This window comes from Fulvivirga sp. M361 (assembly GCF_007097395.1).
In the GTDB taxonomy this organism is placed as follows: domain Bacteria; phylum Bacteroidota; class Bacteroidia; order Cytophagales; family Cyclobacteriaceae; genus Fulvivirga.
In genome coordinates, this window is the sequence record NZ_VKDC01000014.1 from 1 (window position 1) to 57,671 (window position 57,671).

The 57,671-nt window shown below is 42.8% G+C and carries 34 protein-coding genes, 1 tRNA gene and 1 pseudogene (1 of these 36 running past the window's edge); 22 read left to right on the plus strand and 14 right to left on the minus strand.

All coding sequences use genetic code 11. From position 1 onward, the window contains the following. Positions 1–127: 127 nt before the first annotated feature. Positions 128–201: transfer RNA gene (locus FNH22_RS16040), tRNA-Ala, on the minus strand. Between the two features lie 30 nt (positions 202–231). After that, positions 232–702 carry a C40 family peptidase gene (locus FNH22_RS16045; RefSeq protein ID WP_143399431.1) on the minus strand — a complete coding sequence of 157 codons (471 nt, stop codon included), beginning with the start codon at positions 700–702 and terminating at the stop codon, positions 232–234. A gap of 106 nt (positions 703–808) precedes the next feature. Between FNH22_RS16045 and FNH22_RS16050 the strand changes: the two genes are divergently transcribed. The 9 genes from FNH22_RS16050 to FNH22_RS16090 all read left to right on the plus strand — a co-directional run bounded on the left by FNH22_RS16050 (position 809) and on the right by FNH22_RS16090 (position 20,662). After that, positions 809–3,730, plus strand: coding sequence for an FAD-binding and (Fe-S)-binding domain-containing protein (locus FNH22_RS16050; RefSeq protein ID WP_255518074.1), 2,922 nt, complete (start codon positions 809–811; stop codon positions 3,728–3,730). Between the two features lie 172 nt (positions 3,731–3,902). Further along, positions 3,903–5,801 carry an asparagine synthase (glutamine-hydrolyzing) gene (gene asnB, locus FNH22_RS16055; protein ID WP_143399432.1) on the plus strand — a complete coding sequence of 633 codons (1,899 nt, stop codon included), beginning with the start codon at positions 3,903–3,905 and terminating at the stop codon, positions 5,799–5,801. Positions 5,802–5,924: 123 nt separating this feature from the next. Next, positions 5,925–7,307 carry a hypothetical protein gene (locus FNH22_RS16060; protein WP_143399433.1) on the plus strand — a complete coding sequence of 461 codons (1,383 nt, stop codon included), beginning with the start codon at positions 5,925–5,927 and terminating at the stop codon, positions 7,305–7,307. A 199-nt stretch (positions 7,308–7,506) separates the two neighbouring features. Continuing rightward, the gene (locus FNH22_RS16065) at positions 7,507–8,406 is read left to right on the plus strand and encodes a TraB/GumN family protein (protein WP_185154255.1); all 900 of its coding nucleotides are present in this window, start codon (positions 7,507–7,509) and stop codon (positions 8,404–8,406) included. A gap of 824 nt (positions 8,407–9,230) precedes the next feature. Further along, a complete protein-coding gene (locus FNH22_RS16070; RefSeq protein WP_143399435.1) occupies positions 9,231–12,128 on the plus strand; it encodes a T9SS type A sorting domain-containing protein in 2,898 nt (965 codons plus the stop codon). A gap of 244 nt (positions 12,129–12,372) precedes the next feature. Next, a complete protein-coding gene (locus FNH22_RS16075) occupies positions 12,373–12,699 on the plus strand; it encodes a PadR family transcriptional regulator (RefSeq protein WP_143399436.1) in 327 nt (108 codons plus the stop codon). Positions 12,700–12,764: 65 nt separating this feature from the next. Continuing rightward, the gene (locus FNH22_RS16080) at positions 12,765–15,419 is read left to right on the plus strand and encodes an ABC transporter permease (protein ID WP_221420291.1); all 2,655 of its coding nucleotides are present in this window, start codon (positions 12,765–12,767) and stop codon (positions 15,417–15,419) included. A gap of 46 nt (positions 15,420–15,465) precedes the next feature. Further along, on the plus strand, positions 15,466–18,081 hold the full coding sequence (locus tag FNH22_RS16085; RefSeq protein WP_143399437.1) for an ABC transporter permease: 2,616 nt from the start codon (positions 15,466–15,468) through the stop codon (positions 18,079–18,081). A gap of 1 nt (position 18,082) precedes the next feature. Then, positions 18,083–20,662, plus strand: a complete 2,580-nt coding sequence (locus tag FNH22_RS16090; RefSeq protein WP_221420292.1) for an ABC transporter permease — start codon at positions 18,083–18,085, stop codon at positions 20,660–20,662. A gap of 102 nt (positions 20,663–20,764) precedes the next feature. On the opposite strand, the gene FNH22_RS16095 is transcribed toward FNH22_RS16090, so the two are convergent. From FNH22_RS16095 to FNH22_RS16105, 3 genes are all read right to left on the minus strand, one after another. Continuing rightward, the gene (locus tag FNH22_RS16095; protein WP_143399438.1) at positions 20,765–23,653 is read right to left on the minus strand and encodes a M1 family aminopeptidase; all 2,889 of its coding nucleotides are present in this window, start codon (positions 23,651–23,653) and stop codon (positions 20,765–20,767) included. Between the two features lie 169 nt (positions 23,654–23,822). After that, complete coding sequence (locus FNH22_RS16100; RefSeq protein WP_143399439.1) at positions 23,823–24,962, minus strand: helix-turn-helix domain-containing protein; 1,140 nt, start codon at positions 24,960–24,962, stop codon at positions 23,823–23,825. Positions 24,963–25,024: 62 nt separating this feature from the next. Further along, complete coding sequence (locus FNH22_RS16105; protein ID WP_143399440.1) at positions 25,025–26,374, minus strand: LA_2272 family surface repeat-containing protein; 1,350 nt, start codon at positions 26,372–26,374, stop codon at positions 25,025–25,027. Between the two features lie 556 nt (positions 26,375–26,930). On the opposite strand from FNH22_RS16105, the gene FNH22_RS16110 reads away from it, so the two are divergent. From FNH22_RS16110 to FNH22_RS16145, 8 genes are all read left to right on the plus strand, one after another. After that, positions 26,931–28,667 carry an IPT/TIG domain-containing protein gene (locus tag FNH22_RS16110; protein ID WP_143399441.1) on the plus strand — a complete coding sequence of 579 codons (1,737 nt, stop codon included), beginning with the start codon at positions 26,931–26,933 and terminating at the stop codon, positions 28,665–28,667. 205 nt (positions 28,668–28,872) lie between these two features. Further along, the gene (locus FNH22_RS16115; protein WP_143399442.1) at positions 28,873–29,202 is read left to right on the plus strand and encodes a PadR family transcriptional regulator; all 330 of its coding nucleotides are present in this window, start codon (positions 28,873–28,875) and stop codon (positions 29,200–29,202) included. A 162-nt stretch (positions 29,203–29,364) separates the two neighbouring features. Continuing rightward, complete coding sequence (locus tag FNH22_RS16120; RefSeq protein ID WP_221420293.1) at positions 29,365–31,983, plus strand: ABC transporter permease; 2,619 nt, start codon at positions 29,365–29,367, stop codon at positions 31,981–31,983. 6 nt (positions 31,984–31,989) lie between these two features. Further along, on the plus strand, positions 31,990–34,650 hold the full coding sequence (locus FNH22_RS16125; RefSeq protein ID WP_143399443.1) for an ABC transporter permease: 2,661 nt from the start codon (positions 31,990–31,992) through the stop codon (positions 34,648–34,650). Beyond that, positions 34,643–37,258 carry an ABC transporter permease gene (locus FNH22_RS16130; RefSeq protein WP_143399444.1) on the plus strand — a complete coding sequence of 872 codons (2,616 nt, stop codon included), beginning with the start codon at positions 34,643–34,645 and terminating at the stop codon, positions 37,256–37,258. The genes FNH22_RS16125 and FNH22_RS16130 overlap by 8 nt, the downstream gene beginning before the upstream one ends. After that, a complete protein-coding gene (locus FNH22_RS16135) occupies positions 37,251–39,851 on the plus strand; it encodes an FtsX-like permease family protein (RefSeq protein WP_143399445.1) in 2,601 nt (866 codons plus the stop codon). The genes FNH22_RS16130 and FNH22_RS16135 overlap by 8 nt, the downstream gene beginning before the upstream one ends. A gap of 134 nt (positions 39,852–39,985) precedes the next feature. Beyond that, positions 39,986–41,005 (plus strand): DUF4097 family beta strand repeat-containing protein, encoded by a 1,020-nt coding sequence (locus FNH22_RS16140; protein ID WP_143399446.1) that lies wholly within the window; start codon positions 39,986–39,988, stop codon positions 41,003–41,005. Between the two features lie 282 nt (positions 41,006–41,287). Continuing rightward, positions 41,288–41,683, plus strand: a complete 396-nt coding sequence (locus tag FNH22_RS16145; RefSeq protein WP_143399447.1) for a hypothetical protein — start codon at positions 41,288–41,290, stop codon at positions 41,681–41,683. A 15-nt stretch (positions 41,684–41,698) separates the two neighbouring features. On the opposite strand, the gene FNH22_RS16150 is transcribed toward FNH22_RS16145, so the two are convergent. Beyond that, on the minus strand, positions 41,699–42,394 hold the full coding sequence (locus FNH22_RS16150) for a hypothetical protein (RefSeq protein ID WP_143399448.1): 696 nt from the start codon (positions 42,392–42,394) through the stop codon (positions 41,699–41,701). Between the two features lie 31 nt (positions 42,395–42,425). Between FNH22_RS16150 and FNH22_RS16155 the strand changes: the two genes are divergently transcribed. After that, entirely contained in the window at positions 42,426–42,668 is a 243-nt protein-coding gene (locus FNH22_RS16155; protein WP_143399449.1) for a hypothetical protein, read from the plus strand. Positions 42,669–42,925: 257 nt separating this feature from the next. Here the strand turns inward: FNH22_RS16155 and FNH22_RS16160 are convergent, their stop codons facing one another. Beyond that, positions 42,926–43,321 (minus strand): hypothetical protein, encoded by a 396-nt coding sequence (locus FNH22_RS16160; protein ID WP_143399450.1) that lies wholly within the window; start codon positions 43,319–43,321, stop codon positions 42,926–42,928. Positions 43,322–43,643: 322 nt separating this feature from the next. Between FNH22_RS16160 and FNH22_RS16165 the strand changes: the two genes are divergently transcribed. Continuing rightward, positions 43,644–44,519: a HEPN domain-containing protein gene (locus FNH22_RS16165; RefSeq protein ID WP_143399451.1), complete on the plus strand. Its 876-nt coding sequence runs from the start codon at positions 43,644–43,646 to the stop codon at positions 44,517–44,519. 214 nt (positions 44,520–44,733) lie between these two features. Further along, positions 44,734–45,576, plus strand: a complete 843-nt coding sequence (locus FNH22_RS16170) for a hypothetical protein (protein ID WP_143399452.1) — start codon at positions 44,734–44,736, stop codon at positions 45,574–45,576. Between the two features lie 582 nt (positions 45,577–46,158). On the opposite strand, the gene FNH22_RS16175 is transcribed toward FNH22_RS16170, so the two are convergent. From FNH22_RS16175 to FNH22_RS16185, 3 genes are all read right to left on the minus strand, one after another. After that, positions 46,159–46,650: a transposase gene (locus tag FNH22_RS16175; RefSeq protein ID WP_185154256.1), complete on the minus strand. Its 492-nt coding sequence runs from the start codon at positions 46,648–46,650 to the stop codon at positions 46,159–46,161. A gap of 306 nt (positions 46,651–46,956) precedes the next feature. After that, positions 46,957–47,511 carry a transposase gene (locus FNH22_RS16180; RefSeq protein ID WP_143399454.1) on the minus strand — a complete coding sequence of 185 codons (555 nt, stop codon included), beginning with the start codon at positions 47,509–47,511 and terminating at the stop codon, positions 46,957–46,959. Between the two features lie 585 nt (positions 47,512–48,096). Then, positions 48,097–49,776, minus strand: coding sequence for a T9SS type A sorting domain-containing protein (locus tag FNH22_RS16185; RefSeq protein ID WP_143399455.1), 1,680 nt, complete (start codon positions 49,774–49,776; stop codon positions 48,097–48,099). A 223-nt stretch (positions 49,777–49,999) separates the two neighbouring features. Here FNH22_RS16185 and FNH22_RS32940 point away from each other — a divergent pair. Beyond that, positions 50,000–50,080 (plus strand): annotated as a pseudogene (locus FNH22_RS32940) (hypothetical protein); the annotation flags it as partial. Positions 50,081–50,231: 151 nt separating this feature from the next. Further along, positions 50,232–50,972 carry a zeta toxin family protein gene (locus FNH22_RS16190; protein WP_143399456.1) on the plus strand — a complete coding sequence of 247 codons (741 nt, stop codon included), beginning with the start codon at positions 50,232–50,234 and terminating at the stop codon, positions 50,970–50,972. A 369-nt stretch (positions 50,973–51,341) separates the two neighbouring features. Here FNH22_RS16190 and ccsA read toward each other — a convergent pair whose 3' ends face one another. The 4 genes from ccsA to FNH22_RS16210 all read right to left on the minus strand — a co-directional run. Next, complete coding sequence (gene ccsA, locus FNH22_RS16195) at positions 51,342–54,464, minus strand: cytochrome c biogenesis protein CcsA (RefSeq protein ID WP_143399457.1); 3,123 nt, start codon at positions 54,462–54,464, stop codon at positions 51,342–51,344. Between the two features lie 55 nt (positions 54,465–54,519). Continuing rightward, positions 54,520–56,025 (minus strand): ammonia-forming cytochrome c nitrite reductase, encoded by a 1,506-nt coding sequence (gene nrfA, locus FNH22_RS16200; protein WP_143399458.1) that lies wholly within the window; start codon positions 56,023–56,025, stop codon positions 54,520–54,522. Next, the gene (gene nrfH / locus FNH22_RS16205; protein ID WP_143399459.1) at positions 56,022–56,630 is read right to left on the minus strand and encodes a cytochrome c nitrite reductase small subunit; all 609 of its coding nucleotides are present in this window, start codon (positions 56,628–56,630) and stop codon (positions 56,022–56,024) included. The genes nrfA and nrfH overlap by 4 nt, the downstream gene beginning before the upstream one ends. Before the next feature lie 61 nt (positions 56,631–56,691). Then, positions 56,692–57,671: the 3' portion of an alginate export family protein gene (locus FNH22_RS16210; protein WP_143399460.1), read on the minus strand. The gene runs 313 nt beyond the window's last position; only the last 980 of its 1,293 coding nucleotides appear in the window; its start codon lies beyond the right edge, outside the window — the gene reads right to left on this strand; its stop codon occupies positions 56,692–56,694.

The following is a 57,671-nucleotide window of genomic DNA, read 5'->3' on the forward strand; positions in this document are numbered from 1 at the left end:
GATTTGAAGTAGTACACACAACACTAAGTTAACCCTTAGTCATCAAAAAGGCCGACAGCTTCTCGCTATCGGCCTTTACTTTCTTTACCATAAAAAGAAGGTGACTTTTGAGACACCCTCTTTTTTGTGGAGAATAACGGATTCGAACCGATGACCTCTACACTGCCAGTGTAGCGCTCTAGCCAACTGAGCTAATTCCCCATTGGGCTGCAAATATAAAAAAATAATTTACTAAAACGGACGTCTGGCGCCCCGGAATCTTTTTTTGTAATACGTGGAATTCATATCGCTTTCTACTACGCCAAGTGACGACGAACTATGAATGAACATCACCTTTCCTCTACGCACCGAAGTGACCATACCGACGTGGGTTACTTTGCGTTTCTTTTTGCCAGTAGCGAAAAATACCAGGTCACCGGGCTGTACTTTATCGCGCTTCACTTTTTCACCTACTTTACTTTGATCGGCCGAGGTCCTTGGCAAGGTGTATTTAACTGCCTGAAATGAATTGCATAACAGACCCGAACAGTCCATACCACCCCGTGTAGTACCGCCCCATTTATAAGGTGTTCCGATATAACTTCGGGCCGTACTAATGACTTTATTGATCTTTTGCTCCCTTATCCGGGCTTTCTTCGCCGCTCCGCAAGAGGTGAACGTACTTATTATAATGCAAAAAAATACGAGCCGTCTTATACTCATCCGTGATATTCCTAAAGTTTAAAAAATGAAAGGACGATAAATCGGTGTTTCCTTTATACAAAGGGAAAAACATTTTAATTTTCATGCAAATTTTATTCCTAAAAATTTGACAGTCACTGCTACTAATTTTCAAGATCTAAACGATCAACTGCAAGGTACATTGTATTATGATGATACAATGCGCCGCCTCTATGCCACGGATGCTTCCGCCTACCGCGAGTTACCTGACGCCGTGGCCATTCCAAAAAGTGTTGATGACCTGAAACTGCTCATTACTTTTGCTAATGAACACTCGATCCCACTTATACCACGTACCGCCGGCACTTCTCTGGCCGGGCAAGTAGTGGGTAAAGGCATTATTGTAGATGTGTCGAAGCATTTTACAGATATTCTTGAAGTAAATAAAGAAGAACAATGGGTACGAGCGCAGCCCGGGGTGATCCGCGATGAGCTTAACTTGCACCTCAAATCGTATGGGTTACTCTTTGGGCCGGAAACTTCCACAGCTAACCGGGCCATGTTGGGAGGTATGATAGGTAATAATTCCTGCGGATCTAACTCAGTGGTATATGGCAGCACCCGGGACCACCTGATATCCGTAAAAGGACTGCTAAGCGATGGCTCAGAAGTAGAATTTAAAGCGCTCAGCAAAGAAGAATTTAATGCAAAATGTGAGTTGGAGTCCCTTGAGGGCCAGATCTATCGTACTACCAGGGACATTCTGACGGATACGGCTAACCAGGCCGAGATTGATAAAGAATTCCCGAAAGCGTCCATAGACCGACGCAATACCGGATATGCTATTGACGTACTTAAAAATGCCGAACCTTTCGGTGCTGACGGTGAATTCAACTTTTGCAAACTCATAGCCGGTTCGGAAGGGACACTACTCTTTATAACGGAAGCACAGTTACATATAAACCCCTTACCTCCACAACACAGCGGTTTGTTATGTATCCACTTTGAGTCTATCCATGACTCCCTGAAAGGAAACCTCATTGCACTCAAATATGATCCCTATGCTTCCGAGCTAATGGACCATTTCATTTTGGAATGCACTAAAAACAACTCTGAGCAGCGTCAAAACCGCTTTTTCGTCCAGGGCGATCCAAAAGCGCTTCTGGTGGTGGAACTACGTGCTGAAAACCCGGAAGAGCTTCAACAGAAAGCGGACCAGCTCAAAGAAGAACTGAAAGCCCAGGGGTTGGGCTACCATTATCCGTTTATCACCGGAGAAGATACCAAACGGGTATGGACGCTTCGCAAAGCAGGTTTAGGATTGCTGAGCAACATGCCCGGAGATGCCAAACCTGTCCCTGTGATAGAAGACACAGCGGTGGATGTTCAGGACCTGCCCGATTATATCGAAGAGTTCAACCAGCTACTGAAAAAACACGACCTGTTTTGCGTGCACTACGCCCATGCAGGTTCAGGTGAACTTCACCTACGCCCTATTCTTGACTTAAAGACAGAAAGTGGCAACACACTTTTTCGCACTGTACTGGATGAGATTGCCCGGTTGGTCAAGAAATACCAGGGGTCACTGAGTGGTGAGCATGGGGACGGACGTCTAAGAGGGGAATTTATTCCGTTCATGATCGGCGAGCATAATTATAAGCTGTTGAAAGAGGTAAAAAAAGCGTGGGACCCTAAAAACCTTCTGAATCCCGGAAAAATTGTGGACACCCCCTCCATGAACACTTTCTTGCGTTATAAGCCTGGCCAGGAAACCCGCCAATTCAATACGGTTTTGAATTTCGATTCCACACAGGGCATTTTACGTGCGGCGGAACAGTGTAATGGCTCCGGCGACTGTCGTAAAACACATCTTACCGGTGGTACCATGTGCCCTTCGTATATGGTTACCAAAAATGAAAAAGACACCACACGGGCACGTGCGAACATTCTACGGGAAATACTGACCAACTCTGAAAAAGACAATCCTTTTGATAGTCCCGAGATCAAAGAGGTGATGGATCTGTGCTTTTCCTGTAAAGGCTGTAAGTCCGAATGCCCCTCTAACGTAGATGTGGGCAAACTCAAGGCAGAATTTCAGCACCAATATTACAAGGCCAATGGCACACCTTTCAGGACATGGATGGTCGCCAATTTTACCAAACTGAATAAATTGGCTGTAAAAATTCCTTTTTTATACAACCTAACCTTCAAAACACCACTGGCAAGTGTAGCTAAAAGTATGGTGGGTTTCCATCCCAAAAGGAGCATGCCGGCCCTTTCCAAACAGACGGTGGTAAGTTGGTACAAAAAGCAGTATACCGCTTTAAACAGAAGCACCGAAAAGAAAGGCGAGGTCTATTTCTTCTGCGACGAGTTTACCAATTACAATGATGGTGAAATAGGCATAACGGCTATCAAACTGCTGCATGAATTAGGTTACGATGTCAAGTTGATCGACCACAAGGAAAGTGGCCGTACTTTTCTCTCCAAAGGCGTGCTGGCAGAAGTAAAAGAAATTGCCAGGTACAATGTTTCGTTATTCTCACCACTCATTGACAAAAACACTCCTTTGGTGGGCGTCGAACCTTCGGCAATACTCACTTTCCGTGATGAATACCCCGAACTGGTAGAAAAGGACATGGTTGAAAAAGCCGAAGAACTGGCAAAAAATACGTTTACCATAGAAGAATTCCTGGCAGATCGTATAGAAGACATCGAGGTCAGTCGCTTTTCCGATGAAAAACGTGTGATCAAATTCCATGGCCATTGTCATCAAAAAGCACTTTCTTCGCTGGTACCCGACAAAAAACTTCTGTCACTACCTAAAAACTATGAAGTCCACCTCATTCCTTCCGGTTGCTGTGGTATGGCCGGTTCTTTCGGGTATGAAAAAGAGCACTATGATGTTTCCATGAAAGCAGGTGAACTGGTCCTTTTCCCAACGGTGCGTAAGCAGCCTGACGATGTGATCATTGCCGCCCCGGGTACCAGTTGCCGTCATCAGATCAAAGACGGAACGGGACGTATTGCAAAACACCCTGTAGAAGTATTGTACGAAGCATTGCATTAAGCATATTTGATTTTCAAGAAAAGAAAATCAATTTTGGCACGTATTTCTTCAAGAAACAAAACTTTATTTCATAGTCCATGATGAAATATATTTAATTTGGTCAAATTAGTTTACTCAGCTAAGCGTGAGAAGATGAAAGAACTGACGATCAGGTTATTTAAATGAAGGTGCTATGTGTGGAATAACCGGCGTATATGCGTTTAATATGGTAGGCCGGATCAGCATGATCAACGTGGCAAATGCAACAGCCTCCCTGGCAAAACGCGGGCCTGATTTTCAAGACATTTACAATGATCAGACTGTGGCCCTGGGTCATCGCAGGTTATCCATTATTGACACTTCTGATAATGGCAATCAGCCCATGTTTGACTCAAGTGGGCGCTACGGTATCATCTTTAATGGTGAGATTTATAACTATGCCGCATTACGACAGGAATTGATCTCTCAAGGTGTTGCTTTCCGATCAAAAACGGATACCGAAGTGTTGTTACAGCTTTACATCCGTGAAGGGAAATCATGCCTTGACAAACTCAATGGCTTTTTCTCTTTTGCCATTTATGACAGAGACGAACGATCCCTTTTTATAGCACGGGACCGCATAGGTATCAAGCCACTGTATTATATGCAGGATGGCGACCGGCTACTCTTTGCTTCGGAAATAAAGTCGCTTTTAGCTTACGGCATTGACAAAACCATCGACTACTCGTCACTTTACACGTATTTACAGCTTAACTATATCCCGGCCCCGGGCACCATTTTTCAGAAAGTAAAAAAACTGCTCCCAGGCCATTACATCGAAATTCAACCGGAACAGATCAATGTTGACAGCTACTATACGATCCCATATGACCGGGACAACTATACCAGGGCGCCTTATGAAGAACAGTGTAAAAAACTGGAATCACTGCTGGAAGAAGCAGTACAAAAAAGGTTAGTAGCTGATGTGCCTTTGGGTTCATTTCTCAGTGGTGGCATAGACTCATCGGTCATTGCAACGCTAGCTAAAAGACATAAACCCGACCTGCATACATTTTCCATCGGATATCGTGATGAAAAGTTTTTTGATGAGACCGACTATGCCAGGTCGGTGGCTAAAAAAATAGGCTCCGAGCATACGGTTTTTTCACTTACCAATCGTGACCTGTATGAAAAAGTGGGGGACATCCTGGAGTATATGGATGAGCCTTTCGCAGATTCATCGGCCATTGCCGTGTATATCCTTTCCGAAGAAACACGCAAACATGCTACCGTAGCGCTTTCCGGAGACGGGGCTGACGAGCTATTTGCGGGATATAACAAGCATGCCGCCTTTCGAAAGATCATAGAAGGGGGTGGAGCTACACACGCGGTCCGATTGTTTCAACCCTTATGGTCCATATTGCCAAAGTCACGCAACAATGCGCTCACGAATAAATTTCGTCAGTTGCACCGGTTTGGCAAGGGCATGAAGCTCAGCAGTACAGAACGCTACTGGCAATGGGCCGGTTATGCAAATGAAAATGAAGCCACTCGCCTGTTATCCCAACCATCACGAGAGGCACTGGACTATGAACATTATGACCAGCTAAAAAAACAACTACTTCATCACATTCCTGCCAAAGAGTCTATCAATGACTTACTTTACACTGATACACAACTGGTACTTGCCGATGATATGCTTACCAAAGTAGACCGGATGAGCATGGCAAACAGCCTGGAAGTACGGGTGCCTTTCCTGGACCATGAGTTAGTGGAATATGCCTTCCAGCTTTCGGACAATTCTAAAATCAATGGAGAAATCAGGAAAAGGATCTTACAGGATACTTTTAGAAATGTACTGCCCACCGAGCTTTATAATCGGCCAAAAAAGGGATTTGAAGTACCTATCCTCAAATGGTTCAGAGAGGAAATGAGCTGGATGATCAAAAATGACCTCCTGGCTGATGAATTCATTAAAGACCAGGGTATTTTTGATGTAAAAGAAACACGGCAGCTAAAAAGAAAGCTATTCTCCTCTAATCCGGGAGATGTCCATGCAAGGATATGGGGACTGATCGTCTTTCAAAGTTGGTGGAAGAAGACCATAGGATAATTTCAAGCGCCTGCTTCACTTCATAAGTGACCTGCAGAATGTGTATTGAAATGACCTGATGGCATGAAAATTGATTATTTCATACTGAATCACCATACTCTTTTCATTTAAAGCAGCCCGCCTATGCTCAACTATCTACTCATCTCCCTAATGATCAGTGTAGCGGCTATTTACCCATCTATTCCGCCTAAAAGAAAACCCACTGCCATCCGGCTGGTATATGACCACACAACCTTACGAATACAAAATCGAAAATTCACCCTGGGCATCGAAGCCACTATGCGTGATTCCTCTGTACGCCGTACCAGGAACCTTGGAGGAAAACTTCGTTATAAAGATTTTGAATTCCACGTTGAAGGAGGCACATTCAGAACCGGCAAGATTATGATAGATCCGGATAAACTAACAGGTGATATAAAGGTCATTGCCCAGTCAAAAAGGTATCCTAAAGTAACCACCTGGCTTAGCATCCCAATAAATGTAGAGCTTGCGATTATTGAAGGAGATACTGAAATTAAAGCCAGGGCACCCGGAGACGGCTTTAGACCCAAGTTGATCGCTGTTTTTGATAATGGCGAACAACTACCTATCGATAATCAAACGCTAAAATATCAGCGCTATCATATAGAAGTTAATGGTGGTGTATTTAAAAACGGGCGTATACAAATCGACCCTGACTACCGCAATATAGAGGGCCACCAGGTAGAGTTGAATGTTTTTGCACGTGCTGCTCCCGGTGTTGCGCTCACTTTGCCTGTCATCTTAGATTATGTCAAAGACTATCACTTCATCTATCACACCATGGACGGAAGTGACGGATTTGGCGGCAGCGACGGGTCTGGCAGTGGCCGGAATGGAACCGACGGATCAAATGGCAGGAACGGCTCAGATGGTCATGACGCTGCTGAAATACATGTTTATGTATCTCAGCCCTCTGATTCTATAATCGCCGCAGACCTGCTGAAAGTGGAAGTAATCAGTGGTGCAAAGAAAGCTTATTACCTGATCAATGCACAAGGAGGAAATTTGGAGATCTATAATCGTGGTGGAGATGGCGGGGACGGTGGTGACGGTGGAGATGGCGGGGACGGTGCCGATGGTGAGGACGGCAAAATAAAAACCATAAAAGAATGGACCAGCGATACTACCTTCGTGGAGAAAGAGATCAGGTTAGAAGGACATGACGGTGGGCACGGAGGAGATGGTGGAGATGGCGGAGACGGCGGAGATGGAGGCCGCGGCGGAGATGTTTTTATTTACCATGTAGCCGGAGCAGAATTGTACCTGGACAGGATCGTCGTATATAACCAGGGAGGAGACGGAGGCAATGGGGGAGACGGTGGAGACGAAGGTGACGGCGCGAAAGGCGGTTCGGGCAACCCTAATGGCAAAAATGGAAATAATGGCGATGATGGGCAGGACGGACAAAGCGGACATGATGGGGTAAACGGCGAAGTATTCTACTCCATATGGGAAGGCAAAGATCATCACATGCGGTACGATTAGGACCTTAGTAATTATTACAATACCAAGAATAAATATAAAGTCTGGCAATTCCGCATCTGCAGTGGATACTTTCACATCGCCTAAAGGCTTGTTTTGCATTTTACACCCTGCCATTAAGGTGTAGAATTACAATATTTATTACATGATGCTTACTTCCATAGGCGATTCTTTTATATTGGCTTTTTTAAACCCTGTGGTCATGCGTAAGGTTAGTCTAACGTTATTTTTTATTTATTTTTCGGCCGTTGTAGGTCTTAGCCAGGCTACTTCTGACAACTCAGTACTGTGGAAGGTGTCAGGAAATGGCCTTTCGGAACCATCTTATCTTTTTGGCATCATCAATTTCTTACCGGCCAGCGGATTTTCTATCCCTCCGGAAGTGGAGGCTGCCATGGAGCAATGTAAGGTTTTTGCCACAAAAAACCTTTTAAACAAAACTTCTAAAAAAAGATTTAGTGATGCGGTAAAAATCCCAAATAATGGATGGATCAACGATTACCTGAGTGATGACGAACTTAATCAATTACGGCTGCTGCTTCTGCTGGATTATGAGGTGAAAGAACATGTATATCACGACTATTACAGCAGGCTGCAACCCATCATATTAGTAACCAGCACTGCAGCACTACACTTGGGAGATGACATTGTGTACACGGAAGAGTTACTGAGTGACATGGCCCGCAAATACCGTATGAAAAACGAGGAGCTGGGCAGTATAGAAGAAGAAATAGAAGCTTTTAAACAATTCCCTATCGACGATCAGGTGAATGCATTAAAGTACACCGTAAATAACTTTTACGAACACCTTGCTGACTTCGATGCTATGGTAAAAGCCTATCTCGAGGAGCAGGATCTAAAAAAAGTGAAGGACGAAACTTTTAAAGCTACGAATGAAAGTAAATCATTTAAGAAAGTGTATTATGACGCCAGGGTCATCAAATGGGCGCCTAAAATTGAAGGCTTAATGAAAAATAAAGCCACCTTTTTATCCTTAGGCGTACCTTACCTCGTAGGAGATGAAGGTCTGATATCGTTACTCCGTACGAAAGGATATACCGTAAGTGCTATGCCCGCCACTTTCCCTAAAAAGAAGCTCTAACACTACTCGTTCGGCTGGCGAACTGAAGAAGTTAATTTCAATGCTTAAATTACCCTTATCCTCATGATTTACTGAACCCTTAATAGTACGGTGCAAGAAAGGCAAGACATATGAGATCGGCTTCACCTACCTACAGGAGTTGAAAAATGTATCTAACGGCTAAATGAACTGATTTGACGGTATCCTTGTGTTTTAGGATAGAAAACGCATAACCCCACGGAAATTATATCGTGATGAAAAATGGCGCAGAAGTCAATGTATCGGAGCTGCTTATGCAGAAGATAAATTTGTGCTAATAACTACTTAGTGATCTACACATCGGATATGACCATTCAATCCGTTTGAATCTACAGGCAAAAATGACCAAGGTTGGTCATTGACACGGCCAGGTAAACCTGTTATATTTAAATGAGATCTTTGTCCAGTAAAAGATCACTTCTATCCGGAAATTTCCTTCGTGATAAAGTAGTAAGGGTTGGACCTTCTCTATCCATGAGGGTTTTTTGTGACTCTTATATTTTTTAAGATAACTAATAAATTATGCGACCTGTTTTTTCAACTCATAAGTATAAGCCTCAACAAATCATGACAATTGCCTCAGATAGCCGGGACCTTCGCTTGTATCATTTCGATCTGACCCAGCTTAGTATTAAATCATAATTATCGTTCCGGGGTTAAGTTAAGTTCTGTTACTGTAACGATGACTTGCCCATCCGACAATTTAACCCTTTTGACTTGGTCAATTATGATCAACCTGTCCTAAACCCTGGTTATAATGTCTTTTAAGAGTACCCGTTCGTTGGCTATAAAAACACCTACCGCCCATGAAACAGCATATATCGACTTTATTACAAGTGATCAGAATTTCATTCCTACTCTATTTTTCTTTTTCAGCCCCTATCATTCTATCGGCCCAGGTGACAGATTATACTTTCTCTCACCGAAAATTTGAACAAGCCAGCAGCCCTGTTCAAGCATCTCTACTAAAAGACTACGATATATACGACCGCACAAAGCAAGGCGCTATAGTGATCAACAATGATTTAGAAGAAGACACCTCTTTCGTAAGTGGTCCTGGCTTTCCTATAGGCTTTGATTTTTTTTATGACGGTCAATATTATGATCGTTTCGCCGCTTCAGCTAATGGATACATTAAACTGGGGAAATCAGAAAAAGACTTCATGATAAAGCGTGATACCCTGTTAGGGGCAATTTTTCAGGAGGGTTTCGATAAAGAAAGACAAAACATCATTTCCGCTTTTCAGACGGACGTCAATACAACTATCCCGTTTGGACATACTTTAGAATACTCTAAGGCAAGGGGCTTCCCCGGAGAAAAGCAAACCATCATTGATTGGTATTTCATTTACTACAGCTATCGCTATCCGGAATATACCCGTTCCCCCTACTTTACAGCACAGATCACGCTTATGGAAGAGGATGGGAGTATCGAAATGTTCTATGAAAAGGACAATCGCGGGTTTCCCGCACATATACAACAAGTAGCCGTAGGATTAAGAGGATCCAGGCTGAATAACCATGCCGATAACCTGCATCTGCGCGGTGTGGTAAAAGGAATTAACGATTGGAAGTCTTCAAAGAAGCAAACGGATCCAACCACAACAATGGACTTTGATGAAGAACTTATTGAAGTAGCGGAGATCTTTACATTCACCCCTCCAATAGACAGTAGCAGTTTGCCGGAATGTCCTGAAGCTTACTACCTGGTATCCAATCATCATCCGAATGGAAAATACGGTGATGATGACCACAACTACATACTCTTGGACGGTGCTGACAGCGTGGCTCGAAACCCAACCCTGGGATGGTCACACGCCAGTCTGCTGGATAATACCTACGATGTATACTTTAGCACGGACAACCCTCCTACTGAACGGATCGCTGCTGACCTTGAAGAAAGAAGACTGAAACTGCCTGAGCTAGCTGCTGGCACTACCTATTACGTGGGTATTATATCCCACAATAAAAATGGTAAAACGCCCCTCTGTATTTCAAGTTTTACCACCGCCGGGGAATTAGGATATTGCGAAAATAAACATGGTCCGGCGGCCGGTTATGGAAAAATCAAGGCGGTCAAATTTAATACGCTGGACTTCAGGAGTAACCCTGATGTAAATGAGTTGACCCTATTGCCGAATGTCCCTCCCTACACTACCACGCTTACCCGTGGAAAGACTTACACGTTTCGATACGAACAGGCAGCTATTCCTGAGTTAAGATTAAGCACTTTCGTTTTTATTGATTTTGATGGAAATGGTAAATTCAGTGAAACCAACAACTCATCTGACTATGAAGCATTTTCATTAGGTTTGATTGGGCCGTCAGCCGGCTTCCTGGAAAAACAAATTACGATTCCTAATGATGCCAAATTGGGCAATACAAGGCTGAGGATCAAAAATCATTCAACCAGATGGATTTCCGCAAATCCTTGGAATCCTTGTGCATACACCGCATTGTTTGGTCAGGACTATATCATTACCATAGCGCCATCGGAAGAGTGTGCTGACTTTAGCATGACCACAGCAACAGACCCCTTGTCGTGTTTTGAGTCGGCTGACGGAAGCATTGCATTGCAACTCACCGGTGGTACTGCTCCGTACAGCATTCGATGGAAAAAGGACGGAGAAAACTACCCGGGTAATGCCACTATTCAAAACAACCTCGACCGTGGTACTTATCAGGCATTCGTTATAGATGATAAGGGCTGTGATATACAGACCTCTTTAATGGCCATCACACAACCAACCGCCCTACGATCGACCAATGTATTCGAAATCAACCCGGATTGTCATAATGTAGCTCAGGGTAGTATATCCTTAAATATGGAAGGTGGAACACCTCCTTATTCCTACCTATGGAGCAACGGAAAAACCACAAGCTCTATTGATAAGTTATCTGAAGCACAATATTCCGTTAATGTAACCGATCAGAACAATTGTCTTTTTACCTCTGAAACATTCACCATCTCTGCTCCTAAGCCTATGACGATTGACCATGAAAATGTACAGGGCATTTCGTGTAACGGAGAAAGTGATGGCAAGATCACCTTAAATGTAACCGGTGGAACACCGCCTTACTCCTATTTATGGAGTGATGGGCAGACCACAAGTACTATCGACAATTTACCTGAAGGGCAGTACAGTGTCACCATCACAGATGAAAAGGACTGTCAACTAACATCAATGCCTTATGCTTTATCTATGCCTGAAGCACTTACAGCAGAAGTGTTGGGAAATAATGCCCGGGAAGGAGAAAAATTAAGCATACAGGTAAAAGGAGGAAAACAACCCTACCGTTATCAATGGAGTAACGGACATGACCAGGCAACGCTGGGAAACGCTCCGGCTGGTCAGTATACCGTCACTGTAACAGACTCTAATGAATGCCTACTGCAAATTGACAATATTACCATAAAGCCCAAATTGATCACTTCCGTTGAAGATGATAACGCTATACCATTCAGTATATACCCCAACCCTTCCCGGAAATTCGTTACGGTTGAACTACCTCAAAAGAGAAAAGGCCTTTATAAAAATTGGAAATTATCTTTAGTTGATATGCAGGGCAAAGTACTGAAAAAAGGTACGTTCTCAGACAGCGCTGACCTGACATTTGATCTTAGTGATATTGATGCCGGGCAATATTATCTAAAGGTTAGTGACGGTGAAAACTCCTCTATGAAAAAATTGGTCGTACAATAACTTTCTTACACCACTAAATGCTATCGGACACTCGTCTAACCACGTTTGATTTGATCAATGGTCAGATCTAACACTAAAATTACTATTGCCAGCATAACGAACGATTTTATGCGACAATATCAAATAAGGAGGCGTTGGAAATCAGCCAGAATTCTTGAAAAAAGCTCATTTCACAACTTTACTACTAAATTGTAGAACAAATAAAAACCAGCTCCGTATATTAGTTCTACAATTTAGTAACAAAATGAAAGAGACACGTTTAGGAGAATTTGAAGAAGTACTGCTCCTCCTGGTGGGAATTCTGGGCGAAGAGGCTTATGCTTTTAAAATTGCAGAGGAATTTGAAGGCCAAACCAAACGGGCAGTATCCATAGGCGCAGTCCACTCCACGCTTAACCGACTGCTCGAAAAAGGTTTTTTAACCTCCGAAATGGGAAGCTCCTCACCGGAACGAGGGGGAAGAAGAAAACGAATTTATACTATCACTGCCCACGGCAGCAGAATATTGTCGGACTCCCGGGATTTTAAAGTATCACTTTGGAATCAATACCCTGGATTTGCCAATGGATAAATTACGTTTCTTACCCTGTCCTGAAATAACACTGATTTTGGCCAGGGTATCATTATGAGCTTAAAATGAAAAACAACAACGCGATACCACCTGCACTGGCTGAAAAACTGCTACTCTGGTTTCTCAAAGAAGAACTGGCAGAAGAAGTGCTGGGTGATCTTGACGAAAAATTTTATGCGACCGTCAGGCATAAGTCAGTAATGCGGGCCCGGCGCAACTATTGGTACCAGGTCTTTCATTATCTAAGGCCTTTCGCACTCAAAAAATATAGGTCAAAACACTCAAATTTTACCATTATGTTTAAAAACAATTTCAAAATCGCCTGGCGGCAAATCATCAGGCAGAAGATGTATTCCGTGATCAAGATCGGTGGATTTTCCCTGGGCATTGCCGCCTGTTTCTTAATCACCCTTTACATACTGGATGAACTCAGGTATGATCAGCATTATGCAGATAAAGAGAACATTTACCGGGTCATAGAAGAAACGGAATATATGGGAAAGGACTTTAAGAACGTATGGTTTCCGGCCCCATTAGCTCAAGTCCTTGAAAATGATTTCGCGGAAATTGAAAAGGCAGGAAGGTATAACAACGCTGAATTATTTGGCTCAGGCAGTAAAGAGGTCAGACGAACCGACAGGAAGCTGAACTTCTATGAAACCCGCTTCACTTACATGGACCAAAAGTTGTTTGATATTCTGCAATACCAATTGCTATCCGGCAGTCCGGGCAAAGTGCTGAGCAATCGTACCGACCTGGTAATATCTCAGAGAAAAGCTGAAAAATACTTCCCTGATGAAGACCCAATAGGGAAAACACTGATATTGAACAATGACGAAGAGCAAGTGTATACCATTCGAGGTGTAATGGAAAATCCTGAAGCTATTCACTTTCAGTATGACTTTATCATGTCGCTCGCCGGGGTGGAATTCTGGCCCGGAGAGCAAAACTTCTGGGGAGCCCAAAACTATCCGACTTATATAAAAGTACAGCCCGGAACCGACATACACGCACTGGAAGACAAGTTGGAGGCCATAGAAAAGAACTATCTCATGCCGGCGTGGAAACAATCGGGAGAACTTAACATTGAAGAGAAAGCAAAAAAAACGCGGATGGCCTTACAACCGGTAGCAGATATACACTTGTATTCTGCTGATATTGAAGACATGCTATCACATGGTGATATTCGGTTTGTATGGCTCTTTGGAGGTATAGCAGCATTTATTCTGCTTATTGCAGGTATAAATTTCATCAACCTGTCAACGGCAAAGTCCGCCAACAGGGCAATGGAAGTCGGTTTACGAAAGACAGTGGGTTCAACGCGCAGGCATCTTGTCAGCCAGTTTTTAATTGAATCTACTTTATTTAGCTTTTTGTCCTTCTCGATAGGGATACTACTCGCCTATTTTTTATTACCCTATTTCAATTTACTCTCTACCAAATCACTGGTGATGCCCTGGACGGAATGGTGGTTATGGCCTGTATTGTTACTTTCTACATTGACGGTAGGTATACTGGCGGGACTCTACCCTTCTTTCTATCTATCTTCTTTCAAGCCCATTCATGTCTTAAAAGGTAAATTAAGTAGAGGTAGTAAGACCTCGACATTACGTAATGCCTTAGTGATATTTCAGTTTACCACTTCCATTGCACTTATCATTGGCACCTTTGTGATCTATAGCCAGGTTAATTACATCCTCAACAAAAAAGTAGGCTTTGATAAAGACCAGGTAGTTATGTTGCACGGTGCAAATACGTTGGAACAGAGCAGATCGGTTTTTAAGGAAAAATTACTGCAGCTGTCATCCGTAAAAAGCGTATCTATCAGTGACTACTTACCTATCGATGGATCCATGCGCAATAACAATGGTTTCGTTAAAGCGGGTAAAGAGGGCGAAGAAGAACCCGTTTTCGGACAGATATGGCGTGTAGATCACGACTATATAAAAACGCTTGGCATGAAGGTCATAGAAGGCCGGGACTTTTCCAGTGAGGTACTTTCCGACTCATCCGCTATGATCATCAACCGGAAAATGGCCCGGGAACTTGGTTTTGAAAACCCTATTGGTGAAAAAGTTGAAAATTTTGAATTGACACGTACGGTCATTGGGGTGATCGAAGACTTCCACTTTGAATCCATGAAAGGTGAGATACGTCCGTTGTGCATGGTGCTGGGTAACAGTCCGAAAACGATGTCACTCAAAGTAACTAACGCCAACATGGCAGAGACGCTCGAATCGATCAACCTGTTATGGGATGAGTTCTCTCCCAATCAGCCTATCCGCTATTCCTTTCTGGATGAAAAATTTGCGGCCATGTATAGCGATGTAAAACAAATGGGGCAGATCTTTGGCACATTCGCCATACTTGCCATCATTGTAGCCTGTCTTGGTTTATTTGCCCTGTCCGCTTTTATGGTGGAACAGCGAAGCAAAGAAATCAGTATACGGCTTGTACTCGGCGCTTCACTAAGGAGTGTGTTAAGTTTACTCACCCTTAACTTCGTTAAGCTTATCATTATCTCTATTCTCATAGCCGCACCCCTGGCGTGGTATGCCATGCAAATGTGGTTGCAAGACTTCACCTATCGTACGGAAATAGGACCGGGGATCTTTATTCTTTCCGGTTCGCTGGCTATTGCTATTGCGTTGGTCACTATTAGCTATCAGTCCATACGAGCAGCACTTGCTAACCCGGTCGAACAGCTGAGATCTGAGTAAGGCACCTACATATCTTTAGTAATCTTAAGATATACTCTAACGAAAGATGAGTAAACGAAAACCTACACCACCATGGTACGCAGAACACTTGTTATTGTGGTTCCTAAAGGAGGAACTAGTGGAAGAAGTGCTGGGCGACCTGGACGAAAAATTCTATCATACGTTAGACAAGTCTTCCAGGCTAAAAGCAAAACTCAATTATTGGTACCAGGTCGTTCATTATATACGCCCTTTCGCCATGAAAAAATACAGGTCAAACTCAACTTCATTTATTATGTTCCAAAACTATTTTAAAATAGGTTACCGCAATCTGTTCAAAAATAAGTTCACTTCTTTCATTAATGTTGGAGGACTTGCGATTGGTATGTCAGTAGCCATGCTGGTAAGCCTTTGGGTAAAAGATGAGCTCTCTTATAACAAAACCCATAAGAATTACGATCGCCTGGCACAAGTCATGTTCCATTCCAATTGGGGAGGGACGAAAGTAAGTACTACCGGAATAGTGACAACGGGTCTGGGCACTTTACTGAAAAATTCTTATGCCAGCTATTTTGAAAAGGTGGCCCTTGTACGCGCCCGGCTGGAAGAGCGGATCTTCACATACAAAGACGATCATTTCATAGAAAACGGGTATTATATGCAACCGGACGGTCCGGAAATGTTCAGTTTGAAGATGGTCTCCGGCTCTGCGAATGGATTAAAAGAAATGAGATCCGTTCTGTTATCTCAATCCCTGGCGAAAAAAATTTTTGGTGATACGGACCCCGTCAACCAGGTAGTAAAGTTTAATGAGCAAACAGACGTTCAGGTCACCGGAGTATATGAGGACCTGCCCGGAAACTCGAAGTTTCATGATGCCGCTTATTTCGCGCCGATCGATCTTTTTATCCATGGGTGGTCACACCTTAACGTATGGGACAATTATAACATGTTTGTTTTTGTACAGTTACGTGATGGGGTTGACTTTAACCAGGCATCGACATTGATCAAGGATATTATGAAACCATACATCCAGGAGGTAAGACAACATGACCTTTTTCTGCATCCTATGAGTAAATGGCATTTGTTTTCAGAGTTTAAAGATGGGAAGCAAGTCACCAGTGACCGCATTACGTTTGTTTGGTTTTATGGTGCAGTTGGCATTTTTGTGCTGCTACTGGCTTGTGTTAATTTTATGAACCTGAGCACAGCCCGGTCAGAAAACAGGGCAAAAGAAATTGGCGTACGGAAGAGCATGGGCTCTGCCCGGATCCAGCTATTCAACCAGTTCCTAAGTGAATCGATACTCGTAGCGGTGCTGGCTTTTACGTTATCTTTACTATTCGTCAGTCTGATTCTATCCTGGTTCAATAGCCTGGCGGGAAAAAATATGATCATGCCCTGGTCCGAACCGTTTTTCTGGTTAGGGGGATTAGGGTTCACACTCATGACAGGCTTATTGGCAGGCAGCTATCCCGCTATATACCTTTCCTCTTTCAATCCGGTCAAATCACTTAAAGGAACATTTCGGTCGGGTAAAAATGCTTCCCTTCCCCGTAAGGTTCTGGTAGTATTTCAATTCACTGTTTCCATTGCATTGATCATAGGTACATTGATCGTGTATCAACAGATACAGCATGTAAAAGACCGCCCGGTAGGGTACCTGAGAGATGGCCTGCTTATGCTACCTAAAAGGTCATCAGAGCTCTGGGGTAAGCACGATTTAATTCGTAATGAATTGGTGAAGACAGGAGCTGTGGAAGAGATAGGTGTGGCTAACTATCCTCTTACCAATACATTAGGAAACAATGACGGCTTTAGCTGGGAAGGAAATAATCCATCCGAGTACCACTCATTCAACACGGTCCTGGTAAACCATGACTACGGCAAAACCATCGGGTGGGAACTGCTGCAAGGCAGAGATTTTTCCAGGGATAATAAATCCGACCTGGCCGGTGTAGTGATCACTGAATCCGCACGGCAAATCATGGAGATAGATAACCCCATTGGGATATCATTACATTACGAATATGGCATGAACGGTATTCATGATTTTACTATCCTGGGGGTCGTAAACGACTTGATCAAAGGAGATCCTTTCAAATCCAGTGTTCCTGCCATCATGTTTCTGTCAGAGCGCGACCTGCTTTGGATGTTCATTCGAATTAAGGAAGGTTATCCTCAAAATGAAGCACTGGCAAAAATTGACAACGTATTTAAAACACTTACCCCTTCCGCTTATGTAGACTTTAAAGTGTTGGACGAGGAATACAGCGCCAAATTCAGCTCAGAGGAGCGTATTGGAAAACTGGCCACTTTCTTTGCGGTGCTGGCTGTCATCATCAGTTGTTTGGGTCTTTTCGGTTTAGCATTGTTCCTGACTGAAAAAAGATCAAAAGAGATCGGTATTCGCAAAGTGTTGGGTGCTTCTATCATTGGAATTTGGAGGTTACTCACACAAGATTTTGTAGGATTAGTAATGATCTCATCGGTTATAGCTATTCCTGTTGCTTATTTCTTTTTGGACCGTTGGATCAGCAATTATGATTATCAAATGGACATTTCCTGGTGGGTATTTGGGGTTACCTGTATGGGCGCCTTGCTCATCGCAATACTTACCGTGAGTTACCAGGCTATTAAATCTGCTATGGCCAATCCGGTCAATTCATTGCGATCAGAATAACATGTCCAGGTCTAAACCCATACCGCCCAAATTAGCTGAACGTACCTTATGTTGGTTCCTTCGTCATGAACTGGCTGAAGAGGTATTGGGTGATTTGGAGGAGAAATTCTATCATACGTTAGACACCAAGACACTAACACGGGCAAAACTCAATTATTGGTACCAGGTCATCCATTATCTCAGGCCTTTTGCCATCAAACATAATAGGTCAAACTCAACACTATTTACCATGTATCAACACAACTTCAAACTTACTTACAGGAACTTCCTAAAGCATAGGTCACAATTCCTTATCAATTTAACAGGACTGTCCACCGGACTGGCCTGTGTTCTTCTCATCTACCTGTGGGTAACGGATGAAAAACAAGTGGATAAATTCCATCAAAATCACACCCGGCTGTACCAGGTCATGTCAAATCATACCGATGCAAGCGGCATTACAACCTGGAAAGGTGTACCCGGGCTCTTACTGGAAGAGATACAGTCTACTATACCTGAGGTGGAATATGCAGCAGCTACCACCGATGCCCATGAATACACTTTATCTGTGGATGACTCCTATTTCAAAGCACATGGGAAATTTGCCAGCGAGAACTTCTTAGATGTATTTACTTACCCGTTGATACAGGGAAGTAAAAGTGTTCTTTCGGATAAGTCAGGAATTGTAATCAGCGAATCCCTGGCACAACGTCTCTTCCGCACATCTGACGTAGTTGGAAAGGATATGAAATGGCACTTTTGGGGAAAAGAAAAACTGGTACAGGTCACCGGTGTAATGAAAGATGTGCCTGAAGGCGCTTCGGAGAAATTTGATTTTTTAATGTCCTGGGACTATTTCCATGATGATTTGATCGAATACAAAAACTGGTACAATTACTATGGCCGGGTGATGGTAGTTTTAAATTCGGAAGCAGATGAAAACGCAGTGGAAACTAAAATTGACCAGATCCTGAAAGAAAACCAGGAAGGCGGCCGGGTAGACCTGTTTTTAGCCAACTATTCCGACCGGTACCTTAACAGCAAGTATGAGAATGGTATACAAGCCGGCGGGCAAATTGAATATGTCCGGCTTTTTTCTATTGTTGCCATCTTCATTCTTTTCATTGCCTGTATCAACTTTATTAATTTGTCCACTGCAAAAGCCTCTCATAGAACCAAGGAAATCGGTGTGAAAAAGTCTATGGGGGCTTCGAAAAAATCACTAATAGCACAATTTTTTACTGAATCCGTTTTACTGAGTCTGATCGCGATGTTATCAGCCTTGTTTCTTGTGTGGCTATTGCTACCTCAATTCAACCTGATTACCCAAAAAAGCCTGACACTAAGTTTCAATGGACCATTTATTATCACTACTATATCCTTGATAGTTATTGTAGGAATATTTGCGGGTAGTTATCCTGCCCTATTTCTTTCCTCCTTTGATCCAATAGAAATACTCAAAGGGAAATTGGTAAGAAAGCCAGGTGAAATACACGGTAGAAAAGTATTGGTAATTGTACAGTTCACGCTATCCATCATCTTGATAGTGGCAGTAGGAGTAGTTTATAAACAAATGGATTTTGTAAAGAACAAAAACCTGGGTTATGATAAGGATAACCTGGTCTATTTTGAAAGAGAAGGCAGGCTAATTGAGGATTCTGAGTCTCTTTTAAACGAACTTAGAGATGCCCCTGGTATTTCTCATGCTGCCTTGTCCGGCTTTATGATCGGAGGTGGAAATTCAACAGGAGGTGTTTCCTGGGAAGGAAAAACTCCCGAGGACCAGCTGCAATTTTGGGAAATCAAGTCAGGTCACGGGCTGGTTGAAATGATGGATATGGAAATAGTCAAGGGTCGTTCTTTTTCATCAGAATTTGGGTCAGATTCCACCAGCGTCTTATTCAATGAAACTGCCATCGACGCCATGGGCTTGGAAGACCCTATCGGTAAAACCATACAACACTATACCGGAGAGAAAAAGATCGTAGGTGTTGTAAAGGATTTCAACCTGATCTCACTCCACACGGCTGTGGAGCCTATGATATTTCTGTATAATCCGGAGGACACTCATTTTATCATGGCCAAACTTAATCAAGGTAGCGAAGCTGCTACGCTCGAGCATATGGAAAGGCTCTACAAAAAATTTAATGCAGGTTACGTTTTCAAGCCTGAATTCATAGATGACGATTATCAAAATTTATATACCTCTGAAGAAAGAGTGGGGTTATTGTCAAGCTATTTTTCAGGGTTGGCCGTGCTTATCTCGTGTCTCGGGCTTTTCGGTCTGGCAGCTTTCACGGTTGAACGCAGAACAAAAGAAATCGGTATCCGGAAGGTGCTGGGAGCCGGAAGTCTCAAAATTATTTACCTGCTTTCCCATGATTTTACTAAAATGGTTTTGGTCGCCATAGTAATTGCTTTACCTATCAGTTTCTTCATAGCCCGGGAGTGGCTTAAAAGCTTTGCCTTCAAGATTGATCTGGCTTGGTGGCTTTTTGCAGGCGCCGGCATGGTGGCATTATTGATCGCCTGGCTGACGGTAGGAATTCAAACGATAAAAGCGGCCGGTGCAAATCCGGTGAAGTGCCTGAAAGACGAATAGTATTTAAAATGTATACCAGGGAACTGAAGCATTACGGGTCGTAAAATAGATTACCTGATTTTCAAGTAATGCCCCATAAGAGGTACATTTGATCCTAATGTTTCAGTTCAAGTTCTTTACATCTATGATCATATAAAACTGTTCTTCATTCACTTTAAAATCATCCGGGTTCATTTCCATACGCCGCCAATCGCTTACAGGGAATAAACGTGCTGTGTCTCCCTGAGTTGTCTTATATTCTACAGGCATCTTAAACTCTTTCATCTGTGTTGCCCAGCGGTAATTCAGATAACTTTTTCCCTCTATGTTCTCAAATACCAATTCCAGTCTGGGAATTTCAGCAGATCGCAAATATTGATTAAAAAACCAGGTATAGTCTGTTTCAGTCTTTCTGTTGACATATTCAACAATATCCTCGGTAGTGACCATTTTATATTGAAAGTCAGAGGGTATTCCTTTTAATATAGAAAACCACACACTGTCATTCTCGATTACATGGCGTAGCGTATTCAACATAAGGGCCCCCTTAAGGTATATATCGTTTATATCGTAGTGAATATGGTTTACACCAAATTTTCCAATCATTGGAGCTTTATTCTTCACCCCTGCTTTCATAGAATTGAGGTAAGTCTGAGCATTTTCATAACCATAGTGTTCTTCTATATACAGCGCTTCTGCATAGGTGGCAAATGCTTCATGTATCCATAACTCAGCATTATCGGTACAGCTCACACTATTACCCCACCATTCATGGGCCGTTTCGTGCAAAACGATCTGAAAATCTATTTGCCCGTTCTTCAAACCATCTTCCAACATTTCAAGGTCATAATCGTATGATTCACTGAAGTACTCATAGCCGAGGGAAACACAGCTTTGGTGCTCCATAGCATAGGGTGTTTCTACCAGTTTAAATCCATCACGAGGAAAAGGATACTTTCCAAAAAGCTCTTCGTAGGTCCTGAGCATGGGTTTTACTATTTCCACTTTTTTTCGGGCATTTTCAAGGTTATACTCCATCACATAGTAATCCAGATCCAGTGTACCGGTGGCATTCGCATATTGATCGGTAATATGCGCGTATCTACCTACGTTCAACGTTAAGTTGTAATTGTTAATGGGATAAGAAACAAACCAATCGTAACGGACTTTACCATGTTCAAGGGAAGTTTTGGACCTTAACCTTCCGTTCGACACAACATCCAGACCGTCCGGAACCGTAACACTTACAGCTGCACTATCCGGTTCATCAGAAAGGTGATCCTTGTTAGGCCACCATCCGCTGGCCCCATATCCCTGACAAATGGCCTGTAGCCAGGGGTTCTCCCGTTCATCTTCCAGCCAGAGAAAGGAGGCATACATAGGAATTTCCAGGTCAGCATCTACAGGATGACCGGAAAAATATACCAGAACCTCCTCGACAGACCTTTCCTGTAAAAGCTCAGGAAAACTAATATAGACTGCATTGAATTCACGTCCAAAGCTCAGTCTTTTCCCGCGATGAATAATACTGTCAATCTCCATACAGGAATAAAGGTCGACCTGTATCTTATCCACCGTATCCATTACTTTGAAACGGATAAGACTACTCCCTCTGATCACCTCTTCTTCAGGAAAAATTTCGACATCAAGATGATAAAATCCTACATCGAAACACGTGCGTAGTGGAGATAGAGCTCCCTGTAAGGTATCCAGTTTGGTAAAAATATAATTTTGCCCTGGCCTGTTGGTTTGCTGGTCCTTTCCAAACTGACCTTGTGTAAATACACCACGCTGCTGATCAAACGAATGCCAGAAAGAAGGATCATACAGGTCCTCCATAAACTGATTTACCTCCCACCAACTTCGATTCCGCGGAAGTATTTCAAGGGTATCCGGATGACCTATAGCGCTCTTTATCGAATCCGTTGAATATTGTAATGTAATGTCTACAGGAGAGTTTTCAAACCCTCTTTTTTTACTCGAGATCAGGAATTGTTTACTGGACTGAACCGCTTTAAGGTACCATTTACCCTCTGTCAATTCATAGTTGACTGATTCCTTCCAGTTCACTTCATTATAAGAAACACCGTATAATTTAGACGCAATTTTATAGCTAAGCCTGGCTTTCATTATTCTCAAGTGTTCGGGTGAGGGTTCAAAGTCCAGTTTCACAAACGCCTTTGTGCCCTCATCCAGGAAAATATGCCCAAACCAATACGTTTTTTTATTGGCTTTTTTGGGTTCTATACGAATGACATAGGTCCTTCGATCATTGATCAGGACCATCCGTTCAATTTCAAATTGATAATGGGGAAAAAAATCTTCTCCCAGGTCCTTGCGAGCACTGAACTGCTTAACGATGTCCCGATATTCCAACGTATAAAGACTATTTTCCCAATCAATCGTTTTTTTGAGCTTCCAGTCGTTGATTTCGGAAGGCTTCATTCTGACCTCTCTCAAATGGATCGAGTCCCCGGAAGGTATTTTTCTATCGCGAATTGCTTTTAACGAAGGTTTAAGAACGTCAAAAAACGCTTCCGTATACCTGACCGTTTTTGCGCCCATAAGCGATGACATCTTGTAATATCCTGAAAGCATATGAGCTGCAGTATCATAATTGTCAGGTATTCTGGCAAAAGCCTGTCTCAACAGTTCTACAGGATCTTCCGGTTTTACTATGACTTCGCTTAACTGCACAACATCCTGTTCGAGCATAATCACTGGTGCAGGTAGGTCTATGTTCTTCAACAGTATTCGCACCGGCTTATAGCCCAGGCAGGACAACTGCAATACTCCCGACCGGTACTGCTGAGGACAGCTCAAATTAAAATGGCCATATAGGTCTGATACAGCCCCAATGGAAGTACCTTCAATAAACACGTGAGCAAAAGGAACTCCTTCCAACGTCTGCCCGTCCAGGACCTTACCTGACAGATCAATGGATTGTCCCTGGGTTATCCGTATGGTATTGAACAAAAGCGTTGAAATTAAAATAACTGAAAGCAAGTTCATCCTTGTGCTCTTTTCATCAATTTCGAGCAAATGAGTACACTTCCTCACGTCTAATCTTCTCAAATCCTGATTTGAGAAGCATTTCAAAACGAATTTTGAGCATAAAAGTCCCTGGGTACAGTAACAACTTAGCTAAGAATAAGATATGGCCTGGTCAGACAGCAATGTATTATTTTGATTGATCAGACAGGTATTCGCGTGGTGACATACCTGTATAGTTCTTAAATGCACGTTGGAAAGTAGCCTGTGAATTAAACCCCGATTCGAAAGCTATACCAGAAATAGTAAGATGTCGATTTTCGAGGGACAGTAATTTTTTACTGACTTCACGCACACGATAGGCATTAATGAAATCGTTAAAATTTTGCTGTGAATATTGGTTCAGGGTTGCTGAGATCATTTTGGAACTGATCCCTGTATGTATCGCCAGTTTTTGTCTGTTCAATTCCGGATCAAGATAGAGCTTGTCATTTTCCATGGCATAGTGTAGTTGTGCCATTAATTTTTCAGCCCTGGAAGCCGAAATTGGATCCGACAAAAGTTTAGGTTCCTTTAAAAAGATCATTTTCGTTCGAAAGTACCCCACATACGCAATCCAATAGATAAATATGACAAGAATCAGTTCTATAGGATAATAATGTACATCATACGGCAAATCAAGCACCTTAGGTGCCAACAGGGTCAATAGCCAGGCCACCGCCAAAACTATCATGCAACGTAAGAAAACCCAGATCCACCGGTAGATCTCACGCTCTACTTCCTTGGAAACGCCAGATATCCCGCAAGTTGCCTTTGCCTTCTGATATAACCGGATGGAAAAGTAGAGATAGACAAAAAAGCTAACAATACTAACTAGTTCGGCATATGCATAGTAGAGGTGATCTAACCATTCCAGAGGCCCTCGATCTGAAATAAACTCAAAAACAATGACCAGATAAATACTAATAATAACAAGCCGAAAAGTAAATTGAAATAGCAGGGGAGCATAGAAAAACAGAGCTTCTTTCACAGAGAGTCTTTTTTCCGGATAAAGCAATGACCTGGTGTATAAATAGATACTCGGTCCCAGCGCATAGACCATGACGAAGGGGAAAAGATCAAAGAAAATAATGTAGTTCCCGATAAGCGAATTCCAATTAAAGGTTTCAAACCCATTGTAAGCCACAGCAAGCATGAAAACACCCAGAAATACTGCTCCCGGATGCTTTTTATTCGTCAACAGGATAATACTGAAAACCAACCCCTGTAATGCACCAAAGAGAATAAGAAGATTGATCCAGTTGAGATCAAGGTCCATATCAGTCATCATTACTTAAGATAGGAAGTTAAATCATTAACAGTCAAAGCTACGCCATTTTCAAGCCTCTGTATTCAGACCTGGATACCAAACGTATACCCCAGCCACATATCATACTTGAAATCGCTGCTTTTGTTTTGCAACAACAACATAGGAGGGCTAAGTCCAAAATCAGCATTTTCATAAAAATGACTGCTAAAACGCGCGGTAATATACAAATAACGGGCCCCAAACAGATTAAGCCTTCTGCCATAAGTTCCCTGAAAAGAGGTCACCACACTTAATGCTGCCTTGACCTGCTCTGACCGGTTGATATGCTGAATTCCCGCACCCCAGGATAAAAAGTGGGCACCATTCTGAGGGCCATTTTTTTTAGGGAACATGGTGTGTTTTATATACATCAATCGCTCAAATCGCCAACCAAGTGCCCAATAGCCATCTGTATTTTGTTTCGATGAAGGGTTATAGCTCACTATGATACTGTTTTGATTAAATTTTTGATAATCATCATTGATCGGCAAACCATATTGGGTATCAGAACAGTTTGAACAATTACCGCTTGATCTTTCCAGGTTAAACACAAACAGGTCATTATAGGAAAACCTGGTGAAATGACCTTTAGAACCAAAGTTCAGTATCCCGATAGGCACACCATTTTTAGTCGCTCTTTTCACTGGTTTAGTGCTAAAAAAGTTGAGTATTCCAATTTGAGTTCCTGACATTTCCCCGGCCATATTAATAAGCCCGATTTGGGTCCCGGCCATATTTTTTGATGTATTAAATACCCCTACCTGAAGGCTCCTGAAATGAGTTGGAGGATTTGTTCTTTTACCAGGCATTCGGAAGTTTTTATTCCAAAACCCTATTTGCATACCATGTAGAGCACCTTTCGTATGGTTCGCTAAAAGGGATATTTGCATTCCCGAAACCGAACTATTTGCAATATTGTAGAATCCGGCCAATTGAGTTCCCATCAAATGCTGATACACTGTATTTCCTATACCAGCCAGCTGTAGCCCCGTCATTGAACCATTGGATTGATTAAACCCACCTGTGAGTTGTATACCAGACACATCTCGTCTGACCAGGTTCACCAGACCAGCGATTTGTATGCCATGCATAAGCGGTTTATCCAGCTCATCTTTCATTCGTTCCCTTTCCTCGGAAAGCGTCAGGTTGATGAAACTATTTGATCCTACTACATTAGCTACGCCTGCTATTTGAATACCTGTATTAGATAATATACTCGTATTGGATATGCCTGCAATCTCCAAATGTCTGGAGCCGGCCGATATGCCCGCCAGAAGATTAATCGAAAACTTGTTGAAGTACCACCCGGTATGAATACCATTCGTACTGATACCCGGAACCAGTGAAAATTGTAAGCGCTTTTCTTTAAAACGCTTTTTCCTGATTTGGGCCATACCTGACACACAAATTGTAATACAAAGTATCAGAACCAAAATGGATGAACGAACAAGCTTTGGAGAAATCAAGAGAACATGCGGTCAATGAAAAGATGCATAGGGTTAACGTTCATTTATCTATGCATTGATATACTGATGAGTTTTTTTATAAAAACTATATTTTAGAAAAAGGAATGATGTACGAAATATACTTGAGCAAAGAATTCATCGTCAGCTGTTTATAGTTGGTTATGAGAGAGTTGCAAATATGTTATTAAATAAAGTGAAAGAAGTATATCAGCCGGCAGGATGAAATATCTTTTTTTGAGAATCACGATAGTAATAGCCTCGACGTAAATAGTGCATCGTTCTCTAACTATTTATAACATTTTATACAACCATTTAAGTACAAAGACGGTCTGGACAACTAGACCGCAATTGTGGTTTTAACAACTATGATCTTCATCAGGAATATCATAGTGTTACATCATGTATATCGTTAACTCAATTAGAATAAACCATTACGTACAGAGGCTTTGAACATTAGCCTGAAACACTTAACCCATCCAATAAAATGAAAAAACTCCCTCACCTCCCTATTATCCTCATACTTACTTCGTTACTTTTTTGGCAATGCGACACTGATGATAATACCGATGGCCCCGCGACACCATCCATAAACAGTTTTACTCCTGCTGAAGGGCCTATAGGTACATCGGTAACCATTAGTGGCGCTAACTTTTCAGGTAGTAGTAATGAAAATATAGTACGGTTTAATGGGACCGTCGCCACTGTAACTGCCGCCAGTAGGAATGAATTAACAGCAACAGTTCCTCCAATGGCCACTACCGGTGTTATCACCATAGAAACAGAAGGGCAAACTGCTACCAGTTCTTCGGACTTTATAGTAACATCTGAAGCAAAAAAGCCTGCCATCACCAGCTTTACTCCTACCTCAGGAGCTATTGGTACGGAGGTGACCATCAACGGAACAAATTTTTCGGATAACGTCAACGGAAATACGGTTCGATTCAATGAAAACATAGCCACTGTAACAGCCGTAAGCACCGATCAACTGACAGTAAAAGTCCCTCCTACCGCAACCACTGGAACGATTACCATAGAAACAGGAGGTCAAATAGTTACAAGCTCTTCGGAATTCACAGTAACGTCTGAGGTCAAAGCGCTCACCATTACCGATTTTACTCCTTCCACAGGAGCTGTTGGCACTATGGTGACCATCAACGGAACAAATTTTTCTGCTACTACCACTGAAAACATAGTAAAAGTCAACAACATACCTGCTACTGTGGTAATTGCTTCAACTACCCAACTTATCATACTAGTTCCCCAGAAAGCAACTACCGGACAAATTACTGTACAAGTAGGCGATCAAACTGTCAGTAGCACATTAGATTTTACTGTGCTGCAACAAATATGGACCCGGAAAGCTAATGTATGGGACGACTTATATGGTTTGTCCAACGCGGTAGGTTTTTCTATAAGTAATAAAGGGTATATCGGCACGGGTTTAAAAATAGGTAGCCTCCTGAATGGTTTTTGGGAATACGATCCAAGCAACAATTCCTGGAGCCAAAAAGCCGGCCTGGAAGGCGAAAGCAGGTATGATGCAGTAGGCTTTTCCATTGGTAACAAAGGATACATAGGAGCCGGAATTGATAAAGACGGTAATTATTTAACGGATTTTTGGGAATACAATCCTGTTTATAATACCTGGACTGAAAAAGCAGGGTTGAAAGGTGTGCTTGAGTGGGATGCCATAGGCTTTTCAATTGGGGATAAAGGCTACATTGGGACGGGATTCAATGGGCTTTATTCATCTGATTTTTGGGAGTATGACCCGGGTAATAATACATGGACTGAAAAGACTAAACTGGAAAGTCGAGGCTGGTGGGGCGCCGTAGGGTTTTCTATTGGCGATAAAGGCTATGTCGTGACGTATGATGATGAAGATAAGAATGCGTTGGCCGACGTCTGGGAGTATGATCCTAAAACGGATAAATGGACTGAAAAAGCAGGGTTCGATGGAGGGGTACGAAACGATGCAGTAACTTTTTCGATAGGGGGTAAAGGTTATGTTGGAACAGGTTCTGATGAAGATAGTAATACGTTAGGTGATTTCTGGGAGTATGATCCTAAAGTGGATAAATGGACCAAAAAGACAGATTTTGAAGGAGACACCCGATACAGTGCGGTAAGTTTTTCCATAGGCGACAAAGGATACATCAGCACAGGAATCGGAACTGGCATTTTTAGCCATAAAGACCTTTGGGAGTATACACCTGAATGACATAACCTGTGAGTTGCAAATGATGACCGTATGACCTACTTAGTAATACGGTCATTTGCCTTTGATATTCCAGGCAAACCACTCGTTTAACTAAGCGGAACAATAAGATGAGGTAATATTGAAGTCTTTATTAAAACTACAATTAAGTTAAAAATAATAGCTTCTTGAATTTATATTAACTACATTTAAGTTAAATAAGTAAGATATGAGTAAACATCACCTGGGGGAATTTGAAGAAATTGTTATGCTGACAGTAGCCGTACTGCATGATGAAGCCTACGGAATAGCCATTATAGATGAGATGGAACAGCGTCTGAACAGGAAAGTGAGTATAGGCGCATTGCAAACAGTCTTGAGAAGGTTAGAAAAAAAAGGCTACCTGTCTTCCCGGTTCGGCGAAGCTACCAAGGTACGTGGAGGTAAACGTAAGCGTTATTTCACACTCACTTCCTATGGCAAGAAGGTATTGGCAGAAGTGAAAGAACAACGCATAGGACTGTGGAACGCAATACCCAAGTTTGTTTTGGGCGAATAATTTCAATGCATTGGAAAGAGAATAAGTTGTTGTAGTTATTCAAAGCCCAACGCTACGCTTAAAACAGCCTCATTCTCAAATCCATAAGCACCAGAATACCTCTTTAGAGGTAAAAGGGTGCAGAGGTCGATAAACACTGAGTGCAAATGGCATCTGAAAATCATGAAAGAAGATAAAAACAAGCCACCCAACTGGCCCCTGCGCTTCTTCCAATGGTACTGCCATCCGGATTACCGGGAAGATATTGAAGGGGACCTGGTGGAGATGTTTAAAAACAGAACGGAAGAAAAAGGAGTGCAACAAGCTAAGTGGGGATTTACAAAAGATGTACTCAGGCTTTTCAGGCCTGGAATTATCAGGCCACTTGAAGGATATGAAAATTTAAACCACTATGGTATGATCAAAAGTTATTTTACAATCGGATGGAGAAACCTTATGCACAACAAGGGTTATTCGCTCATAAACATAGGAGGGCTCGCACTTGGTATTGCCACAACCCTGCTCATTGGCTTGTGGGTATTTGATGAATTATCCTACGACAAACACTATGCGAATTACAACCGTATCGCAGGGGTGCTTCAGCATAACACTGTTGACGGTACTATTGAAACCTGGTCCAGTCAGTCTTTTCAACTTGGCCCGGAACTTCGCAGTAACTACGGAAATTATTTCGAACATGTAGTGATGTCGTCCTTTCCGGTGAGTTCCATTCTATCACATGACGAGAAAACATTCGTGGCAACCGGTGATTTCATGGAACCTGAAGCGCCGGAATTACTATCACTTGAAATGCTGCACGGGACACGCGACGGCTTACAAGACCCCACATCCATATTACTTTCATCTTCCACAGCGAAGAAATTTTTTGGTGATAATGATCCGATTGGTGAAATGCTAAAAATAGATAACATTACTGACCTGAAGATAACGGGTGTATATAAAGATCTTCCTGAAAATGACAGCTTCAAAAGTGAGTTGTTCTTTATAGCACACCTGGATGTATGGATCAAACGGAGTAACAGATACCTGGGATGGGGAAATAACTGGCTCCAGGTATTTGTAAAGATCGCAGAAAACGTAAACATGGAGCAGGCATCTAAGGCGATAAGGGATGCCAAAATAAAGAATTTAGGTGAACAGGAATTTGGAGCAGGTTTTGACCCAAAACTTTTCCTGCATCCTATGGGTAAATGGCACCTATATTCACATTTCGAAAACGGGATCAATATCGGAGGACACATTGACCTTGTCCGGCGTTTTGGAATCATTGGCGTTTTCGTACTGTTGCTGGCCTGCATCAATTTCATAAACCTAAGCACAGCACGTTCCCAAAGGCGTGCTAAAGAGGTCGGTGTCCGTAAGGTCATTGGGTCCGCCAGAAGGCAGCTCATAGGTCAGTTCCTCAGCGAATCACTGCTAGTGGTTTTTATGGCCTTTGCTTTAGGTATTTTGTTAGCCTGGCTTTTCTTACCCATATTCAATGAAATTGCAAATAAGCATATCAGCATTTTCTGGACAAGTCCCTCTTTTTGGCTATTAATCATTGCCTCTCTCTTTTTGGTAGTCATCATTTCCAGCAGTTACCCGGCATTTTATTTATCATCCTTCAAGCCTATCAAGGCACTGAAGGGGACTTTCAGGCTTGGGCGTGGCTACTCCGTTCCACGTAAAATGCTGGTAATTGTGCAATTCACTGTGTCTATTATTCTTATTATTGGCACAGGTATAGTCTATCAGCAAATTCAGTTCGCCAAAAACCGGCCCATTGGATACGACTTGAATGGGTTACTTACTATCCCGATAAAAACTCCTGAGGTTAAAAAGAACTACAAGGCACTGCGACACGACCTGCTCGGGAGTGGTCTCATTTCAGAAGTATCTACTTCTGAAACCACTGTAACCAATTTATGGTGGTCCGATAACGGATTTCAATGGAAAGGTAAAGACCCGGACATGCAGGACCACCTATACCGAGGTGCCGTTAGCTATGAATTTGGCAGAACGGTTGGCTGGAAAATAAAGGAAGGAAGAGATTTTTCCAGGGACTTCCTTTCAGATTCTTCTGCGATGATACTTAACGAAACTGCTGTAAGGTATATGGGTTTGGAAAATCCGGTAGGAGAAAATATCCGGGCATATGGAAGAAATTATACTGTTATAGGAGTAGTGGAAGATATGCTGACACAATCACTATATGAGCCTAGCAAACAAACTTTTTTTATGCTGGACCCATTCAACAGGGCAAATTTTATTAATGTAAAGATCAATCCGAAATCAAGCGCAAGTAAAGCTTTAGAGGAACTGAATACCCTTTTTGTAAAACACAATCCGGAAACGCCTTTCGAGTACACCTTTGCAGATGATGAATTTGCAGAGAAATTCTCTTTTGAGGAGCGTATCGGAAAACTGGTGGGCATCTTCGCTATACTGGCCATTGTCATCAGCTGCTTAGGTTTATTTGGTCTTGCCTCTTTTATGGCTGAGCAACGCACCAAAGAAATTGGCATTAGAAAAGTGATAGGAGCCTCAGTATTCAGCCTTTGGAGCATGCTGTCAAAAGATTTTGTATCGCTTGTCACCTTATCTGCTGTGATCTCTATGCCCATCGCCTATTACCTTATGAACGGCTGGCTTCAGGAATATGAATATCGAACAGAGATCACCTGGTGGATCTTTGCTGCGTCCGGTGCAGGGGCACTGGCGATCACTTTATTTACGGTTAGCCATCAATCGATCAAAGCGGCTTTGGCCAACCCTATAAAAAGCTTAAGATCAGAGTAAAACTGTATGAAAAAGCATTTATCTCCGCCAAAACTTCCTCTTCGCTTCTTCCGCTGGTATTGCCACCCGGATTACAGGGAGGATATTGAAGGTGATCTGATGGAGCGGCTTGAAAGAAATACAGCAGAAAAAGATATACGCTCGGCCAGGTGGATGTTTATAAAGGACGTTGTCCGGCTTTTCAGGCCCGGAATTATAAGGTCCTTATCAGGAAGTCAAAAACTCAACACTTACGATATGTTCAAAAATTACTATAAAGTAGGGATAAGGAATATTCTCAAATACAAAACATTTTCATTTATCAACATTTTTGACCTTGCCGTGGCCCTATCAGTGTGTATGCTGATCATTTTAATGTTGGCCGATCAAACAGGTTATGATCGGTTTCATGTAAAAAAGGACCGGATATACCGTGTGTTGATGCATCCTGCCTCTCATAGCAATCCTTATGCAACAGCCCCTGTCCCAATCTCTGATGCAATGAAACAACAGTATCCTATCATCGAAGACGCTACCTGCCTGCGTAGAGGGCTGGGTGGAGATGCTGTTTATAACAACAAAGCCGTTGAAGTAAAAGGCTACTTTGCGGATGTCTCCTTTTTTAACCTGTTCAGCTATGCATTAGAAAAAGGCGACGCATCCACTGCATTTGACAAGCCCAATTCGATTGTAATTGCGAAAGGCCAGGCCCGGAAACTGTTTGGAGAAGAGGACCCGATAGGTAAATCTATAGATCTGACTGACCGCGGGATAGACTTTTTCAGTGATGAATCTAAAGAGGCCATCGACTGGGGCACATATACGGTGACCGGTGTATTGGCGGATAATGACCACAGATCACATCTCGAATTTGATGTATTAGTTTCTTCGTCTTCTTTGGAGCTCCTATACAAAGAGGGTAAAATAAGTGACCTTTCCAATGACTGGTCTAACCATTACCAGGCATATGTTTATTTACTTCTGAAAGAAAGCTCAACCGAAAAGGACTTAGAGGCTTCTTTGGCTCAGCTTGCTTCCAAACAATACAGCGATGATGAAAGGCTTAAAGGCTCTGAACTGATCCCTCAGCAGCTAACTAAGATCACACCGGGGCCAGCGCTTGGCAATGCACCTACCACCCGGCTGCCACTGTTTGTTTATTACATTCTGTCTGCATTGGCCTTAACGATTATGGTTTTTGCCTGTCTCAATTATTCAAACCTGTCTATCGCCAGGGCAGTCACACGCACCAAAGAGATCGGGGTACGAAAAGTAAATGGTGCCAGGCGAAAGGACCTGATCTTCCAGTTCCTTAGTGAATCTATTATTACGGCATTGCTGGCATTCATATTGGCTTGTATTTTATTGAATTTTGTGAAATCGGCGTTTTTAGGACTTTGGATAAACAATTATTTAAGTTTTGATCTTAGCTCAAATCTGACTGTTTATCTCATTTCACTGGGTTTTGCCTTACTGATCGGTGTTTTGGCGGGTGCTTTTCCAGCGCTACATTTATCAGGCTTTAAGCCGGTCAGGGTCTTAAAAAACCTAAAAACAGGCAGAGGTCGATTAGGAACACGAAAGGTACTGACCATTGCTCAGTTTGTGATCTCACTTTTGTTCATTATCACTTCCATTGTGGTGTTTAAACAGTTCAGGCATTTTATGCAGCATGAGTATGGTTTCAATGCGGGTAATGTCATGAACGTAAACCTTCGAAGCAACGATTTCAGATCGGTAAAAGCTGCTTTGAGCAGTGTTCCGGGAGTTTCTGATGTGGCAGGAAGCGCCTACCTGCCGGCCACAGGGCGAAACGACAATATTGTCCTGAAAGCCGATGGTACGGAGGACAAACAAAAAGCCATCTACGTCAGCGTAGATGAAAACTTTATCAATGTTTTGGACATTGATCTGATAGCAGGCCAGAAACTATACCCTACCGCTACAGACACCAATCCCTTCATTATGGTAAATGAGGCGATGACCAGGGCATTTGGCTATGATAGTCCCAAAGACATAATAGGCGAATCGTTTGAAACCTTGGACGGACAGTTATTGAAAGTTACAGGTGTTGTGGAAGATTTCACTTTCCATCTACTGATCAATGGCCGCCCGATCGGGCCTGTGGTTATGAGAAATGAACCTGAAAAATTCAAGTTTGCCAGCTTAAAGATTGCCCCTGGAAATACGAATGACATTATTACTGCTATTGAGAAAAAATGGAAAACAGTAGACCCTGTTCATCCTTTGGAGTATGAATATTATGAAGATCGGCTGGCCAATAATAATCAAGGGATATTTGATGTTGTTTCTATCATTGGATTTATCGCTTTCCTTGCCATTTCTATTGCTTGTTTGGGACTGTTAGGTATAGCTATCTATACTACTGAAAGACGTACAAAGGAAGTAGGAATAAGAAAAGTATTTGGGGCGAGCAGCATTAAGCTGGCGCTACTACTTTCTAAAGAATTTTTCATCATACTGGTTATTTCCATCTCGATTGCAGCGCCGTTAAGCCATTACCTGAACAGCCTGTGGTTAAATTTTCTTGTCACGAAAATTGAGCTTGGGTATGGCACTGTTTTCCTTGGATCAATGCTTTTACTCGTTCTTGGTTTGATGACCATAGGCCCTCAGACTTTCAGAATAGCCAACGGTAATCCTGTGAATTCGTTGAAAAATGAGTAAAAACACAAGACTACCCAAACTGCCTCTCCGTTTCTTCCGCTGGTACTGCCACCCGGATTACCGGGAGGATATTGAAGGGGATCTGACAGAGCGATTTGAAAAAAGGACAGAAGAAAAGGGTAAGCATGCGGCAAAGTTGAGATTCACAAAAGAGGTTATCCAGCTTTTCCGACCCGGGATCATTCGGTCTTTGGACGGGGGCAAACAACTAAATCATTACGGTATGTTTAAAAACTATTTAAAAATTGCTTTTCGCAACATAAGCAAGCAACGTATTCCAAGCCTGTTAAATATTATTGGATTATCACTGGGAATAGCCAGCAGTTTATTGATCGTCCTACACTTAAAGCAGGAATTAAGCTATGAAAAAAGCTTCCCTCAAGCTGACCATATCTATCGTATTTCCAATATGGAATGGGCCAATTATTCACCGCCTTTAAAAGGCTTTTTACAGAGTCATCTACCGGAAGCAAAACTCGTTAGCCAGATTGCACCTTTCGGGTCTGATGAAATCATTCGTACTGAGTTGTATAAAGCGGAAGTGCCTAGCGGATATTATGCAGACGCCGAATTTTTTAAGATGTTCAACCTGAAATTTATCTATGGAAAACCAACTGATGCACTCCAGGCACCTTTTAAGGTTATACTTACCCGGAAAGTGGCTACGCAGTTCTTCGGTGACAAAGACCCTGTGGGAGATGTAGTGATTTTTAATGATAAGTGGGACTATGAAGTCATAGGAGTAGTGGAAGACCTACCCAAAAATTCTCATCTCAAAATAGATTACTTCGTGACGATGCCTACGTTTTACAAACATGTGGACGAGTCATGGACTTCCAATCGTCAATGGATGGTTACCTATAATTTTGCCTTGTTCGATGATCACACGGATATCGATAAGGCACATACCAAATTACGCGATCTGACTTATGATTATTTCCCCGAGGCTACTCAAGAGGAAATTGATGATCATCAGGGACATTTGGTAATGTATCCTATCCGGGACATTCACCTCCACTCTCAAAGAGAACAGGAAATGAGTGTCAATAGTGACATTAGCCTGGTCTATATTTTTTCTGCCCTGGCCATGTTCATCATTCTTATCGCCTGTGTAAACTTTATTAACGTTTTCACTACTCAGGCCATTAAAAGAACAAAGGAAATCGGCGTACGGAAAGTACTTGGCGCAAGGAGGGTACAACTCGTCGTCCAGTTTTTAGGAGAGGCTTTTCTTATGACCTTCCTCGCAGCCGGGTTGGCCATAGTACTTACACTTTTGTCTTTAGAGAGTTATAATAAACTGATCGAAATACCATTGAGTTTTAGCGATCTCTGGACAGTAGAACACCTACAGGTCCTGGGAGCTCTGGTAGTAACAGTAGGCTTACTCTCTGGAACCTATCCCGCCTTTTATATCTCACAACAACGGATACAGTCGACACTTAAGTCGCAAAAAGCGCCCGGATCAGCGAGCTCTTTCCTTCGGAAAAGCCTGGTTGTATTTCAATTTGCCATTTCCATTACGATGATGGTGGGTACGGCCGTAGTTTATCTGCAAATGAAATATATTCAAGAGAAAGACCTGGGGTTTGATAAAGAACAAGTAATCGGCATTAAGTTTTATGGAGAATTTAGAAAGCACGTAGAACAAAACTGGGAATCTTTCTGTCATGAGCTGAAACAGCACCCGGCAATTGTCAAGGTAGCCCGCGCTTCAGACCTGGCAGGCGACCGGTTGAGTGCAGAATCGGTGGTACCGGAAGGTATCGATCCGGACTGGGAAGACTTTTCCTCTGTGCGTGTTATGCGTATAGACGAAAACTACCTGGAAGCAATGGGTATTGAACTTTTAGAGGGGCGTGACTTCATAGCTACAAAGGATACATCCGCCGCATTCATTTTAAACCGGCAAGCCATAGACGTACTTCACTTATCCAACCCTGTAGGGCAGGTACTGCAAAATAATACACGGCAGCGTAAGGGTAAAGTAGTAGGCGTTATAGACGATTTTCACTTTGCCGCACTACACCAGGAAATTGAGCCACTGGTACTTTCCTACAACCCGTATTGGGCAAGGAGGCTTGTAATAAAATTGAAAGGAAACGACCCGCAGAAAGCATTAGACTTTCTCGAAAGCAAGGTAAAAACGGCCGTTCCGGGAACACTCTTTGATTATATATTCCTGGATGATAAGCTGGACCGCCTGTATAAGGCAGAAAACAATATGCACAAAGTGGTGAATATTTTTTCACTATTAGCCATTCTCATCTCTTGTCTAGGCCTTTTTGGCTTATCCGCCTACACCGCTGAAGTTCGCACGAAAGAAATAGGGATCCGCAAAGTACTGGGCGCAAAAAGCATGAATATTATATCCATAATGACCATGGATTTCACCAAAATGATACTGATCGCTATCATCATCGCCTTACCCATGAGTTATTTCATTGCTGTCCACTGGCTTGATGATTTCGCTTTCCGGATAGGGTTGTCATGGTGGATCTTTGCCGGTGTAGGTGTACTAACGCTGATGATCGCCTGGCTAACGATGAGTTTTCAAACGGTAAAGCTGGCCAATACAAACCCGGTAGAAACACTCCGAAATGAGTAAAAAACACACTCCTCCCAAACTGTTCCTGGATTTTTTCCGATGGTTCTGCCACCGTGACTACCTGGAAGATCTTGAGGGTGATCTCATGGAGCGATTTGAACGAAGAGCCAAGGAAAAGAATGTGAGAAAAGCACGCCGGGGCTTTTCGAAAGATGTTATCCAGCTTTTCAGACCAGGAATTATCAAATCATTATCCGGCACTCAAAAACTAACTACTTACGACATGTTACATCACCACGCGTTGCTCACGCTGAGAAATTTCAAACGATACAAAAATTCCTTTCTTATTAACCTCACCGGGCTGTCCACAGGGCTGGCCTGCTTCTTTCTTATCTCTCTCTATGTGCACGATGAACTTATCATTGATAAATTCCATGAAAACGATGACCAATTGTACCAGGTCATGAATAACCTGCATCAGAGTGCAGGAATAACCACCGGCTCTCAGACCCCCGCTCCTTTGGGCAAGGCGTTGGCCGAAGAAATTCCGGAAATAAAACTATCGGCAAGTGTAATACCGGTTGGGTTTAACAATGATTATGGGCTGGTATCAGCCGGGGATAACTATATCAAGGCGGCTGAGCAATATGTAACTAAGGATTATTTCAAATTATTTAGCTATAAAATACTGGAAGGCACCAGTGCTGATATTGTATCACGAAAAGAGGGGGTAGCCATTTCCGAAGCCCTGGCCATAAAACTTTTTAATACTTCTAATGGCTTGGTGGGTAAAGATCTGAAATGGGCTAAAGAAGATTTTTCCGGTGAGTTCGTGATCACAGGTATCTTTGAAACACCTCCAAAGAACTCTACAGTACAATTTGACCTTGTGTTCAACCTGGAGCTATTTCTGGACCAGGCACCCTATCTCAGAAAATGGTGGAATAGCGACCCTGAGACGTATGTGAGGTTGGAAAACAATGCTGATCCGGTATATGTCAACAGTAAGATAGAAAAATTCCTGCATACAAAGGTCCGAAACTCAGCAAGTACGTTGTTTCTCCAACGGTATTCTGAACGTTACTTAAATAGCCGTTATGAAAATGGGCAGGTAGCCGGTGGCAGGTCACAATATATCCGTTTATTGTCCGTGACAGCCATACTTATCCTGATCATAGCCTGCATAAACTTCATTAATTTATCCACAGCCAAAGCTTCAAGAAGGCTGAAAGAAATAGGTATAAAAAAAGCTATCGGAGCGAGTCGGCGCATGATGATGTTCCAATTTCTCAGTGAATCTTTTTTCATGACATTGATTGCCCTGATCCTGGCATTGACCATGGTAGTGATTGCCTTACCTCACTTTAATGTTATTACAGGAAAAGAGCTGATCTTTCAATTGGACCAGTGGACGGTTCTTACACTCTCCATCGCCACATTCTTCACTGCCTTATTATCCGGGATCTATCCGGCTTTTTACCTGTCAGGATTAAATGCCATAAGCACGTTAAAAGGAATTTTCCCTGTACAGTTAAGTAAAGGACACTCACGCAAAGGGTTGGTCGTATTCCAGTTTAGCATCTCGATCATGTTGATCCTTTCAGTAATTGTAGTTTATCAGCAGATAACATACATCCAGTCCAAAAACCTGGGATACAGTCGGGAGAATGTTTTATACATCAGTAATGACGGGGCATTAAATGAGCAGCAGGAATCCTTCCGGAGCAGGTTGAAAAACATACCCGGTGTGGTAAATACGACCTCCTTTTATCATGACCTTGTGGGTGATTATGGAAGAACGGGAGGAGTATCCTGGAAAGGAAAAGATCCGGACGTAATTATGAGCTTTGTTAACCTGGAAGTGGGATATGATTTTGTTGAAACACTCTCTATCGAAATGGCTGAAGGGCGTTCATATTCACACGATTTTCAAGATCAAAAAGGGAAGATCATGTTTAATGAAGCAGCCATAGATGTCATGGGAATGGAAGATCCTGTTGGAAAAAAGATCATATTATGGGGTGAAGAAAGGGAAATCATAGGCGTTGTCAGGGATTTTCATTTAGAATCGCTCTATGAGACGATCAAACCATGCTTTTTACAACTGGTCCCCAAGGCGAACAAAACACTATTTAAAATTCAACCGGAAACAAAAACATCAACCATCCGTCAGGTACAAACACTTTACCAGGAGTTTAACCCCGACTTCCCTTTTGAATACAAGTACCTGGAAGATGACTACCGGGACTTATATGCCCCCGAAAAACAAACAGAAGTACTTTCCCGGTATTTCTGTGGTATCGCCATTATCATTTCTTGCCTGGGCCTTTTCGGGTTGGTAGCATTCATCACTGAAAAAAGGCTGAAGGAGATTGGTATCCGAAAAATATTGGGCTCAGGTACAACACGGATCGTTTATTTACTTTCCAGTGATTTTGGTAAGATGGTTTTAATAGCTATTATCATTGCTTTACCGGTCAGCTACCTTCTCACCAAAAATTGGTTAGATAGTTTTGCCTACCGAATTTCATTGGAATGGTGGTTTTTCGCCGGATCAGGACTAGTTGCAGTGTTAGTGGCATGGGGCACCGTAGCTGTGCAAACCATTAAAGCTGCCAATATTAATCCTGTGGAATGCCTGAAGGATGAATAAAAATAAAACCTTAACCCAGGTCTGTAGCTAATGTGAAAAATATTTTAAGACAGATGCAACCCGGAATTGATTTGTAACATCTAGGACATGAAAATACATCCTAAAACCATCAATCAAAACTCAAAATACAGATCATGCATAAATATTTACTTACCGCTACTTTACTCTGCCTGGGTTTCTTACTATTTCCGTCCGTTTATGGCAGCGTATTACAAGACACATTGGAGCTCAAAAGGGTCGATAACAGCGAAAACAAAGTTCTCTTTTATCGTGTCTATGCTGCGAAGACGACCATGGAACTCAGTAAGCAAGATATCAGTAAACTAAGCATGAGCACCGGGGCCGGCAGAGTAATTGTAAAAGGAACGGACAGCGACGTCATACAGGTGGAAGCCGAAATAGTATTATCAGCCAAAAACATAGACAGAGCAGCCAATATCATTCAAAAGTTTATGGTGTTGTCATTGGAAAAAGAAGGAGGCCGGGCCAGTTTAAAAAGTCACTTTGACTTTCATCAACGCAGTGATTTTGCCGAAGCCTTCAACCCTAATGGTTTTTTCAGCGCACCCGTTAGAAAAATAGACCTGGTGGTAAAAGTGCCAAAGGAAATGGCATTGAGCATAAGCGATCGCTCGGGTGATTTATCTATCGAAGACATGGAAAGCAATCTAGCTGTGACAGACCGGTCAGGAAATATAAAAATTAAGAATGTGCAGGGCGACCTGAAACTTGATGATTCATCTGGTGATATTAAACTTCAGGATCTTAATAAAAACGGTAATACCAATGCAGTCATAAGCATTAATGACCGTTCCGGGGTCATACACCTCGATCATGTAAATGGCAATATCAAATTGTCAGATCGTTCCGGAGATGTAGCTATTAAAAATACAAAAGGCAATATACAGTTAGGTGACGCTTCGGGAAATCTCGACATTCAAAAAATTGATGGGGATTTAAAGCTGGTAGATGCTTCGGGTGATATTAAAGCCAGGGACATCACCGGTAACATAACCCTTGATGACAATTCAGGAGGAATATACGTGAGTAATGTGGCGAAAGATATACATGTCTATAGCGCCGGCACGGGCGATCTCAAGATCAGAAATTATGATGGTAAGCTATCAGGAGATCTGAAGCGGCTGTATAAGTAACGTGAGTTTTGGGTTGAGACCTATCTTAAAATGTATCATAATAAACCAATAAACGTCTTTGCGAGGCTTTTGGGTAGATCTTAGCGTTGAAAAGCCGCGGCAATCTCCTCAAACAAGGGGACTGCCACGCCTTTTCCAACCCTTTTGCCTATAAAAAGGCTCGCAGTGACGATAGGTAGTTGTTTTTGACGTTGTTATACCCAAAAGTAGGGCAAAGCGCTGATAGCTTGGAACAACTGGTGGCTAGGTACAGGTGACCGGGTGTCAGATAAAAATGGTCGCTTGCTTCTCCTGACAGGGACAGCCATGGCGTTATCTTCTTCAGGACGCCACACTTTTTTGCTTCTCATACGTTATAAACCAAATAATATTCTGTCCAGGGTAGTTACGACCTTTTCCGGGGAAATAAAATTCTTCCCAGGGAGCTTTATACCCTTTCCGGGGAGGGACGTCACCCTTCCGGGGAGCTATATTAAGTCTTCCGGGGTAACTTTTCCTCCTTCCGGGGAGGGACATCACCCTTCCGGGAGGCTATACGAACCTTTCCGGGCAGTTTTTTCTCTTTCAGGAATGGCCTGCTTCCCTTCCAGGGGCGTTTTACTGCCCTTCTGGGCCGGTGTAGCCACTATCTTTCCTGCCCGGAGGCGCTGGCTGCGTCGCCAGGCAGAAAAATTGTAGCATGGTGAGCCTGAACTATCGCCAGTAGTTGCTGGCGTAGGCCCTGGCCCGGCCATCCTTCCGGAATATGTACCGGCCGGTGACGCGCACTTCGTCTACGGCAGCTTTCAGGTGCGTGTAGGCACGGTCACGCAGCACTTTGGCGGCGGAGTCGTCGAACCGCTCACCGTTGGCCTGGGCCAGGAGGGCCGCCATTTGGTCGGCCTGTTCGGCGGCTTGCGTCAGGCGGGTCACATCAAAGTGGATGGCCTCGAGCTCTTGGGTGCCGGCCTCGCCTAATGCGGCCAGGTCGCTGAGGTCCTGTACCATGTCATGATGGCCCGTGCCGTCAGTGATCTCGCTCACACGGCCCAGTAAGTCGGCACGGCGGCGAAAGGCAAAGCGGAAGGTGGCCAGCAGGTCGTTACGTTCCTCATAGGCCAGGGGTGACAGCCTATTCCACTCCTTGCGGGCTTCTTCCTGGCTGTAGCGTGTCTTTACCCACTGTGACTGGGCATGGCGCAGAGCCCCGGCCCTTACCGGCAGGTCTTCGCCGTAGGTTTCCCAGTCCAGGCCCACGGCAGTAAGGGCCTCTTTGTCTTCGGAAGCGATCACGCTAAGGTTTTCGGCTTCCTGGAGGTACACGTCTACGGGGAGGTCAGGCACACGCACCTCTTCGGAAGGCAGGGCTTCCAGTAAAGGCAGCTTGGCCTCGTAGTTTTCTTTTGACATAACTTGTTTTTTTTAATGAAACATAAAATACATGAAGTCGCTTCAGCGGCAGGGTGCAGGCCGTGAACCCGGAGATAACCGTACGGTGACCGGTGGACCTCCCTGGGCGGAAGCAACATTTCGGCCGGGAAAATACCGGGGCCCGTCAATTTTTACAAAATCTCACAGGCTAAAACACCCCCTATACATCACCCAGGTGCGTAAAAAAGGAAAAAACCATGGCTTGCCCGGTGGGCATTCGCGGACGTATTCGGCAGGTTTATCCCATCGCTAAAAGGCCTCCCGTAGCTGTAAAACTTTGCGTCTTAGCGCCTTTGCGGCACACCATTCACCCCCTACTGAAGCGAAAAGAAAACAGCCCAACCTCTATGTGAGCATAGGAGTTTCCTTCAAAGCCGATGGCCGGTACCCCCCTTTTTCTAATCACCGGCCTGAAACACAACGGATCATACCTTACATGGCCTGGTAAAGGAAGGTGTGAGCAGTAAACATCACGGGTCAGACACCCGTGATGGAGGCAAACGGTAAGGGCTAGTCGAAGCTATTGAGGCCGAGCTGGTCTACGGCCTGGCGGATCATAGTGACGTAATGCAGGATCTGCTTTTTACCATAGGCACCTCGCAGCTCTTCCAGCAGGGTGTCGTAGTCTTTCATGGTATGCCGCAGGTATTCTAACAGCTCCACGGTGTTCACATAATGGTCCACCTCGGTGTGGGGGGAGTTATCAAATACATTATAATAACATTCCAGCAGGGTGTCCCGCAGGTGCCCGGTAAATTGGGCATTCGGGTCATTGCTTATACCCCCTATGGAGTATTTCTTAAATAGGTTTTCATAGGTGGCCTGGCCCAGCAGGTAGATGACCAGCGCCTGGCGCTGCCCTTTGTTCAGCGCATTTAGATCGGTAGAAATCGGATGTGTTGACATAGTAGTTGGTATTTAAAAAAAAGGGGCGGTCACTGTCAACACATCCATTTGAGAAAACAGATAAGTCACGGGACTTTCACCCGCATGCACGCCCCTATGGGTTAATATGTTACTGTAATGTTGAGTATATTTTCTCCGGGTTAGTACTTACTAATTAAGATGTGTTGACAGGATCAAGCTACAAAATAAGCGTGTATTTCACCAAGCCGCAGGGCCATATTTTTCAGGCCCAACACCTACTTCCTTCATCCTTAGGGCTTTTTAAATCCACGAAATATTGACCTATATTTAGTGCCAGGAAATAATCCATTATCTTACACCCGTGAACGAAGCATTACAGAAATTACCCCTTACCAAACAGGAGGAACTACAGAACATCACCAAGCTGCTCAGCAACATGAAAAAGGTAGAAATGGTGATCCTGTTCGGCAGCTATGCCCGGGGCGAGTATGTGGAAGACACCTATGTGGAAAAAGGCATCCTTTACGAATACAAAAGCGACTATGACCTGCTCGTAGTCACCCTCCATGACGACCTGAAGTGCCACCTGAAAATAGAAACCAAGGTGAACGAGGTATTACGGGATACCGGCATCGTGAAAACACCCGTCAGCCTCATCTTCCACTCCGGCAAGCACCTGAACCAGTCCCTGATGCAGGGCAATTACTTCTTCAAGGACATTAAAAAGGAAGGCATTGTACTGTATGATACCGGCAAGGTACACTTGCAAAACCCTAAGAAGCTCACCGCGGAAGAAGCCCGGGAAAAAGCGCAGGGGTATTTTGATCAGTGGTATACTAGTGCGACTGAGTTTTTAGAAACTTTTGAGTTTGAGATGAGCAAAGAAAGGTTTCATAACGCGGCCTTCCTACTTCATCAGGTTACTGAACGCTACTACACCACCATCCTGCTAGTCTACACGGACTACCGTCCCAAAGAGCATGACCTGGAGCGGCTGGACCTGCGGGTGAAAAACTGTGACCCTCGCTTTGCGGTATTCCCCTACTCCACCGATGAAGAAAAACGGCTATTTGAGTTGCTTCGAAAGGCCTACGTAGACGCTCGCTATAAGATGGATGAGTATAGTATTTCTAAAGAGGAACTGGACTACCTGGCGGAGAAGGTGGAGCGATTGAAGGGGTTTACGGAGAGGCTTTGTCAGGAGAAGATTGAAGGGATTGGGAAGGGGGAGGTGTAGAAAAGGCGGTTGGTGAGGTGAAAATCAGGGGTGTGCTAAAACCCTGGTCAAAATGGGTTCATCAAAAGTATCCGCATTAGAAATGCTACATGCGCGACTCTGTAAGAAAATGGGAACGCATTATGCTTTGCTAAATGCGCTCCTGAAGGGATGACGTGCTATACGAGTGTTGTACTCCATAAAAAACTTAAGTGCTTAATAAAAACATATATTTATGAGATTTTACAAATTTATTCTTATCAACATATTGATGTTTAGCGTGGTTGAATCATCTGCTCAAGAATTAGAAGCGTACATAAGTGAATATCGCACTTATCAACCATGTGACCAGACTGGATTTGAATTAATAATAAACAAAAGTAATTCGAACGATTCTAAAAAGATTAAGTTGAGAACATATAGTAAACGCTTGGACATTAAGAAATTCCCGTGTTTTTCAAATAAAGGAGTTAAGAAAAAAGAAAGAATCATAAAAATGTTTGAGATTGATTCAATGCTTGTTGCTTTTTCAAATGGCAACAATCCTGACTGTAATTTTAAATCACTTTCATACATGACTTCTTCTCATATGATGAATGAAGTTTGGGTAGAAATAAGTGATTCAGTTTTCGGATTACTTGAATTTACATATACTGAACCATTTGAAGAATGGCATCTTGCCAATAAATACTTTAAACACAAAATGGAATTAAAAAAGCATTTGGAAGCAAAAAGAAAACAAGAAAGAACTGATAGTATAAGGTTAGCTTCTCATGAAAATGAAATAAAAAGAAAGGAAAAAGAAGAGCTTGAAGCAAATAAGAGAAAAGAGTTTCTTGAAAATAAATTCGGAGTTGAAAAGGCGAATAGAATTATAAAAGGTACTATTAAAATTGGTGATACTGAGGATATGGTAGAGGAAGCCTTTGGAGAACCTGATTCATATCATATAACTGATACGGGGTATAAAATGTGGCAGTATAAAAGCTGGTGGAATGTTGTTGGCGGACCTGACAAAGTTGAAATTCGAGGATATGTTTTCGAAAATGGTAAGATAACTCAAATAATGTTATTGTAAACTTCCCATGAATAAACTTTGAATTTTGTTGTCACCGCCGGTACCTATGATCAAGTGGACATGGTTGCTCATCAAGCAGTAAGCTTACATTTCCATCCCTTTGTTTTTCTGGCAAAAACGAAGGCTATCAATGAATATTTCTCTGTAGGTTCTCCTGGTAAATACATCGATCCAATAGACTACCTTCAATAGCGCAAGTGTTAAGCGCCAGCGTCACTTGTGCTTACTACTCCTCAAGTCTTCAGACTTACCCCCCCCTGGCGCGCATATAGCGATAGCGTCATGCGTGCTGATTTAGGGATAGGATTTGTAATCCGGGTGTACTTTAGAGGTAGCTTTTGGGGTATGATACCTCAATTTTACCATCAGAACCATTCAAAATAAGTTCATCAAAAATATGCGCATTACAAATGCTAAAGGCTCGATCTTAGAAGAAAATGGGAACGCATTACGCTTTGCTAAATACGCTCCGGAAGGAGATATCCGGAATATTCACCTTAGTCCATAGCTATAGAAAATAATGCCGTAAATGAAACCCGAGCGGACGCTCTATCCAGTTTGTAGGTCGTAGGAACGCTGCGCTTAACCGACGACCAGGTCAGGCAACACAATACCCGCTTTAACCGGATTGTTATGGATATAATTCAGCTTCTGGGTCATTAATTCATTCGTATCTAATTCAATAGGATGATTATGCTGTTGCCAGAACTGGTACCTTTTATTGTTGCTGTTCCTTCTGCCGGCCTGTTCGAACATCCAAAGCATCCACTCTTTTCTACTTTCTCCATAGTGTGTTTTTATCGCTTCAATGATTTTCACTGAAGTATATTTCTTAAGGTCTCTCAATAGATTTTGAATTTTGTTTTCACCATTGGTACCTATGATCAAGTGGACATGGTTACTCATTAAGCAGTAAGCATACAATTCCAACCCTTTGTTTTTCTGGCAAAAACGAAGGCTATCCATGAATATTTCTCTGTAGGTTCTCCTTGTAAATACATCGATCCAATAGACTACGGCAAAAGTCACAAAGTACAGCTTTTCCTGGTCTCTGATCTTATATTTTCTGCTCATGAGGGTAAACATTAAAAGTTACCAATGGTACGGAATGGTGGAAATGTAAGTCTGAAGACTTGTTGAAACAGGAGGGCACAAGTCTCGCCCCGCCCAGCCCCTGCCGGAAGACTTGCGCCAAAACAGGGACTACTATAAAGATAATGCGAAGGTTCTTCTACAACTCTTACCCATCGGTCATCGTAGAATAGGACACTTTACCGGCAAACGATAAGGAGGTTGCTTCACGCCACCCGCAATTCAATAGCGCAAGTGTTAAGCGCCAGCGTCACTTGTGCTTACTACTCCTCAAGTCTTCAGACTTACCTATTCAATAAACTTGACCTCCAAAAGGTATTCAGGCAATCCTGAATAATTCTTAGCACTACTGTAAAGATATTCTTCCGGAGACAACACAATACCGGCTTTAACCGGATTGTTATGGATATAATCTAACTTCTGGGTCATTAATTCATTCGTATTTAATTCAATAGGATGATTATGCTGTTGCCAGAACTGGTACCTTTTATTGTTGCTGTTCCTTCGGCCGGCCTGTTCGAACATCCAAAGCATCCACTCTTTTCTACTTTCTCCATAGTGTGTTTTTATCGCTTCAATGATTTTCACTGAAGTATATTTCTTAAGGTCTCTCAATAGATTTTGAATTTTGTTTTCACCATTGGTACCTATGATCAAGTGGACATGGTTGCTCATCAAGCAGTAAGCATACAATTCCATCCCTTTGTTTTTCTGGCAAAAACGAAGGCTATCAATGAATATATCTCCGTAGGTTCTCCTTGTAAATACATCGATCCAATAGACTACGGCAAAAGTCACAAAGTACAGCTTTTCCTGGTCTCTGATCTTATATTTTCTGCTCATGAGGGTAAAGTTTGGAAGCCTTAAAACTAACCAAAGGTCCTGAAGGGTGGAAATGTAAGTCTGAAGACTTGTTGAAACAGGAAGGCACAAGTCTCGCCCCACCCAACCCCTGCCGGAAGACTTGCGCCAAAACAGGTCTCATTCCTCTTTACGGCCTGGCACCTTTGCGGTGAAACTCTGCGTATATATAGCACCTACTATAAAGATAATGCGAAGGTTCTTCTACACCTCTCCCCCATCGGTCACTGTAGAATAGGACACTTTACCGGCAAACGATAAGGAGATTGCTTCACGCCACCCGCAAGCCTGCGCTCGGGGTTCGCAATTACGATCAGTATCTATCTTGTCATCCCTACCAAACCGGCTTAAGAATAGATATAACTTATGCTGTCGATACGTTATTGGGATGAGTTGTCAGCATCCATCTAAGCAACACATCGGGCGCTCCCGGGTAGATTAGAAAATACAGAATCCATCAAAAACTACCTGGAAATAATTACTTTGGTTAGTAGCTATAAACATTAAAACAGAAGGCACCTTGAAAGGCGCCTTCTGTCATGGGTGTATGGGAAAGTATATGCAATCTTATTCTTTGATAAATCTTCTACTCACTACCTTCCCCTCTTTTGTAGTGAATTCTATCAGATAAATACCTTTTTCCAGGCCTGAAGTTTCCAGCTCCAGGTGTTCCGCATCCACTTGATTGACATTGACGGACTGCTGTTTACTACGTTGTACATCTATTATTTTTACAGATTCCGGATCATAATTTTCGGGAACCTCTATGATCACGAAATTCTCGGAAGGATTAGGGAACATCTTTAAAACTCCTTCTGATGCTTTTTCGCTTTTACCGAATGGTGTCCCGGCAGTGGTACATATGTCTTCTTTGAATTCGAACCGGGTGTGCTTAGGCTGTATGAGCTTGTACTCATCTACAAAAACCTGTTGGGCTGATTCGGTAATACAAGGCTCATGGAATATTTCTTTCAGGAGCAATTCCTTCTCGCAACTTGTATTTGACTTTCCGGATAACGTAGTTTCGACGAGATAGGTATTCATACCGCCTGTTCCAAGGGAAAAGGTATAACCTGTGAAAGCATACAATTCATTTTTGTAAGAGGTGAGCTCCAGCCCGAAGTCGTTTTGCGCCCTTCCGTACTCACGGGCCCAACTCAGGCTCAGGTCGGTCTTTGTCTGGAACATCAGGGCATTATATGACCCGCTGGTTTTTGAATAATTGCCGCCTACTACTGTAATAGCGCTGCTGCCATCTTCGGCACGTCCGAGCACAAGAGAGGTAGCCAGTTCGTTTTCGCAGTCTGTTCCATAAGTTTTGAAACGAAGGAATGCTCCATTGGGGTCCAGGACCAGGAGAAAAGCATCGTAGGTTTTGTCCAGTCCGAAAGTGTTCGTGTACCCGGTAATGATAAAGTTCCCTTTTTCATCTTCTTTAACACATCTGCCTACATTCTGAGCATTGGCCACACCTACCTCATTAGGGTGACCTATAATCCTGTTCCATTCCATAGTAAGGTCTTCCTTGAGTTTAACCACGAAAATATCCGTACTTCCGTTCATCAGAGGATCAGGGCTGCATAGATCATTCACATTGGAGCCTGTCACAATATATCCTCCATCTCTGGTTTGTTCTATCCAGTAGCCCACCTGAGTGCCTTTTCCGCCAATAACGGTGGCCCTTATCAGGTTTCCGGCAAGATCGGTTTTCACAACATATAAGTTGCCATCAGGAAAAAAGGTGTAACTATCGGTACGACCGGTGGCTACATAGCCTTCCTCGAACTCAAACTTTTTACTGTTTTTTACATCATGGAAGATATCAAAACCTGCCCGGCCATAAATGCCTGAAAATGCCAGGGAACCGTCCCTTCTTGCACCTATGATCCATGCATCGCCTGCAGTGTCCCCGAAGCTGTTGGTATAACCGGCAGCAACGTAAGATGTTTCGCTTCCTGTAGTCAGCGTTTCTTCTACAGAAGTAAAATAATCAGTACCCTGGCCAAAATAGGTTGTTGACCAGATTTGATTTCCTACGGACGTTGTTTTGGTAAGGTAGGCATCTATACCGGAGGAAGTAAATATTCCGTTAGAATATCCGGCAATGACATACCTGGCATTGTTTTCATTAACATCCGTTAAAGACCATCCCACCTCAGATTGGGGGGTTCCATAGGAAAATTGAAATTGTGCAAAAGTTGGGCTTACTATAAGCCAGCAACAGATTAAAAGGATGAAATTTTTCATAGGGTTATTTTTTTGTTGGTTAATAAAGTCTAACAATATATATAATTAATTCTGTATTTAATACAAATAATTTAATTTATATTAACCATTCAATAATCAATTAGTTTCAATTTATTCATATGTTAAGTCATTCTGAATGAGGTAATAGGGTAGGTTTGGTTTTGAAAAGCCATGGTTCAGGGCAACGGGGTCAGAGCTTGTAACCAAATGAAAGGACTGGTGGAACAGAAAAAGAAAGCATGCATACTTAGGCTATAAAACACCTGCACAATTTGAAAATATGAACCATTTAAAATGTGCTTAACTATTTGTCCTGGTTTTTGTTGCAAGTCCAGAGTAGTGGTACGTAGATAAGAGAAATAAAAGGACAAATTTGTACGTTTACTGAATTGTTGTGGAGAACAGACGATTAAAGAAGCTGACTTGAGAAATCATATATTTGTGATGTGAAAAAAATGTACATCATAGCAGGACCAAATGGAGCAGGAAAAACAACCCTTTCCTATACTATCCTCCCTGAAATATTTGACTGCGATGAATTTGTAAATGCTGATGAAATTGCAAAAGGTATTTCTCCATTGAATCCTGAAAAAGCTCGAATCAGGGCTGGCCGGTTAATGTTGCAACGAATTAAGGAACTATTGAATCAAGAAGAATCATTCGCTTTCGAAACAACCTTATCAACAAGATCTTATCAAGGATTTGTTGAAAAAGCAAAGAAACAAGGATATGACATAACGCTACTTTTTCTTACACTCGACTCTGTTGAACTCGCAATAAACAGGGTACAAATCAGAGTTAAAGAAGGAGGACATAATATTCCCATTGAGACAATAGAAAGACGATATACTACCGGTTTAGCGAACTTTTTTAAAATTTATCAGTCAATCGTTAGCAAGTGGATTTTTGTTGATAATTCAAGTGAAAATTTTGAGTTTATTGCTGAGGGAATTGGCGATGAAATTGTAATAAGAAATGAAAACAAGTGGTCTTACTTAAATAAAAAGTATATGGAAATTAGTGAGCAATTACGAGAACTGGAAGAACAAGTAAGTTTAGGGTTAAAAGGGGCTTATAGAAAAATGGTAGAGTTCAAAAAGAGGAATAACAGTCCGTTGATTGTATCTAGAAATGGAAAAGTCACTACCATCCCTCCCGATGAAATACTCCCCACAACAAAGGCTAAAAACCATTAGACTAATGAGTTATTTAAGAATCATATCCCACTTGGCGCGCATATAGCGATAGCGTCATACGTGCTGATTTAGGAATAACATTTATAATCCGGGCTGTCCATATATGTTCAAGCAACTTATTCAGTCTATACTTTATCAAGAGACTTACTGTTAATTCATTTCAAAAATCATCTATCCGTTAGATTCGGATACGTAGATAAGAGAAATAAAAGGACAAATTTGTACGTTTACTGAATTGTTGTGCATAATCTCGCTCCCATGAAAGTATTTCTTACGATAGCAACTTTCCTACTTACCTATGAACTAATCTTTGCACAGACCGAACAGGATTACTATTCTGAACTATATAACTGTTAAAACCCAGGGCTTTTACAATTTCAAAGCTTTTTGACTTTTTGCAATATAAGAGGCCAGCGCAATAAGGAAAATGCTTCCTACGGTCCAGTATACAAACTGCGGGACCGGCACTGGGTCACCTGCAGCATAGGAATGCAGGCCGGACAAATAATAATTCACGCCGAACGAGGTCATGATAATTGAAAAGAAGGCTACTACACTGGCAAGACTAAACGTATATTCACCTCTTAGCTTGGGGATCAATCGCATGTGCAACACAATCGCATAGATAACGATCGAGATCAGGGCCCAGGTCTCTTTCGGGTCCCAGCCCCAGTAGCGCCCCCAGGATTCATTGGCCCAGACACCACCTAAAAAAGTGCCTACTGCCAGCATAAAAAGCCCTATAGTCATAGAGAGCTCATTGATATAGGTCAGTTCAGTGATAGGTTTTTTGAGATTGTCATTCCTGAAGATCATAAATATCAAACTGAGCAGGCCCAGTAAGGCGGATAAAGCAAGCGGAGCATAGCTACTTACTATTATAGCTACGTGAATTTTAAGCCAATATGATTTCAGTACCGGCACAAGGTTGGTGATTTCCGGGTTGAGCCAGTCCAGATAGGAGACAAACAGCAGCGTACCTCCAAATAAGGCAACTACAGGAAGAATGAAATCACTCTTCCTGTAGAAAATAAAACCAAAAAGGAACAATGCCCATGAAACGAGAATGATCATTTCATACCCATTACTCCATGGAGGATACCCTCCGGCATACCAGCGTAGTATCATGTTAGCTGTTTGCAATGCAAAAGCAAGGCCTGTAAGGATGACGCCCAATAAGTAGGTGTTTTTTAGCAATGGTTTATCAAAGAAAACACGTAATAAGGCTAATAAGAGCAGGTAAATACCCAGCATCCAGTAAATAGGGAATAGTTTATTGAAAACATTAAAGTTGTTGTATAACAATTCTGCCTGTATCCGGCCATCGGTCGGGATGATCTCCTTCCCCATAGTATCCTGAAACGTTTTCAGATAGAGTAACTTATCCTGGGGCTTCGCCCAATCGCCGGTCTCCTTGGCGGATTTAATGTCCTGATAGTAACTGCCTAATATATTTCTTACAAATACGGAATCCTGCTTACGGAAACCCGCGTTGATGAAATCAGTATTGAACCACTTATGATCGCGGGCACCCGGTTGGGGAAAGATCTTCAGGTAATTTCCGGAAAGGGCTTGAAACAATACATTAAACCGTTCATCGACTTTTATCACTTCATTGTCAAGCTCTGACCTTTCTGCCGGTTTCTTACGTTGTGCTGCTTCTACGTTTTCCCTCAAACGATATTCTCCATTGTCATCCAGCAAGTCCTGAAAAGAAAGCATGTCTTTATCTTCCTGGCCCAGTTGCAACAGGATCATCTTTCCCTTTTTAACATCCACCTTGATCAATGGCATATATTGCCATGACAAGGGATCATGATGGATGGATAAAAAGACCTGGTCGGAATTCAGTTTATAAGTCTCACCATCTTCTTTAAGCATGTAATGTGTTTTCCGGGTAAGCTTCCTGAGAAACTCTGAGGCCAGTGTATTGATCGGTTTTATCCTACCGTCCATGTCCTGCACCATCAGCCGGCCAAATTCGGCAGCATGGCTCTTGTCCATGTACATCTTTGTAGAAAGCACAGGTTCTTCTTCCGCCACCAGCGAATTTGCTGAAATTAAACCTGGAAAAATGACCATAGCAGAAATCAAGACGGCCGTGCCCAGCTTAAGTTGATTTAGCTTTTTGCTTACCTGGACAAACCGGGAGTTTTTACCAAACAAGGTCAGGAGCATGCCTAACCCCATCAGGATATATCCAAGGTAGGTAATTTGAGTACCCCAAAAATCTTTATTAACGGAAAGTACTGTGCCCAGTTCATCCAGGTCATAAGAGGCCTGAAAAAACCGGTAACCTTTATGATCCAGCACGTTATTCATGGAAATCCTGACCGGAAAAGTCCTTTCATCATCTTCCACCACAAGCTCACTGGCATAGGAGGAAGGGCTGGTAGAACCCGGATATCGCTCCAATTGAAAATCAGTCAACCGTAATGAAAAAGGAAGTGGAGTTAGTCTCGGCCCGTAGGAGAGTTTTACATCATAATCATTCAGGCTGGTTTCCTGCATAGGGCTAAAAACCCCATTAAGAGCTGCCAGGATAACTGTTTTCTGCGTATTTCCCTGCATAAGGTCTACAAACAACAGGTCTGCAGCATTCTGAGCCAGTTCTTTATTTTCGGTGGTTTGATAATCGAGTCTTTTCCCTTTATAGATCATATTCACCACAAAGCTCAAATGGTCTGACCGGTACAATGCCCTTGTCCTCAACGTATCTGTTACATCTTTGGTAAGCCGTCCGGATTGTTGGTTGGCCATTACAAGATAGTTGAAGTCTTCCGGTGAATGGATCAGATAACGGTCGTTTCCGCCTGTTATATTGATCCCATTGACTTTTTCATTATTGAAGGTGACTTCATGACCATTTAAAAAAACACTTCCTCCTGACTCCAGGTAAAAACTACTGCGCCCTTCACCTGTAGCAGCTACCAGCTCAATTACCTCATTTTCATCTTCGCTCTCCACCAATCCCTGTATAGCATCCGGAACAAACCTATTAATTCGGATGCGTATGGGATCATTGGTTTTTCCTGCTTCAAGGTCAATGTCAGGTTGGTTCAACCTGGTGAGATGGGTCCTTTTTTCGAACTCCCATTCCTGGTTATCCCAATGCACCTGCATTTTAACATAGCGTTCCTGCGAAATGATCTTATTGGTGCTCTGACCTTCACGGATACGAACCAACCCTTCATAACTGGAATACCGCGTAACAAAAGCACCGATAAGAACGACGATAAACGCCAGGTGAAACAGCAGAATGCTCAGTTTGTCTTTTCGTAATAACCGGTACCGGTAAATATTTCCGGCAAAGTTCAGCGCTAAAATAGCCATGAGCAACTCAAACCACCAGGCTTCATAGATAGCCTGCCTGGCCACATTGGTGCCGAAATCATTTTCCATAAAGGTCGCATAGGCCATTGCTACGGCAAAGGCTAAAAGTGCAACCAGCGTAATTTTATTGGAAAAGAGAAAGGACCAGATCTTTTTCATGTAAACGGTTTAAGTAGCTTTATAATGAAGGGCAGAAAGTTACCCGAAGTAATCTTTAGTTCAGTGAAGCACTTTTTACTCCCATTTTAGCTTCCCTGGCTTTGGCCTCTTCCAGCCATTTCGGGATGATATTTTCTTTGAAGACTTGCTTTTCGCGCTCCAGTTTTTCCATATCCAATCCTACATACTGCTGGGCTTTCGCCTTAGTGGAGATATCCGGATAAGGGACTTCTCCGTCAAAACCAAGCTCATTAAGTAGTCTTACCAGCTTTATTCTGGCTTCCTGGGCCGCGTTGGTAGCAGTAGTTACAATCCTGCTTACTTCTACGGGTGAGTGGAAAGACCCTCCATGAGAGGCCACGGAATAATCCCAACGCCATTGGGCGTGACGGATATCAGTCAATATAGGCTTCATCTGTTCTTCTGTAGCTCCAAGGTCCCAGGCTTTTTTGGCCTCGACATGTGCCCTTACGAGAAGTTTTTCCAGTACAGCCTGTGTCTTCTTTATTTTGGATTGTCTTTCAAAGACGTCGCTCATCAGATCATCCTTCTCCTGTCGGTGACATACCTGGCAAGAGTTAGCCACATTGGCTAACGGGGAGCGAATGTGGTGGTCTGTAAATTTCTGCCCTCCCTCAGTTTTATAAGGCATGTGACAGTCTGCACAAGAAACCCCTCTTTTAGCATGTACACCGGTGAGGTAAATCTCATATCCGGGGTGCTGTGCTTTTAACATAGGAGCCTTACTTATGGCATGTTTCCAGTCGGCAAACTCTATGTTATCATAATAAGCCTCTACTTCATCCACACTCATCCCGTCTTTCCAGGGAAAGGTGAGATAAGGTACGCCTTCTTTTCCAGGTGTGTTTTTGTTAAAATAATACTCCACATGGCACTGCGCGCATACTAATGAGCGCATCTCCTGGTGAGTAGCATCGTTTATATCTTTACCCATGGCCTGAAAAGCTTCGATCAATGCCGGTCGTGAGATCTGCAGTGACATCGTCTCAGGGTTGTGACAATCAGCGCAACCAATCGCATTCACTACTTCAGAGCCTTTATCGCCCCATTTACCTGAATAGAATTCTGCGATACCCATCTGGTTCATAAGACGAGGCACATCCGGCCCTTTACATGTCCAACATGTATTAGGCATAGGGCCCGTACCTGGGCCTGTCGGACCACCTGTACGCAGTGAATTTCTAAGATCCTCTATGGCATAAGCATGTCCTCTTGGTTGATTATAATCCTTAGCGAAACCATAGCCCCCCCAAAGTACCACCCAATGCGGGTTTTCTTCCAGCACGTCACGGAGTTTAGAACTGTTTGCATAGCTGACAAATGACGTGTCTTTCGTCCGCATAGCGGACTGGTATTGACGAGGAAAATTTTCTCCCCATACTTCATTTCTTGGTTCATTTTCACTTATCTCCACTTGTGGCTGATAGGCGAATTGACTTTCTGTTTTTCTACTGATGATACTGTTGGCCAGAATGCTTAGCAATAAGACAATAGCCACGGTTGATACGAATAATAGCCAGTTTTTAGTTTTACTTTTCATGGTTTGTTCTTTTTCATGTCTGTGGCTTCCTGTAGCCATTCGGGAATAAAAAGTTTCTGCTGCTCCTTTAATGGTAGCTGCTCAAGGTAAAAACCTACCGCGGAAAGGCTTTTAACCCTTCCATGAGGAGTCTCTCTATGGCACTCCCAACAGGTCCTGTCCAGTCGGTCATTGGAATGTGAATCCACCCAGGAGATCGTTTTAGCATCGGTCACCTGATCAAAATGACACCGGATACAATTGCTTTGAACCGCTTTTCTGCCTGCTTCGTGCATTACAATAGCTTGCGGCTCAGTTCTGAGTGTATAAATTGTAGCATGGTAAAGCCCATCTTTTGCTTTAAATGCGTATTGTTTGAATACATTATCATGAGGAACATGGCAATCGTTACAAGTGGCCACTTCCCGATGAGAGCTATGATTCCATGTTATATATTCGGTAGTCATAACATGGCAATTGATACAAGCTCTCGGATCATCTGTCAAATAGGATGTTACGTTGGCCACTTTCGCAATGTAAATCATTAATGCTACCATGGCTCCAAGTAATACTATCACAATGGGTTGCCAGGATTTAGGAGGGATAAACTTTTGAAAAAAGGCCATAGTGTAGTTTTGACGTTTTCTAACGAATTATAAAATACATACTATCAAGATACGGTTACTCTCATTTATCCCCGATAAAAACGGTTGGATTGAAATTGATCATGAACCACACCCAATTATTAAGAGCTTTATGATCTCCCGGTGTTTGCTTCACCAGTTCCATAGACTCTCCCGCAAACATCTGGGAATACCCCAGATTTAGTTTCACATTTTTGTCTAGTGTTAAATTATATACCAAATCAACTTCTGTTCCCAGGTACTTCCCTTCAGCCTGCGTCGCATCATTCGGATCATGCAAATCTACCGGGCTGCTGAATACATGGGTATTCGCTACCAACGAGCTCTTCTGACCAGTTTTAAACCTGGTCTTAAAATGTATATCAAGTAGTCCGGTTACCCTGTTTTCCTGGCCATGAAAACTTCCTACATAGAAATAATCCATATAGCCGTAGAACTTATGGTTCGTTCCATAAAGCGGGTTGAAAGATTTATCTTTAGTATCTTCCCTGGAAGTTCCTGATACATAATCAAACCCCAGGGTAAGCGGAGTAGCGCCTGCTTTAACCGTGGCATAAGCAGATAACAAGAAGGCACTGACATCTGTGCCCAGGCCATTCTCACCGCCCTGATAGTAAAACTCACCTCCCACTTTCAATCCGCCAACAGTGCCTGAGCCTAATACCCCATAGGTCTGCCGCATACTTACTGTAGAATCTGCTTGAACCTGCCGTCCGTCGTTATGGATAAGAGCTGAAAATTTAGCGTTGGCGAATTCTTTGTGCAACCAAATAAATTGCATGGTTTTGTAGTTGTTGACACCTGTGTAAAACGTTTCGGAAAGTTTGGCTGGCTCAAACCCGGTTTGATTAAAAGCACCCCCAATATCCAACTGAAAACTGCTGCTGTCATTTTTGAACTTAACGAGAAAAGCATCATGGCTCCTTCCCTGGGCGGCCCAGTCCAGGTCTCCAAGAAACCTTGCATTATCATAGTCCAGGTCCATCCGGCCTATCTTAAATGACCAGTTGGGATTATAGTTAT

What these genes read in the sequence shown, in the direction of transcription:
- FNH22_RS16150 (WP_143399448.1), bottom strand. Translation starts at nt 42,394, where the DNA reads ATGTCAAAAGAAAACTACGAGGCCAAGCTGCCTTTACTGGAAGCCCTG.
- FNH22_RS16155 (WP_143399449.1), top strand. Translation starts at nt 42,426, where the DNA reads ATGAAGTCGCTTCAGCGGCAGGGTGCAGGCCGTGAACCCGGAGATAAC.
- FNH22_RS16100 (WP_143399439.1), bottom strand. Translation starts at nt 24,962, where the DNA reads ATGATGACTGATATGGACCTTGATCTCAACTGGATCAATCTTCTTATT.
- FNH22_RS16135 (WP_143399445.1), top strand. Translation starts at nt 37,251, where the DNA reads ATGAGTAAAAAACACACTCCTCCCAAACTGTTCCTGGATTTTTTCCGA.
- FNH22_RS16110 (WP_143399441.1), top strand. Translation starts at nt 26,931, where the DNA reads ATGAAAAAACTCCCTCACCTCCCTATTATCCTCATACTTACTTCGTTA.
- nrfH (WP_143399459.1), bottom strand. Translation starts at nt 56,630, where the DNA reads ATGGCCTTTTTTCAAAAGTTTATCCCTCCTAAATCCTGGCAACCCATT.
- FNH22_RS16125 (WP_143399443.1), top strand. Translation starts at nt 31,990, where the DNA reads ATGAAAAAGCATTTATCTCCGCCAAAACTTCCTCTTCGCTTCTTCCGC.
- nrfA (WP_143399458.1), bottom strand. Translation starts at nt 56,025, where the DNA reads ATGAAAAGTAAAACTAAAAACTGGCTATTATTCGTATCAACCGTGGCT.
- FNH22_RS16075 (WP_143399436.1), top strand. Translation starts at nt 12,373, where the DNA reads ATGAAAGAGACACGTTTAGGAGAATTTGAAGAAGTACTGCTCCTCCTG.
- FNH22_RS16065 (WP_185154255.1), top strand. Translation starts at nt 7,507, where the DNA reads ATGCGTAAGGTTAGTCTAACGTTATTTTTTATTTATTTTTCGGCCGTT.
- FNH22_RS16190 (WP_143399456.1), top strand. Translation starts at nt 50,232, where the DNA reads ATGTACATCATAGCAGGACCAAATGGAGCAGGAAAAACAACCCTTTCC.
- FNH22_RS16185 (WP_143399455.1), bottom strand. Translation starts at nt 49,776, where the DNA reads ATGAAAAATTTCATCCTTTTAATCTGTTGCTGGCTTATAGTAAGCCCA.
- FNH22_RS16170 (WP_143399452.1), top strand. Translation starts at nt 44,734, where the DNA reads ATGAGATTTTACAAATTTATTCTTATCAACATATTGATGTTTAGCGTG.
- FNH22_RS16045 (WP_143399431.1), bottom strand. Translation starts at nt 702, where the DNA reads ATGAGTATAAGACGGCTCGTATTTTTTTGCATTATAATAAGTACGTTC.
- FNH22_RS16160 (WP_143399450.1), bottom strand. Translation starts at nt 43,321, where the DNA reads ATGTCAACACATCCGATTTCTACCGATCTAAATGCGCTGAACAAAGGG.
- FNH22_RS16080 (WP_221420291.1), top strand. Translation starts at nt 12,765, where the DNA reads ATGAAAAACAACAACGCGATACCACCTGCACTGGCTGAAAAACTGCTA.
- FNH22_RS16120 (WP_221420293.1), top strand. Translation starts at nt 29,365, where the DNA reads ATGAAAGAAGATAAAAACAAGCCACCCAACTGGCCCCTGCGCTTCTTC.
- FNH22_RS16105 (WP_143399440.1), bottom strand. Translation starts at nt 26,374, where the DNA reads ATGGCCCAAATCAGGAAAAAGCGTTTTAAAGAAAAGCGCTTACAATTT.
- FNH22_RS16070 (WP_143399435.1), top strand. Translation starts at nt 9,231, where the DNA reads ATGAAACAGCATATATCGACTTTATTACAAGTGATCAGAATTTCATTC.
- FNH22_RS16090 (WP_221420292.1), top strand. Translation starts at nt 18,083, where the DNA reads ATGTCCAGGTCTAAACCCATACCGCCCAAATTAGCTGAACGTACCTTA.
- FNH22_RS16130 (WP_143399444.1), top strand. Translation starts at nt 34,643, where the DNA reads ATGAGTAAAAACACAAGACTACCCAAACTGCCTCTCCGTTTCTTCCGC.
- FNH22_RS16180 (WP_143399454.1), bottom strand. Translation starts at nt 47,511, where the DNA reads ATGAGCAGAAAATATAAGATCAGAGACCAGGAAAAGCTGTACTTTGTG.
- FNH22_RS16175 (WP_185154256.1), bottom strand. Translation starts at nt 46,650, where the DNA reads ATGAGCAGAAAATATAAGATCAGAGACCAGGAAAAGCTGTACTTTGTG.
- FNH22_RS16085 (WP_143399437.1), top strand. Translation starts at nt 15,466, where the DNA reads ATGAGTAAACGAAAACCTACACCACCATGGTACGCAGAACACTTGTTA.
- asnB (WP_143399432.1), top strand. Translation starts at nt 3,903, where the DNA reads ATGTGTGGAATAACCGGCGTATATGCGTTTAATATGGTAGGCCGGATC.
- FNH22_RS16060 (WP_143399433.1), top strand. Translation starts at nt 5,925, where the DNA reads ATGCTCAACTATCTACTCATCTCCCTAATGATCAGTGTAGCGGCTATT.
- FNH22_RS16115 (WP_143399442.1), top strand. Translation starts at nt 28,873, where the DNA reads ATGAGTAAACATCACCTGGGGGAATTTGAAGAAATTGTTATGCTGACA.
- ccsA (WP_143399457.1), bottom strand. Translation starts at nt 54,464, where the DNA reads ATGAAAAAGATCTGGTCCTTTCTCTTTTCCAATAAAATTACGCTGGTT.
- FNH22_RS16140 (WP_143399446.1), top strand. Translation starts at nt 39,986, where the DNA reads ATGCATAAATATTTACTTACCGCTACTTTACTCTGCCTGGGTTTCTTA.
- FNH22_RS16095 (WP_143399438.1), bottom strand. Translation starts at nt 23,653, where the DNA reads ATGAACTTGCTTTCAGTTATTTTAATTTCAACGCTTTTGTTCAATACC.